Annotated in this window: 54 protein-coding genes and 3 pseudogenes (1 of these 57 only partly in view); 17 read left to right on the plus strand and 40 right to left on the minus strand. The window is 41.4% G+C overall.

The genetic code is table 11. The annotated features are described in order from the left end of the window. The 4 genes in view from AACX33_RS19450 to AACX33_RS19465 are tightly spaced (at most 50 nt apart) and all read right to left on the minus strand, a layout consistent with a single transcriptional unit that may run on beyond the window. Positions 1-429, minus strand: the 5' portion of a protein-coding gene (locus AACX33_RS19450; RefSeq protein ID WP_227788747.1) for a hypothetical protein. The gene continues 378 nt to the left of window position 1, outside the view; the window shows 429 of its 807 coding nt (coding positions 1-429); its start codon is at positions 427-429; its stop codon lies off the left edge, out of view. Next, positions 422-1288: an ImmA/IrrE family metallo-endopeptidase gene (locus AACX33_RS19455; protein ID WP_227788748.1), complete on the minus strand. Its 867-nt coding sequence runs from the start codon at positions 1286-1288 to the stop codon at positions 422-424. Before AACX33_RS19455 ends, AACX33_RS19450 begins: the two co-directional genes overlap by 8 nt. A gap of 50 nt (positions 1289-1338) precedes the next feature. Further along, the gene (locus AACX33_RS19460) at positions 1339-1689 is read right to left on the minus strand and encodes a helix-turn-helix domain-containing protein (protein WP_227788749.1); all 351 of its coding nucleotides are present in this window, start codon (positions 1687-1689) and stop codon (positions 1339-1341) included. After that, positions 1686-1979 carry a hypothetical protein gene (locus AACX33_RS19465; protein WP_227788750.1) on the minus strand — a complete coding sequence of 98 codons (294 nt, stop codon included), beginning with the start codon at positions 1977-1979 and terminating at the stop codon, positions 1686-1688. Before AACX33_RS19465 ends, AACX33_RS19460 begins: the two co-directional genes overlap by 4 nt. Positions 1980-2325: 346 nt before the next feature. Between AACX33_RS19465 and AACX33_RS19470 the strand changes: the two genes are divergently transcribed. From AACX33_RS19470 to AACX33_RS19480, 3 genes are all read left to right on the plus strand, one after another. Continuing rightward, complete coding sequence (locus tag AACX33_RS19470; RefSeq protein WP_227788751.1) at positions 2326-4938, plus strand: DEAD/DEAH box helicase; 2613 nt, start codon at positions 2326-2328, stop codon at positions 4936-4938. Positions 4939-5427: 489 nt separating this feature from the next. Then, positions 5428-6552 carry an iron-containing redox enzyme family protein gene (locus AACX33_RS19475; RefSeq protein ID WP_227788752.1) on the plus strand — a complete coding sequence of 375 codons (1125 nt, stop codon included), beginning with the start codon at positions 5428-5430 and terminating at the stop codon, positions 6550-6552. A gap of 187 nt (positions 6553-6739) precedes the next feature. Further along, entirely contained in the window at positions 6740-7435 is a 696-nt protein-coding gene (locus tag AACX33_RS19480; RefSeq protein ID WP_227788753.1) for an SAM-dependent methyltransferase, read from the plus strand. A 76-nt stretch (positions 7436-7511) separates the two neighbouring features. Here the strand turns inward: AACX33_RS19480 and AACX33_RS19485 are convergent, their stop codons facing one another. After that, positions 7512-7874 (minus strand): hypothetical protein, encoded by a 363-nt coding sequence (locus tag AACX33_RS19485; RefSeq protein ID WP_227788754.1) that lies wholly within the window; start codon positions 7872-7874, stop codon positions 7512-7514. After that, positions 7871-8197: a DUF5674 family protein gene (locus tag AACX33_RS19490; RefSeq protein ID WP_227788755.1), complete on the minus strand. Its 327-nt coding sequence runs from the start codon at positions 8195-8197 to the stop codon at positions 7871-7873. The genes AACX33_RS19485 and AACX33_RS19490 overlap by 4 nt, the downstream gene beginning before the upstream one ends. Positions 8198-8274: 77 nt before the next feature. Here AACX33_RS19490 and AACX33_RS19495 point away from each other — a divergent pair, with 77 nt between their 5' ends. Continuing rightward, complete coding sequence (locus AACX33_RS19495; protein ID WP_227788756.1) at positions 8275-8931, plus strand: hypothetical protein; 657 nt, start codon at positions 8275-8277, stop codon at positions 8929-8931. Between the two features lie 32 nt (positions 8932-8963). Here the strand turns inward: AACX33_RS19495 and AACX33_RS19500 are convergent, their stop codons facing one another. Beyond that, the gene (locus AACX33_RS19500; RefSeq protein ID WP_339407017.1) at positions 8964-10835 is read right to left on the minus strand and encodes a type IV secretory system conjugative DNA transfer family protein; all 1872 of its coding nucleotides are present in this window, start codon (positions 10833-10835) and stop codon (positions 8964-8966) included. 177 nt (positions 10836-11012) lie between these two features. On the opposite strand from AACX33_RS19500, the gene AACX33_RS19505 reads away from it, so the two are divergent. After that, the gene (locus AACX33_RS19505; RefSeq protein ID WP_227788758.1) at positions 11013-12098 is read left to right on the plus strand and encodes a DUF5895 domain-containing protein; all 1086 of its coding nucleotides are present in this window, start codon (positions 11013-11015) and stop codon (positions 12096-12098) included. Positions 12099-12326: 228 nt separating this feature from the next. Here AACX33_RS19505 and AACX33_RS19510 read toward each other — a convergent pair whose 3' ends face one another. From AACX33_RS19510 to AACX33_RS19520, 3 genes are all read right to left on the minus strand, one after another. After that, on the minus strand, positions 12327-13055 hold the full coding sequence (locus tag AACX33_RS19510) for a hypothetical protein (protein WP_227788759.1): 729 nt from the start codon (positions 13053-13055) through the stop codon (positions 12327-12329). 34 nt (positions 13056-13089) lie between these two features. Further along, complete coding sequence (locus AACX33_RS19515) at positions 13090-15054, minus strand: M23 family peptidase (RefSeq protein WP_227788760.1); 1965 nt, start codon at positions 15052-15054, stop codon at positions 13090-13092. Positions 15055-15308: 254 nt separating this feature from the next. Then, positions 15309-15617: a hypothetical protein gene (locus AACX33_RS19520; protein ID WP_227788761.1), complete on the minus strand. Its 309-nt coding sequence runs from the start codon at positions 15615-15617 to the stop codon at positions 15309-15311. Between the two features lie 128 nt (positions 15618-15745). Between AACX33_RS19520 and AACX33_RS19525 the strand changes: the two genes are divergently transcribed. From AACX33_RS19525 to AACX33_RS19540, 4 genes are all read left to right on the plus strand, one after another. Then, on the plus strand, positions 15746-16438 hold the full coding sequence (locus AACX33_RS19525) for a hypothetical protein (RefSeq protein WP_227788762.1): 693 nt from the start codon (positions 15746-15748) through the stop codon (positions 16436-16438). A gap of 166 nt (positions 16439-16604) precedes the next feature. Continuing rightward, positions 16605-17135 (plus strand): hypothetical protein, encoded by a 531-nt coding sequence (locus AACX33_RS19530; protein WP_227788763.1) that lies wholly within the window; start codon positions 16605-16607, stop codon positions 17133-17135. Between the two features lie 180 nt (positions 17136-17315). After that, a complete protein-coding gene (locus AACX33_RS19535) occupies positions 17316-19064 on the plus strand; it encodes a bifunctional 3'-5' exonuclease/DNA polymerase (protein ID WP_227788764.1) in 1749 nt (582 codons plus the stop codon). A 397-nt stretch (positions 19065-19461) separates the two neighbouring features. Beyond that, entirely contained in the window at positions 19462-19677 is a 216-nt protein-coding gene (locus AACX33_RS19540; protein ID WP_227788765.1) for a hypothetical protein, read from the plus strand. Positions 19678-19772: 95 nt separating this feature from the next. Here AACX33_RS19540 and AACX33_RS19545 read toward each other — a convergent pair whose 3' ends face one another. Then, positions 19773-20336, minus strand: coding sequence for a hypothetical protein (locus AACX33_RS19545; protein WP_227788766.1), 564 nt, complete (start codon positions 20334-20336; stop codon positions 19773-19775). 184 nt (positions 20337-20520) lie between these two features. Between AACX33_RS19545 and AACX33_RS19550 the strand changes: the two genes are divergently transcribed. After that, positions 20521-22269, plus strand: coding sequence for an asparagine synthetase B family protein (locus AACX33_RS19550; RefSeq protein WP_227788767.1), 1749 nt, complete (start codon positions 20521-20523; stop codon positions 22267-22269). Between the two features lie 4 nt (positions 22270-22273). Here AACX33_RS19550 and AACX33_RS19555 read toward each other — a convergent pair whose 3' ends face one another. The 5 genes and pseudogenes from AACX33_RS19555 to AACX33_RS19575 form a co-directional block, all read right to left on the minus strand. Continuing rightward, a complete protein-coding gene (locus tag AACX33_RS19555; protein WP_227788768.1) occupies positions 22274-23653 on the minus strand; it encodes a hypothetical protein in 1380 nt (459 codons plus the stop codon). Between the two features lie 356 nt (positions 23654-24009). Beyond that, complete coding sequence (locus AACX33_RS19560) at positions 24010-25263, minus strand: diaminopimelate decarboxylase family protein (RefSeq protein ID WP_227788769.1); 1254 nt, start codon at positions 25261-25263, stop codon at positions 24010-24012. Continuing rightward, positions 25251-27071, minus strand: a complete 1821-nt coding sequence (locus AACX33_RS19565) for an asparagine synthetase B family protein (RefSeq protein ID WP_227788770.1) — start codon at positions 27069-27071, stop codon at positions 25251-25253. Before AACX33_RS19565 ends, AACX33_RS19560 begins: the two co-directional genes overlap by 13 nt. Before the next feature lies 1 nt (position 27072). After that, a complete protein-coding gene (locus AACX33_RS19570; protein ID WP_227788771.1) occupies positions 27073-27696 on the minus strand; it encodes a DUF3859 domain-containing protein in 624 nt (207 codons plus the stop codon). Between the two features lie 45 nt (positions 27697-27741). Then, positions 27742-27867 (minus strand): annotated as a pseudogene (locus AACX33_RS19575) (alternative ribosome rescue aminoacyl-tRNA hydrolase ArfB); the annotation flags it as partial. A 291-nt stretch (positions 27868-28158) separates the two neighbouring features. Here AACX33_RS19575 and AACX33_RS19580 point away from each other — a divergent pair. Both AACX33_RS19580 and AACX33_RS19585 read left to right on the plus strand, forming a co-directional pair. Then, positions 28159-29088: a tyrosine-type recombinase/integrase gene (locus tag AACX33_RS19580; RefSeq protein ID WP_227788772.1), complete on the plus strand. Its 930-nt coding sequence runs from the start codon at positions 28159-28161 to the stop codon at positions 29086-29088. After that, complete coding sequence (locus tag AACX33_RS19585; protein ID WP_227788773.1) at positions 29085-29255, plus strand: hypothetical protein; 171 nt, start codon at positions 29085-29087, stop codon at positions 29253-29255. Before AACX33_RS19580 ends, AACX33_RS19585 begins: the two co-directional genes overlap by 4 nt. Positions 29256-29509: 254 nt before the next feature. Here AACX33_RS19585 and AACX33_RS19590 read toward each other — a convergent pair. Both AACX33_RS19590 and AACX33_RS19595 read right to left on the minus strand, forming a co-directional pair. Then, positions 29510-29620 (minus strand): annotated as a pseudogene (locus AACX33_RS19590) (HNH endonuclease); the annotation flags it as partial. After that, positions 29621-30013: a hypothetical protein gene (locus AACX33_RS19595; protein ID WP_227788774.1), complete on the minus strand. Its 393-nt coding sequence runs from the start codon at positions 30011-30013 to the stop codon at positions 29621-29623. A gap of 236 nt (positions 30014-30249) precedes the next feature. On the opposite strand from AACX33_RS19595, the gene AACX33_RS19600 reads away from it, so the two are divergent. Beyond that, positions 30250-31455 (plus strand): AIPR family protein, encoded by a 1206-nt coding sequence (locus AACX33_RS19600; RefSeq protein WP_227788775.1) that lies wholly within the window; start codon positions 30250-30252, stop codon positions 31453-31455. A gap of 259 nt (positions 31456-31714) precedes the next feature. On the opposite strand, the gene AACX33_RS19605 is transcribed toward AACX33_RS19600, so the two are convergent. The 15 genes and pseudogenes from AACX33_RS19605 to AACX33_RS19675 form a co-directional block, all read right to left on the minus strand. Beyond that, a complete protein-coding gene (locus AACX33_RS19605) occupies positions 31715-32455 on the minus strand; it encodes a dienelactone hydrolase family protein (RefSeq protein WP_227788776.1) in 741 nt (246 codons plus the stop codon). A gap of 70 nt (positions 32456-32525) precedes the next feature. Then, positions 32526-32804 (minus strand): hypothetical protein, encoded by a 279-nt coding sequence (locus AACX33_RS19610; RefSeq protein ID WP_227788777.1) that lies wholly within the window; start codon positions 32802-32804, stop codon positions 32526-32528. A 140-nt stretch (positions 32805-32944) separates the two neighbouring features. Beyond that, positions 32945-33991, minus strand: coding sequence for a GUN4 domain-containing protein (locus AACX33_RS19615; protein ID WP_227788778.1), 1047 nt, complete (start codon positions 33989-33991; stop codon positions 32945-32947). A 311-nt stretch (positions 33992-34302) separates the two neighbouring features. Next, on the minus strand, positions 34303-34602 hold the full coding sequence (locus tag AACX33_RS19620; RefSeq protein ID WP_227788779.1) for an MATE family efflux transporter: 300 nt from the start codon (positions 34600-34602) through the stop codon (positions 34303-34305). 125 nt (positions 34603-34727) lie between these two features. Next, entirely contained in the window at positions 34728-35210 is a 483-nt protein-coding gene (locus AACX33_RS19625) for a hypothetical protein (RefSeq protein ID WP_227788780.1), read from the minus strand. After that, complete coding sequence (locus AACX33_RS19630) at positions 35203-36531, minus strand: AAA family ATPase (protein ID WP_227788781.1); 1329 nt, start codon at positions 36529-36531, stop codon at positions 35203-35205. Before AACX33_RS19630 ends, AACX33_RS19625 begins: the two co-directional genes overlap by 8 nt. Positions 36532-36734: 203 nt before the next feature. Then, positions 36735-40067 (minus strand): helicase-related protein, encoded by a 3333-nt coding sequence (locus AACX33_RS19635; RefSeq protein WP_227788782.1) that lies wholly within the window; start codon positions 40065-40067, stop codon positions 36735-36737. After that, positions 40064-40171, minus strand: a pseudogene (locus tag AACX33_RS19640) (type II toxin-antitoxin system VapC family toxin); the annotation flags it as partial. The pseudogene AACX33_RS19640 and the gene AACX33_RS19635, both read right to left, overlap by 4 nt. A gap of 51 nt (positions 40172-40222) precedes the next feature. Further along, entirely contained in the window at positions 40223-40450 is a 228-nt protein-coding gene (locus AACX33_RS19645; RefSeq protein WP_227788783.1) for a hypothetical protein, read from the minus strand. A gap of 90 nt (positions 40451-40540) precedes the next feature. After that, positions 40541-41203, minus strand: coding sequence for a Uma2 family endonuclease (locus AACX33_RS19650; protein ID WP_227788784.1), 663 nt, complete (start codon positions 41201-41203; stop codon positions 40541-40543). Between the two features lie 51 nt (positions 41204-41254). Further along, positions 41255-44197, minus strand: coding sequence for a DUF1156 domain-containing protein (locus tag AACX33_RS19655; RefSeq protein WP_227788785.1), 2943 nt, complete (start codon positions 44195-44197; stop codon positions 41255-41257). A gap of 86 nt (positions 44198-44283) precedes the next feature. Next, entirely contained in the window at positions 44284-44574 is a 291-nt protein-coding gene (locus AACX33_RS19660; protein ID WP_227788786.1) for a hypothetical protein, read from the minus strand. Between the two features lie 673 nt (positions 44575-45247). Then, positions 45248-45697 carry an REP-associated tyrosine transposase gene (locus AACX33_RS19665; protein WP_227788787.1) on the minus strand — a complete coding sequence of 150 codons (450 nt, stop codon included), beginning with the start codon at positions 45695-45697 and terminating at the stop codon, positions 45248-45250. A 102-nt stretch (positions 45698-45799) separates the two neighbouring features. Further along, positions 45800-46228, minus strand: coding sequence for a DUF7680 family protein (locus AACX33_RS19670; protein WP_227788788.1), 429 nt, complete (start codon positions 46226-46228; stop codon positions 45800-45802). A 1-nt stretch (position 46229) separates the two neighbouring features. After that, positions 46230-49463 (minus strand): ATP-binding protein, encoded by a 3234-nt coding sequence (locus AACX33_RS19675; RefSeq protein WP_227788789.1) that lies wholly within the window; start codon positions 49461-49463, stop codon positions 46230-46232. 220 nt (positions 49464-49683) lie between these two features. Here AACX33_RS19675 and AACX33_RS19680 point away from each other — a divergent pair, with 220 nt between their 5' ends. From AACX33_RS19680 to AACX33_RS19695, 4 genes are all read left to right on the plus strand, one after another. Further along, the gene (locus AACX33_RS19680) at positions 49684-50316 is read left to right on the plus strand and encodes an AAA family ATPase (RefSeq protein ID WP_227788790.1); all 633 of its coding nucleotides are present in this window, start codon (positions 49684-49686) and stop codon (positions 50314-50316) included. Continuing rightward, positions 50306-51229, plus strand: coding sequence for a ParB/RepB/Spo0J family partition protein (locus AACX33_RS19685; RefSeq protein WP_227788791.1), 924 nt, complete (start codon positions 50306-50308; stop codon positions 51227-51229). The genes AACX33_RS19680 and AACX33_RS19685 overlap by 11 nt, the downstream gene beginning before the upstream one ends. 336 nt (positions 51230-51565) lie before the next feature. Further along, a complete protein-coding gene (locus AACX33_RS19690; protein ID WP_227788792.1) occupies positions 51566-52507 on the plus strand; it encodes a ParM/StbA family protein in 942 nt (313 codons plus the stop codon). Positions 52508-52834: 327 nt separating this feature from the next. After that, entirely contained in the window at positions 52835-53131 is a 297-nt protein-coding gene (locus tag AACX33_RS19695; RefSeq protein WP_227788793.1) for a hypothetical protein, read from the plus strand. A gap of 44 nt (positions 53132-53175) precedes the next feature. On the opposite strand, the gene AACX33_RS19700 is transcribed toward AACX33_RS19695, so the two are convergent. From AACX33_RS19700 to AACX33_RS19730, 7 genes are all read right to left on the minus strand, one after another. After that, complete coding sequence (locus AACX33_RS19700; protein WP_227788794.1) at positions 53176-53841, minus strand: hypothetical protein; 666 nt, start codon at positions 53839-53841, stop codon at positions 53176-53178. A 2-nt stretch (positions 53842-53843) separates the two neighbouring features. Continuing rightward, entirely contained in the window at positions 53844-54311 is a 468-nt protein-coding gene (locus AACX33_RS19705; RefSeq protein WP_227788795.1) for a hypothetical protein, read from the minus strand. A 61-nt stretch (positions 54312-54372) separates the two neighbouring features. Continuing rightward, entirely contained in the window at positions 54373-54594 is a 222-nt protein-coding gene (locus AACX33_RS19710; protein WP_227788796.1) for a four helix bundle protein, read from the minus strand. Continuing rightward, on the minus strand, positions 54578-54955 hold the full coding sequence (locus AACX33_RS19715) for a four helix bundle protein (protein WP_227788797.1): 378 nt from the start codon (positions 54953-54955) through the stop codon (positions 54578-54580). The genes AACX33_RS19710 and AACX33_RS19715 overlap by 17 nt, the downstream gene beginning before the upstream one ends. A gap of 81 nt (positions 54956-55036) precedes the next feature. Beyond that, positions 55037-56053, minus strand: coding sequence for a tyrosine-type recombinase/integrase (locus AACX33_RS19720; RefSeq protein ID WP_227788798.1), 1017 nt, complete (start codon positions 56051-56053; stop codon positions 55037-55039). A gap of 168 nt (positions 56054-56221) precedes the next feature. After that, positions 56222-56479 (minus strand): hypothetical protein, encoded by a 258-nt coding sequence (locus AACX33_RS19725; RefSeq protein ID WP_227788799.1) that lies wholly within the window; start codon positions 56477-56479, stop codon positions 56222-56224. 260 nt (positions 56480-56739) lie between these two features. Continuing rightward, positions 56740-57114, minus strand: coding sequence for a hypothetical protein (locus AACX33_RS19730; protein ID WP_227788800.1), 375 nt, complete (start codon positions 57112-57114; stop codon positions 56740-56742). Between the last annotated feature and the right edge of the window lie 557 nt (positions 57115-57671).

A 57671-nucleotide genomic window follows, 5' to 3' on the forward strand; every position in this document is an offset into this window, starting at 1 on the left:
CGATGTGTACTCAGAAATAATGTGTTCTAGTTGATTGAAATTATGTGATTCTGAACCAAAAGCAATTAACCTTTCAAAATAAAGTCCACGTCTATTTTTTGACTTAGCAAGCGCCTTAATTCTTGGCAAAGTATCAATGTAAGTTTTAAAGAATCTTTGCCGATCATATTTAGAATTTCTCCATAAAGAGCCAGGAAAAATTGTATTTGCAACTGTGTGGATACTTTGCTCACTGTTATTTTTAAGGCAGTTATCCAGTGCATCTCGAATAGATTGATCTTCGTTGGGAATACCTTGGTTAAAGCCTGTTAAACTTATTATTAGTGGTGAAACTTCATTGCCACGATGATCGATAATGTGCAGGAATGCACGACACCAAGCATAAGAAAGGTTTGTTTCATCAATAAGAAGAGGCGCACTATTACTCATCTTCCGGCTCCTCTAGGTGGCGATATTGACTTAATCCAACAAACTGATCACGAGAAATCCGCACAAGAACTGCCCAATCAGCATCAAGACAGTAGACACGCACAATCCCAGGACGGTTAGCTCGAAAGAGACGACCTTGTGGATGATTTTCTTGGAAATTAATAGTTTCATTTGTTGCTTCTGCTGTGCTAGGTAGAAGAAGATAACTTCCAACCTCAGCATCAAGTGTAGTCATTGACCAATCTTTATCAGCAATAATTAATGGCTCTGTTGATGAAAAACCAATAACTTCTTGGCGGATAGATTTAGGTGTAGATTTGAGAAGTAAATCAGCTTGGGTGCGATTAATAATTTTTAACGAATAAGTCATGTGATTGATCAGAGTCTCGTACCCAACACCAAAACTACAGGCAACTGTAAAAATCTGAAGTGGTGTTACTGAACAAATATCCCAGCCACGAGAAGTAAATGCTTTTCTTATGCCCAAACTTGGCATGAGTAAGAAACCTGCAAAGCAGTCAACCAAAAACTCATCAGGATAGAAAGGTTTAGATTTTTCCGAATCCTTTATCAGTTCATCAATGGTCGAACTATGTCCAAAAACGTGATGTCCGAGTTCATGAGCGCAGGTAAAGTTACGCCTAGTAAGAGGACGTAACGCGGAAAGTAATATTTGTGGTTCATTCTCTTTTAGATACATACCTTCCATACTGATGTCAACAAATCGAACTTTAACGTTAAGTTTGTCACATAAGTTATGGATACAAATTGGACTTTTGAGGTCTAAACCAGCTTGTGTCCGAATTTCGATTGATTTACGCATGGCCTGTTTAGCCAATTCTTGCTTTTGATTAACCACAGATTTTTTCCTACACTTGGTATCAAAGTAACTAATATTACTATTACTAATCACAGGTTGTCTCTCCCTGTTCGCATTGAAGCAAGTAATATTAACAGTCGGTCTAAATCTTCTGGTTTAAGCTTTTGGAGTTCCCTGGCAGCAAGCTGAAGTTTATTGTCATGAATATCAACTTTATCCACACCTTCAGCAAGTAGCCATGACACACTTACATCAAAAATTTCTGCAAGTTTTGCTATCTCTTCAGCAGAAGCATTCCTGTTCCCGGCCTCTATTTCAGAAACAGAGGGGCGATGTAGTCCAAGAATTTTAGCTACCTGTGCCTGAGAGAGACCAGCCATTTTACGCGCTTCCCGAATGCGAGAAGCAATTATTGCTTTTTTGTCTTTTAGTTCAGTCATTTTTTTTCATTCCCTTTGTTGACGGTTTCACAAACTACATCAACTGATTCGTTGATAGTGAGTCGCTGCGTGCCATCCTCTGAAAGAAAAATGTTTATATCGTTTGGGATGTCTACATTCAATTCAGTAGACAGCATAGTAATAGCAGCAAGACATAGATAACTGTCAAACCATCCTAAATCGTTGAGAGGACAAGTTGTTCCTGTAATTGGTTGCCCTTGATACCCGCAATCCGTCTGTATTTCTTGAAATACTTCTATGAGCTTGGCTTTAACATTTTCTGGGGTCATAGTGTAATACACTATCTTACAATTGGTAAGATTATCTTACAATTAGTAAGATGAAATGTCAATCTTGAGACTAATTTATTTTTTGACTGATCTGAAAAAACCTTATTTGGTACAACATATTTGAATACAACTCTTGTGGGATGAGCATCTTGCCCGTCCAAATTGTGCAAAATGCTCAACAGCTTATCAACGGAGAAATAAGTTTTATATATCACACTAAACATTGAGTATTATTATGTTTCAATAAAATCACTTAGGTTCGCAACAGTTGTAAAATATACTATATTAATTCAGCACTACTCCCCCACTGGGGGATTTTTTAGGGCAATGTTCAAAAAACACCGCCATGAACACGCCCAATTACAATGCCTTGCTGCAAAGCCTTTGGACACCACCTACCACACCCATCACAGAAAATTCCCACTCAAATCACCATCTGACTGAACCAACAGATATTGCCGAATTTCTAGGTGAAGATTTACTCTGGCAACAAACAATTCCCGCCACAGAACCTGATCTCAAAAATATCCCCAATGACCTACCAAAGCAATTAATTACAGCCCTGCAATCATTAGGAATTAACCAACTCTACTCTCACCAACTAAAAACTCTACGCGCCATTAGACAAGGTAAAAGTTTAATTCTCACCTCTCCCACAGCCAGTGGTAAAACCCTCAGCACATACCCCGGCATTATCGAAGGTTGCATCAATCAAGAACACCGCGCCTTAGCATTTTATGGACTGCGAGCCTTAGCACTAGACCAATGCCATAAAATCTCGCAACTACTCTCCAGCATACCCACAAAATCTCGACCAGTCATGGCAATGCTCACCGGAGATGTCAAATCAGAAAAACGAGAACAAATCCTCAAAAGTGAACCGCATATATTAGGTGTAACTCCCGAATTAATCCACTTTCAACTCAAGCAAACCTGGAAATCTGCACCTTGGGCAAACTTTTATCAGCGACTGCGCTATATATTGATTGACGAAGCCCATACCCTTGCCGGCAGCTATGGCGCAAATATGACATGGCTAATGCGGCGCATCAAACTAGCCGTAGACCATTACGGTGGTGACTCCCAGAAACTGCAATTTATTTTCCTCAGCGCCACTTGTGGTAATCCTAAACAACTAGCACTGAAAATCTCCGGCTTAAAACCCACTAAACTCAACCCCAAACCCCTGATTTGGATTCGCAAAAGTGGAGCTGCTGCACCACCCAGACAAGTAATTGTCACTCAACCTAGTTATAATTTAACAGCCGACACTGCGGGAATCATTCACTTTTTACACAATCAAGGTAAGTCAGGTATCGCCTTTTGTAACTCTCGCCGCAGTGTCCGGGAAGTCACAGAACTGTTAAAATCCCACCAAGTAGCCGCATTTTACAGTGGCATCACCTCTGAGCGTCGGGCAGAAGTAGTTAACCAACTCCAGTCAGGTATAATTAAATGGATTATTGCCACAGAAGCATTAGAAGCGGGAATTGACTTACCAGAACTAGAATGTTGTGTATTACGGGGCTGGCCAGGCTCCAAAATGGCCTATCAGCAACGCAGTGGTCGAGCCGGACGTTCTCAGCCTGGAATCACCCTGCTGCTTCCCAACGCCCTCAATCCCATTGACTGCTACGTAGCAGAACATCCAGAAATGCTGGTATCTGGAGAAGTGGAAGAAGTATTCTTTAATGACCAATATCCCATCTTTGCAGCCAAGCATTTGATGTGTGCAGCCGCAGAAACAGGCATCCCCACCCACAAAATCAAACACTATTTTGGCACAACCGCTTTCGATGTCGCAAAACTTTTGTTAGCCCAAGGACATCTGAATAAAGGTCGCAATGGCTTGTGGGCTAAAGGATATCCCCATAAAGACGTGAATTTTCGGGGTGGTTTATCTCAAACTACCATCAAGTTAGTAGATGCCACATCTGGGGAAGAACTAGAGGAAATCTCCGCAGACATTGCTCACCGTGAAGTTCATCCCCAAGCCATCTACAAACGACAAGATGCTCATGGACAAATGCTGACTTATCAGTGCATTTCCCTCGACCTCAACAGTAAACGAGCCATATTAAAACAGACAGCAGATAGCCCACTTTTTACCGTTGCAGGTACAGAATCACAAACCAGTAGCCTGACGGTGCTAACTGACCCAGTAAAATTACCATTGCTGTTTTCTCCAAATTGTGAAATCGATGACTGTCAAGCATACTTAACCCTGGAACTGAGTTTTGGTGAAGTTAAGCACATTACCAGTGGTTACAATTTAATGACGCAAATTTATGAGCAGACTTGTTTGAATAAGCGGTGTCTTAACTACAAAGAACCCCTACCGCAACACCAGCGTTGTCCCCTTTGTCACAAACTCACCCGCAAAGCTGTGATTGTGAAAACCCTGTCTGAAGAAAAGTTTGAGCAGCCTTTTCTCACCCAGTTTTCCGCCCCAATGGTGAAAGTAACGATGAATTCAAGGGCGCGGGAATACATCCAGCAATTTGCTAAAACAACCAGAACCCGTCTGACTCGCAGTGGAGAACCGATTCCCCCTGGTTATCAACAGTTGTGGGAATATTCGAGTATTTTGATTGCTATCCACAGCTTTGGGCATCAAATTATGAGAGCTTTGCAGCTAGTGGCTAGAGTTGACCCCAAACAGGTAAATTTTACGGTGGTGCAGGAAATCGGGGAAAATCACAATTACACGGGTTATTTCTATGATACCAGTGATGGCGGCAATGGTGCGGCGGAAGCGGTGTTTAAACATCTGCCAAAACTGGCTGATGCGGCTGGGGTCATAGCACGAGATTGTCATTGTGATCCTGGTTGTGCTAAGTGCCTAATTCAACATGGCTGTCCTGATGGAAATACTGCTTTATTGAAGCAAATGGGTTTAGTGCTATTGGATGCCATAACCTCCGGTCGGTCGGAGACCATCGCCTCCGGTGGGGCGTAGCATCGTCGCTACACCAAATGTTCAACACAAAATCGCGTTGCTCCCGCTCAAATTCCAGATTTTATTGTTCTAGATAATCAATTACTGCCTCCAAGTCTGCAATTGCCCGATTCAATCGATTCAGCATTGCTTCTGCTACTTCTGGCTGGGCGTAGGTAGGTATGCTAATTTTTGCCAGTTTTGCCCGACATTATCAAGGCTCTTATTTTGGCTAATACCAATTTCATATAAAGACGCATAGAAAGAACCCCTCCCTAACCCTCCGGTGCAAGCGAGGAGGGAACCGGATTTTTTTGGTGTAGGGGGGTCAAAATAATATGCAGTCTCACAAATAATTGGTATAAGGTATTGATGTCTAAACTTAATTTTTCTTTATAACCAGAGAAAGAGGTACATAAAGCTACAAATATGTACCTTTGTATATTAAAGATGAAACTAGTCTGACCTGTAGTCAAAGTCATCTAATATTCCCTACAAAGCAGTTTATTTATGTTCTCTAAATCTGGGATTGTAGAAAAAAGTCCGCCAACAAAAGAAAGAAAAATTACCATATATAACCGTGCTGAACAGCAATTTATCGAACTGCTGGCTACAGAGAATTTAGACAACATTCTGGAGGTAAAAGCGGCAAAAGTAAACGAATTTGAACGGATACTCTGGACAGCAATTCGTGCTGCTTATCAAAACGAATGTGATGATTGGCAAGCTCATCTTTTTCTCCAGAGGATACTTTATCGAATAAATCGGCTCAAGCTATTTTGGTATGATGATTTGCGACATTACACCAATGAGCGCTCACTTTACTTATGCTCATGCCGTAACCAAATTGAAGCTGCTTGGCAAAATTGGGAACTGGCGCAAATCAATGTGATGGTATTACAACAATTGAACGTTAAACAAGCTTTAATTGAGCGCGCATCTGCTGATTTAGACCCCTCACTCTCAGAAGATAGTCGCTATATCCGAGAACAGATGACTGAAGCTGGTTATCGCCACTTGCTCAAGATTGCTTCTTTTGACGGTTTAGTGGAAGGTAGTCGTCTTGCTAGAATTTTAGGTGGTGCGGCTAATGAAATACAGTGTACCCTTGTACGGGTACTCTTGGAAGAATATGGCAATGGTCGCTTATCCCGCAAGCACTCCACATTTTTTGCTCAAATGCTGGCTGAGTTTGAGATGAATTGTGAACCAGAGGGGTACTTTGATTTAGTACCGTGGGAAGTTTTAGCTTGTGCTAATCATAACTTTTTACTGACTGAGCGCAAACGCGATTTTTTACGTTATGCCGGTGGGTTAACTTATTTTGAAGTTGCCGGACCTGGGGGTTACAGAAATTATCTAGCAGCAGCCCAAAGACTAAGATTTTCAGAAGCAGCTATGGGTTATTGGGAACTGCACATCAGAGAAGATGAACGCCACGGACAGTGGATGTTGGATGATGTGGCTTTGCCTTTAGCCGAACTATATCCCAATGATGCTTGGGAACTGATACTGGGGTACGACCAAGAAAAATTAATGAGCGATCGCGCGGCTAAAGCTATTCTGCAATCAATACACCAAGCAGAATCAACAGCTATACCCAAATGTTTCGACTGCGCTCAACATAAAGGATAAATTACCCAAAACTGCACGTCATTTTTTGGCATTTTTAAGTAAGCATATCTGCCTGATCTAAATAAAATGTTTGCGAGTATTTTACATTTTATTACATATTATTTAGATTCATTTTAGCTTACTTACTTAGGAATAGAAACTAATTAGTTTCTATGCAGATTATACACTGTTTTTGAACTCAATTCACATGAAAGATATCTTTTTTTGTCCTGAAGAATCTAATTTTTACTCAAACTGCTTAGAAACCTTTGTTCTAAACAATTGTAGGAATTCTGAGTCTATCGTGGAATTTGGCTCAGGAGATGGCAGCCCCATGATCAATTCATTACTTAAAAATAAATTTGATGCGGTCATACATGGATTTGAATTAAATACCTTGGCATGGAAATTGGCAAATTCCAAAATTGATGAATATAATCTCGCTCATAAATATATAATTTCTAATTCATGTTTATTTAATTCTTCTCAACCCAAAGCTGAATATCTTGTAGCAAATCCACCTTATCTTCCTGCGCCAGATCCAGACATTTATATGCCGCTATTATTTGGAGGCGTAGATGGAGCCACAGTTACCAATAATCTTTTATCACTAGGATATAAAAATGTCCTAGTTTTAGTATCTAGTTTTTCTAATCCCACAAGTACAATTAAAATAGCCGCAAAAAATCATTACTTCGTGCAAAACTTTATGGTTTTACCTTTAAAGTTTGGTTACTATAGTTCAGAGCCAAAAGTAAAAAAATATATAGATAGCTTACGTCAAAAGAAAATGGCATTTTGTTCTGAGAATCATTATTTTTTAGCTGGAGTTCTTTTTAGAAATTCCCAAGAATCTACAATTAACTTATCTAATGAACTAGCCCAAGTAATGACGAGTTTGTAAAACTTAATTTTTTGTTTCAGCAAGGTCGTAATTTTGTGGAAAGAACTCGGTTTCTTAATTTTGGATCAAGTCGAGCTTAGAATTGTTGTACAGCAGGTAATTTTGACATTTGCAAAACACTATCTGACCAAGTACCAAGTTCTTGAATCATCTGGTTTTTAACTTTTGTGTCATTCCAGGCTTGTTCCCAGTTAAACAGCCAACGTGTGAGAAACCTTCCTAAGTTTGCTAACTCAAAAGCATTGTCAATATCTATATCTGGGGCTATCCACTCAATAAAATACATAGTCTCTCTCATCAAGCTTTTGACCACATCCTCATGGGTAGATTCACTGTAAGAAGACTGAATCCGTGCTAAATTATTTGCCAATTTTCCCAATCTAATAGGGATACTATCTTTGACAAAGGTTTCTTGCTCATAAGTTAAGCCACTATTCATCCCAGAAACTCCATAATAATTTGGGTAACTTGTTCTCTAATTTTAACGTCGATAATTTCCATTGAACGATTCTGACGGGGACGGAGATTAACCATCGACTCATAAATTATCCGTTGTGTATCAGGACGGAAACTAGCAGCCCAAATATCCTTCTGCTCACTGCCATATTCTAGCAACGCCTGTTCACAATAAAAATGCATTTCACCTCCCCCAGCCAGAATCCGATGCTCAATATCTACCGCTACCTTGATATAAAACTTTAACTCTTGTAGCATCTGCTCAATTTGCTCCGGTGTAGCACGAACTCTAATAATCTCAATCAAATAACCTCCTCCGATTAATCACAGTAATTAATTTGCAGCTTACCGCTGCGTGGGAGAGATGTAATTTTATCTCCACCATGCCAGTAATTAATCTTGCTGATATTCAACAACTTACTAAAACTCAACAACAAATCTTATTACCCAATCAAAAATATCAGCCAAATCGCTCTGGTTTTGACCCGATAATTGCAGATAACTTCCATTTGCTGATGAAACAATTCTTTTTAGGATTGCCTGTAGAACCTTTATTAAATGCCCATCCTCAAATTGCTCAGTGGCTGACTCAAATACAGGAACTTGCACCAGAACTTTTTCAAACTCGTAAGAAGTTATTAGTCGATAACCCAGTCATTGCACCTCTGGCAATTCAGAGCGATAATTATTATATTCAAGTTATCACAAATATAGCCTTTAAACAAGGTATTCCCAGAGTTTATGAATGGGCTGTGCGTCATCCTCAGTTAAGCTGGCAAGACCGGGTAAAGTTGTGGACTACGGCTAGACAATACTCAGTTATTCCTAACCAAATGCAACTGGTTATTTTAGCAGTACATCCTGTTAAGCCACCCCAAAGATTAGATATACCCTGGAAGCAAAAGCAGCATAGGCAGACAGAGCGATGGTTAATTAAATTACTCAGTCAAACTCAAGACAATAATTTAACATCAAATCAAGCCAATCAGCAATTATCATCAATGGTAAATTTAGACGATATTTCTGAAATTATCATTTAAAAAAATCCGCAAAATTCCCCCTCTTCTCAGTTCTATCCTTGTAATCCTGGTGTTTGATAAACTCGTGGGGGAAAATTCTCCAAAACATCAGGTTCGCTATCATCAGATTCCGGTGCAGGTGCGACATCTTCATCTGGTAATGGCAACATTCGCCCGGCTGCTTCAATTCGTTCATACAGTGCTTGTGTCAGCATTTTCAGATCAGGAATTGTCATCTGATTTGACAAAGCAGGTTTAACTTGTTTCTCCCAAAGAGTTTCACTTTCGGCGGCTCTTTTTTTATCAGCTTTGGACACGGGAATAATTAAAGGATAGGGAATAGAAGCTTGTCCGCCGGCACTATAACCAGGACTGGTAATTACGCATTTACCTTGCGGAAATTTCAATATTTCATCAGCACTGATTACAGGCATTTTTTGTAAGTTCTCAGAGAAGCTAATTGAACGGCTCATTTGTCCGCCAAGCGATCGCCCCGTGGTACGATTTTTAATCAGCACTTCTTTCTCACCGTAGCGTTTGGAGTAATCCTCAGCCGTTTTGTAGTTACCAGGGTTAAATAAAACATGAGTACTACAAGCTGAGGCGATCGCACTCCCCATTTTATCGCCATAAATATCGTAAAGTTGTTCTAAACTTTGGATACCCAAGATAAAACAAGCACCATTGGAACGATACTCATTAATCCACTGTGGTAATCTGTCTAATTTGATAGATGGTAACTCATCTAAAGAAATAATCAACGGGTCTTTGCGGGGACGGCTCAAATTACCAACAATCATTAAGTGCATGGCAACTGCCAACAGCGGCCCCACCACACTGCGGCGTTCATCATCCAACTTAAACACCACCATTTCTCTACCTGACAGCTGAGTGGGAATATCCGATTTACCGATAAATGCCCGTAGCAAATCAGCTTGAATAAAAGATGAGAAAGTCCCTGCGGCTGTGGTCAAAATTCCCGAAATAGTCTTTTCGGCATCCTTAGCACTCAAAAATTGAATAAATGAAGTTGCGACCCACTCATCCAACCTTTGAGACTGTACCGCATAATCAAGACGTTGCACCAATTTCGGCAACCGCAGCACAGCGTACAGCATCGCCATATCTGGGTAAGCTGAACCCTTAACTAACTGCAACAGTGCCTTAGCTAACAAGTCCCCAGCTTTTGCAAAGAACTCATCACTTTTACCCCCACTGGCAGCATTGCGGTTAATCACTTGGCCAATTTCCCCTGCCATCACCCCATCGCGGGCATCACGCATATAATCCAAAGGATTGATGACACCGCTAAATGGTTCACCAGGGGCAAATACACGCACCTTGTAACCATAACGTGCTGCTAAGGGTGCATGGAGTCGTAGCTGGTCTCCCTTTTTATCGTAGAGGATAATCGGGAAACCTTGCTGCATGGAGCTTTCCAGCATCCTGTCGATAGTAGAGTAGGTTTTACCTGACCCAGGCGCACCTATTACCAGTGTTCCCCGTTCAGCATTGGGAAACCAAACTGTCGGTGCTGCACCCAGGATAATTTGTAAATTAGCCATTAACCCCCGTGTTTTGCCTTTAGCCCAATAGCGAGGCGTACCAGACCACAGAGTCACTTTATTGTGTTGATGCTGCTTGATTTGCTGGAGTGCTAAATTAGTTGCTGCTAGTTTCTCGCTGATACCGCAGACTTTACCAGTAGTGATTTTACCTTGACCAGTACCACTGATTTGTAAGAACAGTAAAACAAACAGCATTCCACCGATCATCATCCAACCTTGGGGATTATTATATTCTTGAAGTAACTGGCCAAAGTCGATACTGGCTAGGGGTGCTGGGTAAGGTGACACCTCAATTAATGTCGAGTTAGCAGTAATATAGCTGTCTAGTAGATACTTCTGGTAAAGGTTCATAGTCATGAAAAATACGTTTACCAGAAATTTTAGCTACCAAGTCAAAGCTAGGTAATTGACCTGATGGACATTTTTTTAGGGATTTCACTTAGCTACAATTGCCTGATAAATAACTAAATTTTGAGGCTAACGCCTCATACCTTGGACAATCATTATTTATGTAGTTCAATGGTGAAATCCAAAGTGACAAACAACTCTAATCGCCCCCATCAATCAACTGCCAAAAACACCGCTTCTAAACCTAAAACTCCCAGAACGAGAACCACTGATACCGAAGCTTCCACCTTTGAAGAAACAGACTTTGAAATTGACCCAGAACTCTTCGATGATCACTATAACCAAGTTCGCAAACCGATTCTTCCCTATGGTATTGTCGTTAACGATAAACCTGCGGGACTTTTGATTCCAGAAGACCAGTTAGAAAAGGCTGGTTGGCTGGATATCCCGGAAGAAGACGATTTAACTACTGTCACCTTGACTGAAGATGTTACCGGACTATTAATTACTGAAGCCAAGGTACTGGTTTTAGGTTTTGCACCAGAGTATATCCGTTATAAATCAGATGTTGAAGATGTGGGTGGTTCCTTTGTGGGGCTTTATGACGATTATAAACATAGCCTTGACAAGAAAACAATGGATGTCTGTTCTGAACACGCATTGATATTTCTGGATGACAATAATCAACCATTACACACTAATCCTGTGGTTGTTCGTTTCAAAAATGTTGCTCTTTGGAGTTTTAAGTCAGTACGTGAAGAATTTTATCGGTCATTAGAGAAGACCTTTGCTGACTATTTCCAAGTCCCATTTAGTGGTAAAAGTGATAGATGGCGGAGTTTAGGCGTGCTGGAACTTGAGTTCAAAGCAGTTAAAGAAGGTGAAGGCAAGAATAAACATAACTGTTGTAAAACTGTAGATTACACGAAACCCACAGTTGAAAATCTGCCACAACTTTATTTGGGTACACCCACAGCTAAAGCTTTAATTTGGCAACAGCATGATGCCATCGCTGGTTTTAACGAATTGCAATCTCTGCCATCTTTACCCGGCGAATCGGTGTCTGTAGACGTGGAAGTGTTGCAACCAAACAAGACTAGCAAGAATAGAAACAAAACTCAAAATGTGCGTAAATCCAAACCAGCAACCAAGCCACCTCGCAAAATACAAGTAATTGACCATGAAGATGATGACTTCCTGGATGAACTCGACGATTTAGCAGCTGAATTAGACGATGATGACTTTGAATTTCAGGAAGATGATGAAGAATAACTTAATGCAATTATATTGCCTGTGTTGAATCAAAAAATCTGTCGTAGTCAGAAAACTAGGGCAGATTTTACCTGACAGAAAAGATATACTTGCCAAAGTGGGATGCTCCCGACGCTAACGAGACGCTTTAGCGATACGTTTTTTCTTAATTTTGGATCAGTCCTGTCCTTAACTGAACCATATTCAGTTAAATAGGGGTCAAATCAATGCAAAAAAAAGGTCAACCTATTAACTTTGAGAACTCTTAGCAGGAGCAAAAAGTTGACTATTAGCAAGTGTATAGCTATCATTATTGAAACAATAATTTAATTGCCGCAGTTGGTTTTGTGCTGTTTGCAGTACCTGAATACATGGTAATGCCCTTCCTCGGTTTTCTCCCACTGCCAACAACTGACTTCCTGGTGGTAAATTGGGCGAAAAATAACGCAATAATACCTGAATTATTGGTTGATTTTGTCTGAACCAGTAACCAACATACAAACAACCCAACTTCCCGCAAACATCTGGAGTGTTGAAGTCAAAAACTGTCAACTTGCCGTCTTTTCCGGTAACACTCCAAGCTCGTATATTTTTAGCAGCAGCTTGGGGATTTAACTGGGTATTTTCTACAATTACTTGTGACAATACAGAAGCAGGTACAACATTCACAGCTGGATTCCAAGTAACGGTTGCCGCATTTACGCTACAGCCTCCTAAACCCATCAACACAGAAAGCAGTAAAAAGATACTTAAACCAACACGAAACCAATATACCCAGTAACGTATCCTCATGGAAGGTTTTGGTAATTGATCACCAGTGGTATGCACTGTTTGAGATTGTTGAATCAAGGCAGAATCAAGAGTTTTTGTCTCTTCTGCTGTAGCTTGCCCCAAGTGTGTTTTTGAATACAACTTAGTCTCAGGTATTTGGTTGATCTCATGGGGTGAAACAATGGAAGGTTTAGCTAAATTTGTCATCAGTATTCCCTCTTGTTTTCAGGATTGCTTGAGTTTAATTAAATGCAAATCGCTGTCCACTGGGGACACAGGTGAGGGTTTGACTGTGGTCATGGCTGTGGCGATAACTAGCTAAAGCCGTTTTGCCGTAATCTTTCAGGCTAAGACGACCAAAAGCATCAGAACCGCTTCCATCAATTAAACTGTAATTACCACCAAAATGCTTTTGAGCTACTCGCTCAATTAGGCGATCGCCGGAGGCGGGGCTTTGCCCATCGCCAGTAAAATGCTCCCCGGTAGTGGGGTCAATTTCAGCTTGAGTTACCTGGATTTTATCAGCCATATCAGCCAGAAATGCCTGTTCTTGGTCAGCCATCGGAAAGAACTGAAACAGTTCCGCCTCTGTAGGTTTATACCCTTGCTCGACTCGACTCAGAAACTCTTGTCCTCCTGGTTTGGCAACAATTAACTCCACTGCATAGGGGTTATAACTCATGAACTGGTAACGACCAAGAGCGCGACCACAATTTAAACCCTGATCCGCACAAGTATACACACCGATAGCTTTGTCATCTCCACTACCAGCACTTTCAATTTTCGCAATGGCATTTCCCAGCGATCGCAGATTGATCCCATCCCCTGATTGACTGCTCATTGAGCCATGCGGACTGGTGAAATTGCAAGGATTCATTTGATTTGTCGCTGTCCCATTTTCAGCAGAATTACTACTCACCTGTGTTTTTGCACCCGTTGGTATAGAAGTCGTCTGGGAACTCGACTGACTCCCACTGTCCAAATTGCCGACAAACATCAAAGCATTGACCTTGTAACTGAAAAAAGGAATTGGCCCAATAAAGTAAGGTGTACAGCCCATCTGCCAAGCACAAAAGCGCAAGAACAAAGCTGTATCTACCGTATCTGTAGTTTCATCAGGTTCCATCACCACTACTTTAAAAGCTTTCCCAAAAGGTAGCCTTCCTGTTGGTTCCCGACCGTTGTTAACTGCCTTGAGGATACCCCATCCCCCTTCTACTTCCTGGTATTTACCGGAAATCCACTGCTTACCTTCGAGTAAACTGCGATCGCCACGACCTGCATTTTCTAAATCATCTAGTTCTAAATAAGCGCAGTCTCTTTGAGTACAAGGCACAGAAAACCCTTGCACGTCTGAGCCAGAAATTGTCCGGTTACGCCGATTTTCGGCTCGCCCATAGACTGCATCAATCCGCATGACCAAGTTACCAATTTTCGTGATCGGATTGGGCATCAATGCTAACGGTACTGCCCCCAAACCAGGGATATTTTTGACAAAACTGTTCATCCAATTGCTCAACTCTTTGATTTGGACTGCATCTACATTAGGAATGGCAGTGATCGGAAACTGTGATAAATCAATTTCTTCTAATTTCCTTTGTCCAACTTCATACTGTGTTAATACTTGAGCTAATGTTAAATTAGATGCAGCAATTCCCTGAGACTGTAGTAACTTGGTAACAGGTGTAATGTCTTTAACTGATGTCTGCGCTAATTCTGGAACAACTTCAGCTAAATGGCTCAATGTCTGCTCACCAATCAGGGGAAATTCACTCAAGGGTATTTTGTCTAAATCTATACTTTCAAAGTCGTCAGTGGTCTCTGTCCAGGTGCGAAGGGCGATTGCCTGCAAAGAAAACTCCTCTGCCTGGAAAGCTTCGCTGATATCTCCCAACTTCAAATACTGGTCAGGAGTCATACCCACATTCCAAGTGCGACTCAGGTCATAACCCAGAGCTTGGCTGTAGGGACTGCCATCAATTGCACCATATTGACCGATTCCCGGTAATTGGCTCAGAGAAATCCGGTTCCAGTCTGGCAGCAAAATTTTAGTTGCAGGCAATCGAGATTGCGGATTTGCCACCTCTACAATTTTAGTTGGTAAATTGCCATCATCAAATCTATTGTTTAAAGCTGGTGTCGCCACACCATAAATCATAAAACTAATGACAACCAGAATAAATATCCATGTTTTGGGGATGTTCATGATTCCGATTTTCCAACTTAAGAGTGATGCATAAAGCCCTTTGGAAATTTAAAATGCCAAACTCAATATGCACAAAGATTCGGTTTTTTTATTTTGAATTTTGCGTTGATAATTTTGAATTGATTTGACGTAAATCCAAAATCCAAAATTAAGTGACACCCCAATTAGCTCCCGTATTTGCGTGAACAAAAACTCTTGAACAAAAACTATATTTCTGGTTACTACTGGAGTGGAGATTTCCGCGAAAATATGATTCACAACTCTAGCTCTGGGGATGCTGACTGTTGATTTTTTAAAGACTTATAACCAGAACCAGAACTATATCCTGGCAACTTAGGATTGGGATGAGCCGCCGATTCTGTATAAGGTGTATCCCCAAAGTTTACTTCAAAGATATTCTCTTGATAACCATTCTGAAAATTATCTGTTACCCAAGGATTATCAGAATCTTCAGAAATTGATTGTTCCACACTGTCAGCTTCAGATTGATAACCACTACCAGTCTTACCAGAACCACTTGGCTCATCATCAAGTTGTTGGTTAATTGTCGGTTCGTTGTTCATTGGCATGACCTCAAAAATCTATCAATGCCAGCGTAAAAAGATTTATCAAGCATCTGCATCAACCAATTGGATATTAATTTTTTAGCCTATTGGCTATTTTTGGTGATGCGCTCATATCGAGATGACAAATGGAGCAAATAAATTTCATTCCGTCAGAAGTCATGGCAGAAATCAGTAATGGTAATAGTGCCAAACTGCCAACCAATACCTTAAAGTTGTTGCAAATTCTGGCAACCTTAGACACACCTAAAGAAATCTTGGCGTGCCTTTTAGAAATCGCTGAATTTTCCCGGCATCATGTTCGCTACCTTGCCGGTCCGTTAGTAATTCATCGCAGTCCTTGGAGTGATATGATTCCCCAGTGGCTAAGGTTTGCTTGTATTCAAGAGCGCTTAGAACTAATTTGCACTGAATACGAAAATAATCAAATTGGTGAATATGCTACAGCCGCAGAAGTTCTCACTTACATCATGCCTGCAACTTACGAAGCACCTTTACACAGAGACTATGCTGACCTTTATATTTGGCTAGGAAATGAGGTGTTAACCAAACATCATAAATTACCCAAAAATTGCCAGAGTTTTTATGAATCACTCGGTGATGCTGTGACACAGAATATGAGCAGTTATCCCACTGTTCATTTTAATCGGGTAAAAAATGAATTCAACTATCTGAGTAAATTAATTCGCCGCAGCGTTGTTCAACACGCAAAACAAGAAGGATGGGGTAAGCGTTTGATCAAGTCTAAATTAGACTCAACTGAAAATCCACCAAATCCTCAAACTTTCGCTAATTCAACTGTGCAAATTAGCTTGTTTTAAATTAGCGATTGGGGATGACCTTTTTTGAATTCAAAATGAAGAAGAAATAATTTTGAATTGTTTTGACTTCACGGCAGTACTAGTACCTCATCCCCAGTCTAATTTTATGTTCAATTTGAAGCAATTGCTTCTGGTTTTGTGAACAAATATTCTCAACCTAGAAACCATGAATACTCAACAAATTCAAGAAGTTTTAAATTACCTGCTCATTGGTATTACAGCCTTTGCTGCTATTGTGATTGTTGTTGATTTTATCTGTGGCTTAGTCCATTTATGGCATCAAGTTACACTCAACATTGAATCTTCTCTCAACAGATCAACTTCTGAGCAATTGCACGTTGAATCTAGTCCTCTTCAGGATTCTCTGAATGTGGACAATCCCCAGCCATCAACTAACAGTATTATATCAGAATCGTCACCGGAAACAGACAACTGTGTGAGCATTGATATAGCAAAAATTGATTTACGCACAGCTAGAAAAATTGCCAGTGCCATAAAAAAAGCTTCCCAACGAAATTCTGACTTAATTATCCCACAAAAAATCAATGGTAAAAGTGTGACCTTAGCTTGGTTGCAAGCCCAAATTCAGCATCGTTTAGAACTGGCACCCGAAATTGTCACAACTATTATTCAAGAGTTAGCTCCTACTGCTTTGATATCTGAGCGACTAAATCTTGACCATTCTAGCATGGCTTAAACAGATAAAAGTTAATTCAATTAAACAGATAAAGAGAGGAATATTCACTCTTTTTCACCTCTCTTTCATCCTTGTAACACCGGAATATTTTCAACTGAGTATATATATAAGCTATCGCTTCTTGGTGGCAAATTCCAAGTTAATTCATGATGGCTTGCAGAAATCAATACAAATCACCAGATGATTCATCCTCCAGAATATACTCTTGTTTCCCATGTTTCAACTCTTAATTCGGTTCTCCCACCTCTGTTGAAATCAGAAGTTTTAGCCATAGATTGTGAAACTACAGGACTTGACCCTTTAACTGACTCTATTAAACTGATGCAAATAGCTGTACCCAACCATCCGGTAGTGCTGATTGATTTACCAGCTATTCCTCAAAGCCATCGCTCACCTTTAAAAAAACTCCTTGGTAACTCGGCGCTCAAAATTGCTCATAATGCCAAATTTGACTGGCAATTTCTCACCCAAGCCCGACTTAAACCGAATGGGCGTTTCTTCGATACTCAACTTGCTTACCAAGTTTTGAATGCTGGAATCAAAACCAGTGCATCTTTACAAAATGTCACTGCTCAACTGTTGCATATTCAACTAGACAAAACCCAACAAATGAGCGATTGGCATCAACCGTTTACCCAAGCGCAATTGCGGTATGCTGCCTGGGATGCTGCTATATTGTTGCAACTTTACCCCATTTTACTGAAGAAATTAAAACAAGCGAAATTATTCAAAATCGCCCAACTAGAATTTCGCTGTATGCCCGTTGTGGCTCAAATGGAACTGAATGGAATGTTGTTTGACTTGTCCCAATGGCAGATATTGGGTGCCAAGTTAGAGGCTAAAAAAACCACAGCACTGCAACAGCTTAAACAACTACATCTGGCTGGTAATGCTCAAATGTCCCTACTACCAGAACTCACGGATACTATCAATCCTAATTCACCCCAGCAAGTTTTAGCTGCTCTCCAGGCTATGGGCATTGACCTCAAATCAACTAACCAAAAGGATTTAATTCCTTTAGCCCAGGAATATCCGGTGATTCAGGCACTTTTGGATTATCGCCACCTCTCCAAAATCACAACTACACTTACTGATAGCCTTCCTCAACACATTCACCCAAAAACAGGCAGAATTCACCCAAACTACTACCAATTAGGAGCTAGGTCTGGTAGATTCTCCTGTCGTCACCCACCGTTGCAAACTATTCCGCGTGATCCTGCGGCTCGAAATTGCTTTATTGCTGCACCAGGCTACCAAATTTTAACAGCTGATTATTCACAAATTGAGTTAAGGATTGTGGCTCGTCTTAGCGGTGATTCTAGAATGCGGCAAGCCTACCGTCAAGGTTCTGACTTGCATCGACTCACAGCCGCCCTGGTGACTGGTAAGCCTATCAGCCAAGTTACTCAAGAGGATCGCCGATTGGCTAAAGCTGTTAACTTCGGATTAATCTACGGTATGGGGGCTGCCAAACTTCGCATCTATGCCGAAATTAAATATGGGGTAACGATGACACTCGCAGCAGCAAAGGCTTTTAGAAAGCGGTTTTTTCATGCTTATTCTGGGGTGGCTGAGTGGCATGAAACTATCAAACGAGCTTATATCCGGGGGACTAAGGAAAGCCGTACCCTCGCTGGGAGAAGGCGCAAGTGGGCTTCGCAGCCCAGGTTAGCAGAAATGCTTAATCATCCTGTGCAAGGTCTAAATGCTGATATTAACAAATTGGCTATGGCTAAACTTTTCCAACCATTGGCTGAGACTAATGCCAAGTTGATTTGCATTGTCCATGATGAAATTATACTGGAATGTCCAGAGACTATGATTGACCAAGTTAGCCATATTTTACACAATTGTATGGTGGCTGCTGCCCAAAAGTTTCTCTCCCCTATTCCCGTTGTTATCGATATTAAGGCATCAAATACCTGGTGATTACATCAGTGAACAGTGAACAGTTATCAGTTATCAAGCCCGCCACCAACGCCTACCACTAATCGGCTTTCAATTAACGTCGATATAGTGGGGGACGAAAACTACCCACATTGACCTTTTTTGAATTGATAATGCGCGAATTGTTTAGTGGCGATTACCCTACGCCAAGCAAGCTACAAGCTACCACTAATTGTCTTTAATTTTGAATTAATTGATAATGCGCGAATTTTGAATTTATTTGACTGGTAACTGTTAAAAAGCTCAGATGCTTTCTTAACAGTCTGCTTACGCAGATTTAGAGTAAATCAAGATTTTATAGCCTCATTTAAGCTAAATCTTGGTGCTGTCACAGCAAGAGATTACATAGTGATTTTACAGCATTTTTAAGGAGTATAATATGACTTATTCTGAGCAATTAAAACCTTGGTGTATTGTCCGATATCTTCCCAACCAAGAAAATATTGTTGTACAAAGATTTCGCCGACGTGATGATGCTGTTGCTTATCTGCTCGTTTTGAAGCAGTCAGGCAGAGATATTGCTTTTCAAATCATTTTTCAGACTCAAAACGTCAAGATACCACGCCAAAATGAAGCTGCCTTCTTCAAGAGATAATCCCCAATTATTGCGGATTAAACAACTGTGCAGCAAGTCTCATTTGTAAATTTGAAAGCGTAACGCACACTGCTTGCAGTTAGCGGCGAGAGTTGTCACTTAATCGGATGAAAGAGTCCATCGTCACCAAATCGCCACCCAACAGAACCAGGATCTTTCGACCTGCACCATCTTTCAAAATCCTTAGAACTCTGATTGTTTCGTTCCCGCTCTAAAGTAGCCAAATCGATACCCAATCTTTTAGCCAGATTTACCCCCTGATACGCTTGCAGTTCTAACTGCGGTGGATGATATTGGTAGGACTGCCTTCTTTGAGGTGTTGCAGAACGCTGTCCAAGTAAAGAAATAGCTCCTTCAATTTGTGCCAACCTCAAAGATATGGCTTCTGTCTTTTGCTCCAACAGTGAAAGTCTTTGTTTTGAACTATCTTCTACACCAGCATCTTGTCCATTGGCCATTTGAGTCAAAAAGGCTTCGATTTGGTGTAGACGAGTTTCTACACTTGCCTCTGTACCAGGAACTTGTCCCAGCATATGATGCAAGCCTTGAATCACTAAATCTGTAGCCGTAGTTTTACGTTCTCGTGCAGCTGTGCGGAGTGCATTGGTGAGGGTTTTGGGGAGTTTGAAGTTAATTGATTCGCGTTCTGTGTTAGCCATCTCTATACGACGTATATACCCTGGTACAGAGAGTTTAACGCATTGACTGGAGACAAAGCTACTGATGTTGGGGTATTTTCTTAGAGGATAGCGATGGCAGGGAATGCAGTGCCGGAGTGAGGCATTCAGATTGCGTGAATCCAGCAATGGCTTAAAATCAATTATTATGCTTTAAAAATTACCTATGCTATTTGATATCTTTAAAAGCCGTAAATCTTCTCAAAAGTTATTCATCAATACTAACCCGACTTGGCGTGTAGCTTGGGGAGAAGTTGATGCAAGTTATAAAGATATAGCTTGGCGAGATGAAAAATTTGTGGTGATCTTACCACGCACAGCTTCTGGATTTCTCAGCGAAAAATTAGCAATCAGTCCGGGAAAACAATTTATTATTGTTGGTGATATTTGGTTAACGAACCAAATACAGTTGCTAGAACTGTTGGGAATTGCACCAGATAGCTTTAGAGGAAATGATCTCCAACTATTTGCCAATCTTTGGGAAAGATGGGGTTTTGAATGTCTGAAGCAACTTGTGGGAATGTTCGCACTAGTAGTTTGGGATCGGGAAAAACAGGTTTTGCAGTTGATTCGCGATCGCATCGGTAGCCGGACTCTCTATTACACTACCACTGGTGGGGTGCGTTGGATTGCGCCTCAATTGAGAACTTTATCACCTTATCGTTCCTCTGATGTGGACTTGGTGGCTTTGCGCGATTACCTTTGTTGTGCCTTTGTCCCCGGAGAAAGAACCCTTTGGCAAGACGTGCGAGAACTGCGACCTGGAACTGTTTTACAATTTCCTCACGAGAAAGTGCAAGCTTATTGGCAGTTGCAAGAACAGATTACAGCCATAGATCAACCTTTAGTATGGCATGGCGCTCGCTTGCGAGAACTGCTAGACCAAGTTATTCAAGAATATCTACCACCACCAAACGAACCTGTAGGGGTTTTTCTTTCCGGTGGTTTAGACTCTAGCGCCATCACTGCTTTAGCGGCAAAATTTCATCATTCCCCAGTCCACACCTTCTCAATTCATTTTGGCTCGGAATGTCCCAATGAGTTAGAATTTTCCAGTCTCGTCGCCACTCATTGCCAAACCCAGCACCACATTTTAGAAATTACTTTTGCGGATATGTGGGAACGTTTACCCCAAACAATGGCCTATTTAGATGACCCCATTGGCGACCCACTCACTATTCCTAATCTTTTGCTAGGAAGACTAGCGCGAGAAAGCGTACAAGTAGTTTTAAATGGTGAGGGTGGCGACCCCTGTTTTGGTGGCCCAAAAAACCAGCCAATGCTGATTAATAGTTTATATAATTCTGTCACCAATCAAGATACATTACAAGCTTATTTAATTTCTTTTCAAAAGTGCGCTGCTGACTTACCACAACTTTTAAAACCAGAAGTTTTGACCGCAATAAAAACAGCACCTTGGGTTTTTCAAGAAGATTTAGATTCCCCAGCCAGCTATCTGAATCGTTTAATGGCAATGAACATTAAATTTAAAGGTGCTGACCAAATTCTCACTAAAGTCAGTAACTTGACTCAAGCGGCTGATTTGCAAGGTCGTTCTCCTTTATTTGATCAACGAATCGTAGATTTAAGTATGCAAATTCCTCCTGAGTACAAGGTTTCGGGAGTGCAAGAAAAAGCAGTTTTAAAACAGGCGATCGCCGATATTTTGCCAGCCGCAATTATTCATCGCCCTAAAAGTGGGATGATGGTTCCCGTCCAGTTAGGATTTCGTAAATATTGGCAAAAACAAGCCAGAGATTTATTACTGAATCGCAATGCAGCCATCGCGCCTTATTTTAATCAATTACCAATTCGCAACTGGTTAAACTATGAAGGTGATACTTGGAGTCGTTATGGTATCAAATTGTGGTTACTTGTGAGTTTAGAAATTTGGTTGCAAGTAAACCGAAAATAAACAATTAACCAAAGGTTTGGAGCATATACATAGAATTGGAACTTCCCGAATCATCAACTAAAAGCAAATTGCTGTCACCATGATTTAAACTTTGACTATTAACGATACCGCGATGCAAAATTTGCATCAATTTTCGAGGACTAAAAGATTCTAATTCTACAAAATTACCAGCTTCCAGCCATGCTAATTCTTCAGCCGATAAACTCTGACGAACTTCCCCAGGTAACTCCTTAGCTGTTTGCGCCGAATTACCAGAAGATTGAATAAACATTCCCCGCTTCGCAGCCATAATCTGACGTGGTAATAATCCCAGATCAATAATTGCAACGTTGCTGTCCTGGAACCAATTAGGACTAGTACTGATATGGTGAACCAAACCAACGCCTTGGGGACTACAATCATGGAAGCTATAGACTTTCAAGTAAGGATTGCGGCGTAACATTTGCATTGTAGTGTCAAAAATGCTTTCAGGATATCCAGTAATACTAAGAATTGCACAGTTATTTTCAAAGTGGAAATTATTCGCAATTAATAGTTGAGCAATAGCTGCACTATCGCAAACTACTAACCTATCAAAACTGTAAGCTGTGACATCAGGATTAATTGCTACAGGTGCAATTTGCTGACGCGGGGAAGGAAGAATTTTGAGAATTGAGCCATTGATTTGTTGCCAACGATTTAACCAATCTTGAAATTGAGACTGAGAAAATAAAAATTCCTGCCGAACTAGAGATTGGTTTAACTGTTTAAATCCTAAGTAAATCGACAACATCCCTAAAAGAACATAGATGGCAAATACAACAAATGAATTGAATATAACTACACTGGCATAAATTCCGCCAATCAGAATAATAAATCCTATCAAACACAAAACTTTAGCATTTTGCTTGCGTTGATTATGGTTAACTTTACTTGATTGGGTATAAATTTTGTAAATAAACCATATTTGGACACATATGTTAACAATTATAAAGGTCGTTTCTATAGGTAATCCAATTAATGGTAACAGCCATGAGCCTATAAAGATATAAGATAAATATCCGATCAAACTTGTAAGCCATATACCCAATAGATAAGATAAATATCCGATACCAATTGTCAGCCATATACAATCAAAACAATAGGAATATAACCATCGCCAACCCACTTTCTTATAACCAGTAACACGATTATTTAAAATATAAAATAACTGTTTAGGAGTAAAAAACAAAGTGTTATTCGCGGAAATGTCAGCAATAGCCTTCCCAAAAAATGGGTCAGTAATCTTAACATTACCCATGCTCGTCGGTTCAAAGACAAAGGGATGTTGACATTTAATACACCGACCGCGATTATTTCTTCTGGCTTTGAGTTTATTATCAGTTCCGCATTTAATACATTTCATATCGTTAATTTTTCCTGGTTGTTAACTCTCGAAATCTTGCTCCTGGGTAAGGCTTTGGGGCATATTTACTTTTAATTTACCCTGACCAGAAGAGGCAGGGGAGCAGGGAGCAAGGGAGCAAGGGAGAAGGATTTTTAATTCACCTGCCAACAGGGATACAAGCCCCTGCATTTATGTATGCCAAACATCAAAATATTTATTATGCCTACGGCACGCTGCGCGAACGAGACGCGCAAGTGCGAGAAATAATGTGTCCTTTTCCCAATTAGGCATGGGGTTCTCCCCCCTGCACCCTGCCCCTTATCCTCTTACCTTTCATATAAACCGAAAACTTTGATAAATATCAAATGAGCAATTTATTTAATCACCTGATTTGCTAATAAAATACTGTAATCTTCCCGCCGACGAATTAAGCGATGTGTACCGTTTTTTAATAAAACTTCCGCAGGTTTAGTCCGATGTAAAAAGTGCGATGACATTGCATAACCATAAGCACCAACATCTAAAATAGCAATTATGTCACCAATTTCTAAAGCTGGCAATTGGCAATTTTTCCCTAAAAAATCCCGTGAATAAGTGGTATTACCACACACATCTGTGAGATGAGTTGCAGATTCTGATTCTTTCCACGCGACAATTTCTCGATAACCGCCATGTACTGAGGGGACAGAGAGATTAGCCACAGTCGTATCTACCCCAATCAGTTGTTTTTCTGACTGCCATTTTACGGAAACTACTTTAGCCAGTAGAGTACCACATCCCGCGATCGCAGCTCGTCCAGGTTCAATAACTAACTGAATATCTCTGCCTAAACGACTGATTTTATCACTCAAATCTGCACCAAAATTTTCCCAGTTAAAGGCTGCACCCTCATGATGATATGGATAGCCAAAACCACCACCAAAATCTAGATATTCCCAATCAGGTAAAAGTTGGGCTGTGGCTATAACTCGATCAATTACATTGGTAAAGGCGGTTGTCGCATTAGTACCTGTCCCTCGATAAAAATGCAACCCACTCAGTTTTAATCCTACTTGACGAGTCAGAGCCAGCGCATCAGCAAATTCTTCTACACGGACACCAATCCGGCTATCACCAGTAATTTCCGGTAAATTCAGACGTAAGCCTAGACGAGGAGCAAATGAGTCACTCAAAGATTTATAGACTTCGCAACAAAGTTGCAACTGCGAAATACTATCTAAATTGAGAGTTCCCACACCCCAATTTAAAACTTGTTCCATCTCGACACGATTTAAATTACTCCCACTGTAGACAATTTGCTCTGGTGAAAACCCTGCTTGTAATCCCAGATAAATATCTCCAGGAGTATTAGCATGAAGCCCCCAACCTGCGGCGTGAAAAATTTGCAGCAGTGCAATATTCCCATTGGTAACACTAGCAAAGCGAAATTGAGTCTGAGGATAATCAAAAGCTTCAGTGATGCGTGTGATGGTTTGATTTAAAATCTCACTTTGGTAAACGTAAAGAGGTGAATCGTAAGTATTTAGTAACTCTTGAGCCAGTGCTTGGGAAAAAGGAAGATAACTAGATGAGCAGTTTAATTCCTGACTGGTAACTTCTAACTCATAATTTGTTTTTAATCTCGCCATTGTTTCTGAAATCTCCATAGTTTTTGCGGTAGCCAAAATGGATGATCAAAAGATTCTTTACCCGATGCTTCACCAAACACATGAACTCGCCAAAGTTGCCACATAATCAGCAACCATAAAATTTCACCACTGCGACGACCTTGAATATTAGCACCCAATTCCCCACTAGCAATTTGTGCAGCCAGATGGGGAGAAAAGCGGTTTTCTAAACGTAGTTTACCAGGATTTAACCACTTGCCAACCTGATGCCAAAACTCATGCAAACACCAAGAGGTTAAAGGAACTCCCATCCCACGTTTTTGTCGCCAAACAATTTCTGAAGGTAATAAATTTTCTACGGCTCGCTTGAGGATATATTTCTCACAAGATCCGTTTAAACAAAGTTCTCCAGATAATTGAAACGTCCACTCAGCCAAGGGGATATCGCAGAAAGGCGATCGCACATATAACCCATGAGCCAACCCTAAAGCCGTGGCACGGGGATGTATATTTTGTGACCCTTTCAGCATCAAACTGGCACGACGCAACCGATGCAAAATGGCTGTACTATACTCAGGATCAAGTGCTGCTGCAATCCAATCTTCTGGATGTAAATTTTGGATCTGCTGATAAATATGTGGCTGGTAGATTTGAGCCTCGTAACCCCAAAGACGGTGAAAAGTGCGGAGATATTGTTGAAGAAAATTTTCTGGGCGCAAGGGATTTTGGCTTTGGTAAACCCCGGCGGCGATTAAAGGTTTATTCGTCCAACCTGCAAACAATTGGTCGCCACCTTCGCCGTTTAAAATCACTTTAGTATCTTGACTAGCCCTTTGTCCTAAAAGGAATAATGGCACTGTCACACCGTCGCCAAACGGCAAATCTAGCGCCTGTACAGTGGAAATTAGAGCCTTCTGAATTTGCTCAGGTTTGGCATCAACTTTTACCAAAGGAATTTGCAGATGTCGGGCGACCATTTCAGCATAGAGAGATTCGGAAATCCCGGCATTTCCAAAATCCAAGGTATAGCCAATCACCTTTATCCCTGCTTGCACCAGTAAGGCGGCGACAACCGCAGAATCTAATCCCCCAGAAAGAAAAACGCCTACAGGCTCATCTTTTAAGTCAGAAATTTGCCGTTGAATAGCTTGTTGCAGCAGAGTTTGTAGTTGTTTGACAGCCGTTGTTTCATCTTTTATTTGCACAGCTGCTTCACACCATTGTGATAAATGTTGAGAAATTGGTGCTGAAAGCCTTTGTGACTCAGACTGACTTTGCCAAACTAATTCTTCTCCCGCAGTCACTGCAAATATTTGATTTACTGGCGTGAAGGGATTGGGAACATAAGAAAAACAAGAATAACCGTATAAAGCCGGAATGTTAATTTCAGGATTTTCAATCACTGGTAACAGCAGTTGCAGACGAGATGCAAACCAAATCACTTGTCCTTGTTGCATCCAGTACAGAGGGACTTTGCCAAAGGGTTCTCGTCCTAAAATTAAGCGATTGCTTTGTTGTAATTTTACCCAAACATCAGGTAACAATGAACCATCAGAGTGCAAATAAGTCAAGATTCCCGATGCAGATATACCAGCGATTCGTTCTGGATGATGATTTGCCCAGGTTGATGCTTGTGGACAACCAATATGAGCAACATTCCAAATCGGGTATTTATTCTCGGATAGATCGAAATGACATAAGTCAAAGGTGATATGCAGCTTTTTGATGATATTTAGCTGTGCTTCTAACTCGCGTCGAGAACCATAACCCCAATAGCCAATAAATTGCTGGGGCTGATTGAGCTTTTCACCCGGCGCAATGTTTTTCATACTATTTTACTTCAAATTCTGTTTCACTCAGTTGGCGACCCTGGAGGAACATTTGTACCTTCCACCTACCTGGAGTTGAAGCAGAACCGATAGTGTAACGACAGTGAGTATTCCAAATGGATTTATCAATTTCACGGGTTTGATAGCGGTTTTGGTGGACAATTTCACCATTAGGGTTAATCCAATTACACCTTAAATCTAGCTTTTGACCCACAGGTGCATCTTTTAATGTGACACGGTAAAAAATTTCTGGGCTGTTCTGGCGGGTAATATTTCTCAGGTCAGCGCCATCATCTTGGGTCAGAGTGATGCGGTTACTTCCAGTGGAAACTCGCTCCAGAGTGGAATTATGCTGTTGAATAGTCAATATTGTCCCAGTAATGGCGATCGCCACCGCAGCAATCACCCCGATAGCAATTGTCCGATGACGTTTTTGCCGTACTTGCAAAACTTGCCGACGCTGCATTTGAACCAGCGCTTCATCTAGCAACTCTGGTGCTAAACCTAATTCTTGTAAAATTTGCTTGACTTCTTCGGGTGCAATTTCTGCTTCTCGACTTGCTTGCAGGTTTCCTACTTCCGCGATGATCTGCGTTAGTTGCTCTGTAGTTAGTTTCTGGGTCATGACCAAGCGCCACTCCTACATGAAAAAGCGGGTAGTGATGAAGCCGTCAACGCGGAAATGGATGTCCTTAGCAACCTTGTTAACGTTTTGACCGCCTCCTCCTTGAGAGCGAATCGCGCTCATTTTGATTTCGCTATCGGGGATGATAATTTTACGAGCAATTTGCAGCATAACTTATATATAACGTAGTGCGATGTCAAAAAGAAGGGTGTGGGGGGGTAGGGGGTAGTGAATTCGGCATTGGACGGAGCTTGAGTTTCTATTAAGTTTGGTCTGCTCCTTTTTAATTTGTCTTTTATTTAACAATTAGTCAATCTACTACATAAGTAAACCAGCACTTTACATAACTTAATAAATCATCTAGACGGATCTGGAATACCCATTAAGAACGACAATAAAAATCAGACAACATAAAACCAGACTCAACTACTCTTATGTCTTGTTAATAAACAGGTAGAAATTATGACTCTCTCACTGGTTCACGTCAGCAACTACCGTCAAGCAATCTCGGAACTACCCCCGGCGCAAGCGGAGGCGAAATTGATTACCCTGTGGTTGGATGGAAAGGCGGAGTCATCGGTGCGTGCCTATCAACGTTACGTGAAGCATTTTCTGAGGTTTTTGAGAAAACCCCTGCGCCAAGTAAAATACGAGGATTTGGTTGATTACAGCACCCAATTTTCCACACAAGCTGCTAGCACTAGGCGCATTTATCTGGCGGCGGTGAAAAGTTTAATTAGTTTTGCTCACAAAATTGGTTATTTGCCTTTCAATGTGGGGATGGCGCTGAAGTTGGCAGAAATTCCCGATGCGATTAATGAACGTTATTTAGATGAGGCAGACATTAAGTTGATGGTCCGGGCGGCCGCCGCGATGGTAGATGATGCTAAAACTGCTAAACGGCAGGCGATCGCTCGACGTAATCTGTTAATTGTGAAATTATTGTATCAGGCCGGCTTGCGAGCGCATGAACTTTGCCAGTTAACTTGGGGCGATTTATCAGCTAGAAATGATAGTGGGCAAGTGTATGTGCGGCAAGCTAAAGGTAACAAGTCACGCACTATTTTGCTCAAACCAAAGCTGTGGAACGAACTGATGGAATTTAAAGGCGATGCCCTGGCTACCGATGCTGTTTTTTTTAGTCAGAAGGGGGGACATCTAGAACGCCAAAATCTCCATCCAATTATCAAGGTGGTGGCAGATGCGGCTGGTTTGAGTGAACTTGTCAGTTGTCACTGGTTGCGCCATGCCCACGGGTCACACGCGGCGGAGCGGGGGGTTAATCCCGTCTTGATTAAGGATACTTTGGGTCATAGCAATCTAGCTATTACTGACAGGTATCTTAAGGCTAGACCCAATGATAGTAGTGCTTTGAAGTTAATGGATGTTTGACCTTTTTTGGAATTCAAAATGAGCCTGCGTCTACTGTGATGCGATCGCTTTTAGCGGGCGCTCCGCGCCATCGCCTCTGGCGGGGCTTTGCCCATCGCCAGGAACAAATTTTGTGGTATGGTTTTGAATTCGGCAGACATTGTATGCCGAATTGGAAAATTGCTTGATGCTAGACTCAACAGGAGTAGAAAAACCGACAAATATTCAATCTTAGCCCAGCCTGGATAAGTTAAGACAAATTATCGAAAGTTTGGAAAATTGTAGACAGAAATCCCTTCAATCTGCCAATTTTTGAGGTCATAAGCTATTTTTTTTGCTCAATTGTGTGCCGTTCTCAATCTAGATAGTAATCACCAAAGTCCTCGCGCCGTGGAAGCCCCTGGCTTTATAAATGGGGACGGCGCAGGCGAATTCATTCGCGGTCTTTTTTGAGAAAGTCTCTAATATCTTTAGTCCCTTTTTCGACGTTGCATTTTTCGCAACTCAAGGTAAGGTTTGTGATTGAGTTGGAACCACCTTTAGAACATGGGTGTCAGTTAGCTTGACTTCCTTTTAAGACTTGATCTAACAGGTTTCTAGCAGGTTGGGCTTTAGCTAAAGCGGCTTGATGGTCGCTATAAGCACGAATGAGGCGAGAAAGACCACTTACACCTGTCTTAAGTTGCTCAAGTTCTTCGCCAGCCATTAGTTCTCCATCCAGCATCCGCCCAATCAAAGGTTTGACATCGCCCACCTCCTGGCGAATTTTTTGGAGCTTTTCTACACTGCTCAATAAAGTTTTGAGTGAGTTCAAAATGCCGTCAATATCTTGGACATCCGCCACTAATTCACCCTGTGCTTCACTTGCTACCGGATCTTGAATATCTGATACTGGAGGCAATTCTTGTGCAGATGTTTGATTTTTCACCCCGTTTGACTGTGCCATTCATATTTCCTCAAATAATTTTCCCAGTGTATCGCTGATTTCATCTGCCCGAAGAGATTATTATGATAATTTTGAACACGTTTTGTTTTTGACATGCGAAACGTCAAAAATCTCAACTTACTGATGGGGATGTAGAAACCCCATCTTCAACGAAGTAAGATGGGGTAGTTCATGTGCTGGCTGCTTCCTCGAAGCAGAATAATTAAGAATATATTAATAAAAAGCAAAAACCACCCATGCCTAAAAACTGGATTATTCAAGTAGACAACTATTTCAACGCCAACCCCACTTGCATCATCGCCACCGCCTATGTCAAGACATTCCCCACAGACTTACCCCTAGAACCCAACATCCGCGAACCCAACCGCAGAAGTGCAACTTACAGGCAAATATTGGATTCGGTGACCACTCAACCCGCCAAATTCTTCGAGCGTCACAGTGGTATAGTCCTCTGTGCCAACAAGGTTAAACCCAACAAAAACAAAACCGAACTGCAACTGGAGATATTAGAAGGTTGTGAAGGTGGCAGCGATGGCATCATCAATGGCGGTCACACAGTTTTAGCTTTTGAGCAAGCGAGGACTTATAACTACGACCTCAGCCAAGCCAAAGTCAAAGTTACCATCCACATTGGTTTAAATGAAGCAGAAGCTAAAGATATTGCTCTGGCTTCTAACACTACCTCCCCAGTGGATTCTCGTTCCAAAGTTAACGCCAGGGGTGATTATGAATTCATTAAGCAGCATTTAGCCGAGTTAGAAAGAACAGAAGATAGAAAATTTAGAATCGCTTATTACCAGAACCAAAGCGGCGCTCCTAGAAATGCCCAATGTAATATTAATCACCTATTCAAGTTAATCAACTGCCTGGACAGAAACAGGTATAACCCGGATGGGAATAAAAGAACCAAGCATCCCACAGGTACGAGTACCCCCAGTCAGATTACAGACACTGAGAGGGCAAGATTGACTAAGTTACTGCCTCTATTGACTAACGCGCTGTGGATTGAGCAAAGACTGTATGAAATCATCCAAGAACATATCAGCAACCCCAGAAGAAAGGGTGTTAATGACTTAGCATCAATCGATACACGCAAAAATACCCTGCTGCCCGATAGTAAGTATTCCTTTGGATTTGGTGCGCCAACTGACCTAGCATTACCAATAATTGCGTCTTATCGGGTATTTCTGGATGAAAATTATAACTGGATTATTCCTTTCGAGGAGTTGGCTGAGAAATTCCTGCAACACTTATGGACTAATTATTACCGGAAATACTTGATATCAGAGAAAACAGCCGGAAATACCGTAGGAACTAAAATCTGCCGCAACTCAGAGATTTGGGAAAGTTTGTACATTTCCGCCCAAAGTTATCTGAATCAGCATCTGATGAAAATGGTTAATTCCACTAAGTCTGACGAATTAGTACTAAATCGCAGTTGAACGCATCGAGGCAATTTCTATCTCCGTGACGGCGAGTCGGTGAATGTAGAATCCCCGAATTTCTAATTCGGGGAGTGTCAAATATAGCGGGCGCTCCGCGCCATCGCCTACGGCGGGGCTTTTCCCGTAAGAATTTTGTGGGGGCGATTCTTACGGTGGGCTGTGCGATGGCGAAACGCACCTGGAGGAGAGGAGGCGATAGTGCAAAGCACTCACTCGCCGGAGGCAATCAATCGCCTAAAATACCCGCAGTGCTTGTTCAGTTTGCAAATGTACGTTCCAAGAAAGTTACAATTCCAGACCAAGCAGAGGTAGCCGCAGCCGAATCGTAGCGATAACCGTCGTCCCGCATAAAAGTATGTTCTGCTTCATACAAGAGAACTTTGTGCGGTACATTAGCATTCTCTAGAGCTTTAATTAAGATTTGACGGTCATGTTCTGGGATATGAGGGTCAAGAGTCCCGAACACCAATAGCATCTCGCCTTTGATTTCACTCACCCGATGGATGGTATCAGCTATCCCCTGACCTAGCTTTCCACTGGGAATGCCAGTAGGATAGCAGCAGACGGAAGCCTTAATTTCGTTTTGAAAGGCGGCGCGGAAAGCTAAATGCCCACCAATACAAAAGCCGAGAGTGCCTATTTTACCTGGAGATACTGCACTTTCTGTTTTGAGGAATTCCATTACTGCAAGGCAATCAGCATCATAATCAGCGATTTTCGTGCGCCGAGAATCATCATTACCCCGCATCCGACCTAAATCATCTGGCTCAATTACCAAACCAACTGGCTCTATGCGATGAAAAATTTCTGGTGCTGCTATCACATAACCATATCCTGCTAAGTAGTTAGCTAGACGAATAATTGGGCTACCTAACTGATAAATATCACTATAGAATATAATACCTGGGTAAAGTCCTGGTGCTGTGGGAGCCGCTACATAAACACGCATTAAACTGTCATCTACTCTTAACTCGACATTGCGCTTCGTAATTTGCACTTTTTTGTCTCCGTGTTATCTCTGAAGCGAATTCGCTTGTGGACAAGTGGGTTTGATTAAAGCCGCCAACTTACAGATGTTGGCTAGGATACTGAAGGCGATTGCTTAGGGCTAGAATCTCGCAGACTTCACCTTTAATGCTGTAGATTTTATCCCAAATAAAATCTTCTAGTGTGGCAACTGATGCAAATTCCCAACTCTCACCCATTTTTCTTAAAGCAGCACCAGCCAGCATAGATGGGTTGAACAGCGATTGCTCCTCATAATTTCCCTTAAGAATTTTATAGGGGCGATTCCTACGCTGGGCTGTGCGAATCGCTTCAATATCCCTTCGATGCAGCGCTGGCATTACAGGTGTTTTTTACCGCTTGCGAGTCGATAACCAGCAAGGTTGTCCACTTGGGTTTTTTTTAACCTGCTCACGCACTTGAGCGTGTAAAATGCTCATCAGTTTGTCGAGCTTCTAGCTCAACATTTTCTTGCTTCTGATTATTTTTTCGGCACAGAAATAGTCAATGCCATTTTAACCCGTGCAAAAAGTTGAGGCAGATATTTATAGAATCGCCCATCTCGCAGAAACATTGCATCGATGGTACAGCTACCACAGTTTTCTCCAGGGGCAGGAACTGCAACCGATAGTACAGCTGCGTCTGAAACACCAGCCCAGGGTAAGTGTCCGAGAGGAGCTTGCTTCAGTGAATAAGTGAGTTCAGATTCATTCAGCCAGTCGCTGCTGATAAAATCGTTTTCGGTTCGAGGAACTTGAAGTTTCCAACCGACGCGATCGCGAAAAGTATTGGCGGCAGTTTCGGAATTGTTCGGATGAGATGCTATTACCTCTTGCCAAATCTTTGCTTGGATACTGAGTCCAAACCGTCCATCACTAGCTACTAACCAAGCTTGATCAATCTCTTGAATTAAATCTAGAGGTATACTGGCAGCATTCAGTGTAAAGAGGTCTTTTTGAGGTGATAAGAGACGGCGGGTTTCTTGATCGGCCGCACTCCAGTTTTTAGAATTGAGCAACTGCTGGAGTTTTGCTGTTGCTTTGGTTGTGCTTGTTCCACTACCAGCAGAATTTTTAGTCGCAATATGTTGCTCTAACAAATTAATGATTTGGGTTTTATTAAGTTGTCGAGCCAAGTCTAGAGCAGTCTTACCTTCCTTATCTTTGAGGTCAACCCTAGCATTTTTACTGAGAAATAGTGTTGCCAATTCCGGACCAAAAAAACTTTGTTCCTCCAATACTGCTTGGTGCAGAGGTGTTCTTCCTAAATTATCTTGAACATTTAAATCTGCATTAGCCGCAACCAGTAACTGAGCCACTTCCAAATTAACATCATATAAAGGGGTTTTACCTTCAGCATCTTGTAAGTTAACTTTTGCTCCTCGCTGCAAAAGCAGTTTAACTAAAGTTGCTTGGAAGCGATTTATGTGGAGCGGAGTTTGCCCCTGAGCATTGCGGAGATTAACGTCAACTCCCCGATCTAGTAATAGTTGTAGTACTGCTGGTTCAATACCCTGAGAGTGAATCACAGTTCCCTGACGATTTTGGATAGTTAGATCCGCGCCTGCTTCGATTAGTTTCTTGGCAATTTCTAGATGAGATTTTTAGAGAGCGGCGTGCTGACATAGCAAAGCCAATTAGATAACGAATAAGACTCTTAGTTTAATAACTTAGTTGCCGAATGATAAATATTCGTGATCGCAAGATGGTTCATGAACTAAAATAACGAACCAGCTATCAAACGCGCTGTAACTTTAGAATATCGTCCCAATCGTATTGATGCAGTTGTATAGTGCTAAAGAGGGGCTTGCGCCTTCAGAATTTTCTGAGCGCGTTGGTGTCACTCGTGTGCCAACCAATAACCACTGGTTAAACCAATGCACCAATAAGACAGGAAACTGAGCAGCATCGGCACACGAGTATCCTGTAAACCTTGCAACGCACCATAAGCAATTTTTTGTACCCCATCGAACAGATTCGCGATCGCTCCAACCCGCATAATGGAAACAGCAAGCGCTACGATAAATGCGTTCTCTGCTGGTGCCAGGAGATCGATATATAGCCCAATAATTTGTCGAGGAAATAGCAAAAGTGCGATCGCAATCATGATTGGAATTGCCAATAGCAACGATAGCCACAACCCCAGAAGTGTTGAATGTTAGAGGTTGTTTGCTCAATGTTGGCCGTGTTTACATGGGTTTTTCGCATCTAAAGCAGATTTCTAGCGGCTCTGACTCTCCTCTAAATGCACAATTTTGGAGGGGATTATTTTGGCGTTTGGTGATAGTTCTTTAAATCGCTGTCTAATGACCAGATGAACACTTCACTCATTGAGAAGAGATGACACGACTTTTCAAATTCCTGAATGATGCTGAGATCACCGAAGCTTGTTCCTTCTTGCTTCTGAGGAGCTTTGTTTTTACCAGCCAAATCTGGGAACTGGTCAATCCACAACAGTATCTCTTCTGTGTTCGGGAATGTTGTCGGTTTCCACGGGGCTACGCCTGTGAATGCGTCTTTAACTTCTTTCACAAAACGTAGGGCTGTTTTTCTTCGCATTGTGCCGTCACCGTTTTGAGCAATGTGGTTGCCTGTTTCGAGTATAGTCGCCATTGGCAACAAAAAAGTGCAGCCAGATTGAGCATAGGTCTCAAAATCTTCCAGAACTGATGCCCTATGCTGATTATAGTTAGGAACGTTGAGTATTTCCAGGAATACACTGGTATCTATCAGGCAGATACTACTCATTTTCGTACTCCTGCAAACGAGACAGCCAGGCCATAGCTTGCTGTTTTCTGTCTTCGGGTGTGTGCGGCGACTTCACGAACCGATCCACTATCCCAGCAGTTACCAGTTGACCAAGCGGCCCTTGAGATATCAAGCCTGGAAATTCGTCCATCTCCCCAAGCCTGACAAGGCGGCTATCTCCTTGTTCTGGATTGCGGAAACAAAACACTACATCACCCAGGGCTGCATCGGGTAAGGCATCCATGAGGGCTGGGTTGTGGGTAGAAAGCAGCACTCGTAATTTACGCTGTTCGGCAATATCTCGGATGCTGGCGAGGAGATGCTGGGCGCGGTTGGGATGAACGCCGTTGTCGATTTCCTCGATGACGACTAAACTACCTTCTGTAGCTGATAGCATGGCGGCTGCGATCGCTAACACCCGCAATGTCCCATCTGATAATAATGCAGCTTCACAAAAACGCCGGGTATTGCCAAAGGTTTCTGCTAGTTGTACCATGACTTCATCCCGTGGGCCGAAAAGGAAATCTAGCCCATCTATTGCCTGTTCTGGTAGACTTTGGATGAAGTTGAGAATTGCCTGTTGATTTTCTGGTTGGTTCTGCCATAAACGATACAGGACACTGGAGAGATTAGTACCATCTTCTTGTAATCGCTTATCAGATTTGAAACTGTACTCGCGCATTCTGGCGGGAACGGGATCTAAAAACAGGATATTTTTTAAGACTCGTTGATATTCGCGGACTGTCTCAGGAATAATCTGTTGGGAGTGGGGATACTTGGCACTAAAATGAGCCGGGCTATCTAGTTGCACGAATATAGCCATTTGATCGCTGCACGTTATTCGTGGTTTATTTCTCCCTTTGGTAAAGTTGTTATATGCCACACCAACATCAGTACCTACTCCTTCTGAAGGCTGGTCTAGGTCATATAGCGGGACTTGACTTGTTGAGTCAACGATTCGCTCACTACTGATGTGCAGTTCTCCGTCACGTACATTCAGGGTTATATCAAGTTGGTTCCACTCTGTTGAGTCCAAACGGCAACCGATGGTAAAATTTGACTCTCCGCGATGGCACAAGTCATTTACTCGACCGCGCACTACTCGGTCTGCACTATTTACGGCATATTGAATGCTGGACAGTCTTTGTCCTTGTGCTAACCATGACAGAAAGCGCAAGCCTTCAAGGGCGTTACTTTTACCTGCGGCGTTTGCACCTATTAGCACGGTTAAAGATCCCAGGGGTAAACGGCTCTTCGACAGGCTCAGAGTACCACTTGTACTGTAACTTTTGAAGTTGGCGAGGGTAAATTCTGTCAGCATGGCACTATGGCACTATTGTGATTGCTTGATTTTTTTGGGCAAATTCTTCTACGGTGCTGACTTTAGCTTATAGGACTCATATTTGATTTTTGATAGCTTGCGTGGCGTAGCCATACAAAACAAGGTTTGATTTTATTGTATATTTAATCATAAATACACATCCACAAATCCAGAAATTAATTGTTTTCTTGTTGGATCTAATTTTATCCCTCAACAACTTGCAATAATTTTTCAAACAACGGTTCGCCAAAATTCATTAATCGTAATGAAGGCATTTCATCAAAAACATCAGGGTAAAAAGTAACAGTATAATTCTGTCCTTGATAAATCAGTTGCCAAGTACGTTCGCTCCTGCTCTCAAACTGCACACCACGGGCTGTTAAAATTGCTGAAGATGTGAATAACTGCTCAATGATTTCTGGCGTAAAGGGAGAAGGAGTCATTGGTTTTTGAATTTCCGCTAAATCAGCATCCAAGTCCATTGCTACCATTTCCTCAATTGCTAGACGAGGTGGTGGGCTGTCTAAGATAGAATCGAATTCAGACATTAAAACGTCCTCTTCTTCTGGGTCTGCACTCATCACAGCCTGTTCAATAAAAGTAGGGACTTGGGCTAGAATGGGTTGAAGATTACCCACAACTGTAGCAAAAGCGTTGATGCGATCGCGCAATTTTCTATAAACCTTCGCTTCCACAGTGCCATCATAATAAAAATTGTGGATTCGCACAGTCGGATATCTTTGTCCAATGCGGTCAATTCTGCCAATGCGCTGTTCTACCCGCATCGGGTTCCAAGGCATATCATAATTAATCAACACACCGCAGTTTTGTAAATTCAAACCTTCTGAAGCCGACTCAGTACAAAGGAGAATTTTGATTTCATCTTGGCGAAATCGGCGTTTAATTTCTTCCTTGGGAACTAGACACCAATTTGGTTGACTGCTGACGGTAGACTGATCACGGTTGAAGGTTAAGAGTTCGCCACCCCGACCAGAGTAGCAAGCCACTTGGCTACCGTATAACTCCTGCAACGTAGCCCGCAGATAGTCCATTGTGTCAGTATACTGTGTGAAAACGATCGCACTTTCTCGTTCAGTCAATTCTTGACGCAAAATCTGAATAAACCGGGAAAGTTTAGTATCTTCCCCCGTGTTGTCAAACTGGCGTAATAAATCTTCAAGATATTGAACTTCCTGGGGGTCTACAGGTTCAAAGAAAGATTCCAACCCAGCAATCACTGTATCATCTGCATTATCCACATCCACTAAATCGTCGTCACTTAAAACGCTTCCCTGTTGAGTTAACAAATAATCCAAACGGCGTTGCAGAGATGACTTGATGGCATAAAATGAACTGGTTAAACGCTTGCGGTAAAGGGTCATCAAAAAACCCAAACAAGAACGCTGGTCTTTTTGCGCTAGTCGATAAAAATGACGGACATAATCGCTGACAGCTACATAAAGGGGTACTTCCCGTTGAGGTTCCAGCGTAATGGCGTTATCCTGCACAATTCTAGTCGGAATATCCCGTTCTAGCAGTCCCCTCTGATAGTATTGTCGGAGAGTGTCGCGGGTGTGGCGAAACATTAAGTCTTTGAGGGGAGTGTTCACGGTTAGGTACTGGCGTGAGGTGTCGATAAAGTCTTCATCTGCCAATAATTGCTTATGATTAGAGATTTTCTTTCCCCTTTGCCACGTATCCTGCAATTTGTAACCTAAGATGCGATCGCTTCCACCGCCCACGCTCTTGGTCAAAAACTGTTGTAATCTAGAACAAGGCTGTCCGCCACGCTGAAAATAATCAGTAGACATTACTTGCCAAAAATTCATTACTTCCGGCTTGACATTACCTTGCAGAGAAGCGAAATAATCGCAAAAGTTATCGCCGTAACTCCAATGTCCCTGTAATCCTAGTAGGTTTAATAAATCAAAAACTTCTATAGCGTCAATTTGCATGGGAGTTGCTGACAGAAGAATCAGAGATTTAGTTTTCTCCTTCAGCTGTGCCATTAATTCCAACAGGCGATTAGGCGTTTCCTTACGGTCTTGGGGACTTTTGCGGCGTGCGTGGTGCGCTTCATCTAAAATTACTAAATCCCACGGTTCTGCTGACAGTAGCTGGTGCATTCTCTCAGTTCTCCGCACCAAATGAGAAGAAGCAAGGATTAAGTCTTGGGTATTCCAGGGATTTATTAACGGTTGACTGTTGGCTGTTGACTGTTGACCGTTAACTGATGACTGTTGGCGGTATTTTTCAGTTAATAGTGAACTTTGAACAGTGAACGAATTTTGTGTATAACTCCAAAAATGTAGATTAAATTTTTCCCGTAGTTCTTCTTGCCACTGGGGTTGCACACTAGCAGGTGCTAAAATTAGTACCCGCTTCACTTTTTTGGACAATAACAGATAGCGCAAAATTAAACCAGTCTCAATTGTCTTACCTAAACCAACTTCGTCAGCAATGAGAAAACTTTGGGGAAAATTTTGAGCAACACGACGCAGGATTTTAATTTGGTGTGGCCAAGGTTGAATAGGAATTGATTTTAGACAAAAATCTAAGCAGCCGGGATGTTCATGAATATTAGCAAGTTGAGTAAATAGTAACTTTTCTTGTTCACTGTTAACTGATGACGGTTGACTGTTAACTGATAACTGTTCACTGTTTATTTCAGTTGTCGTAGTGGGAGCATCTTGCTCCCTACTGGTATCGCTATTGGTAGTAGCAGGCAAGATGCCCGCACTACCCCAAATTTCAAAACGGACAAGGTTTAATTCTTTTGTCAAAGGTCTAGAGTCAAATTCAGCCTGGTCATTCCAATCAGGTTTAGTAGCGGGGGCGTAACGTAACAGCTTTTTTTGTACCGCTTCGGGAACTTCAAAAACTCGCACATTAGGCGATATATCATACCAAAGTTGCTCAAACCTAGCTACTTCTTCTTCAACTCTATCTAATTCCCTTCCTCCCTCCCAAGAACAATAAACATGAAAGGATTCTACATTCCTCTCCCAGCCACCGATAGATTCGTTATTGGAACCGTTAAAAGCTAATTTATCGCCCTTGCTATCAGTAAAAATACCAACTTTTTCGTGAAATATATGCTGTGGATCTAATTGCTGTATACTATCTTCTGGTAATCCGTTTTCTTTGAGGGGAATAGCAATTTTAATATCGAGATATTGATTTTGAATTAACCAACTGAGAATTTCTAGGTGCTTGAGTTGAGCAAAACTTTCTGGTGGTTTTAAATCAGCATCTAGACGAGTGAGTAAAGCATCTCGCAGTTCGTATCCCTGTTGAATTGCTTGTAAATCTTGGGGACTAAACTGACAGCCCATGATTAAGCGAATTTTACCCTCATGGTGTAGCATTGCACCTAAACCACGAGCCACTTTACTTAAAATAGCACTGCTGAAAAAACCTGCTTTGCGGTCATATTGGAGGGTACACTCTAAAGCAGGAATGTAGAAATCAGCAATAGTGTTGTGGGTGTTGCTGGTATAGCTAATCTTCCAGGGGTAGTCACGCAGATTTTTCAAGTTTCTAACCAGTTATCTAATTTTAAATTGGGAATATTTTCAAAATCTTTGATATTATTAGTAACGAGAATATCGTCACGAGAACGAGCCACAGCACCAATCAAAATTATTATTATCAAATGAGTCTATAGTTCGCCATACTTATTATGGCGCTATTAGTAATTATCTGTAAAAATTTCTGTCAATTCTGGTTGGTTTTTCCAAGCCCCAAATAATTGATTGAGTCTAGCTAGTCTTTCCTCCTCTGTTAATGGTGGTTGTGGTTCTGAAATTTGATTGGCAATCAATTCTAAGTCTATAATTATTTCGGTTCCATCTGGAATATTATTAAGTTGTTCTAAAACTTCAATATTTTGACCACGTTTTATGCCTCGAACTTTCATATTTAATCATCTCCTTATTAGTTCACTGATAACTGATAACTATATTTTGTCCGCAAACCGTCAACTGTCAACCGTTAACCGTCAACAAAATTAAAGCGCATTTGGGTCAATTCCTTGCTGTTGTAGTCTGGCTAATAAATTTTGTAATTGTTCCTCTGGGGTTTGGTATCTGTGACCATTTTCGTCATACCAAAATAGCCATTCTCTTGTTCGTCCTTGATAATTACCCTGTTCCCTTCCAATACCTAAACCAATTTCCGGCATCCAAACTTTGTCCCCTGGTTGTAAAATATATTTACCTTCAACTAAGCGATAAACTTCTAAACGTTGACGCTTACGACGTAGCCGAGTTGGTGCATAAATGGCATAATACAAAACCCCTAATTGAGCATAGTCTATTTTCTTTTGTTCATATTCGCCATTATAAGTTTGAGAAACAACTTCTAAAGTAAAAATGGGTGGTATTCCCTCTTCTTCCCACAAAACGTAACTAGAACGTCCATTTTCTCCCACAAAACGTTCAACACCCAAACTCAGAAAACCATCGGGGACTATGGCAGGTTGATTGGGTATATAATAAATTCCCATATTGATACCGAAAAACCAGTCATCGCGGTTTTGCCAAATCGCGGCTAAGATGGCTAATAATAAATTGGGAATTAATATTTGTAGTTCGTTATCCACAGGGGTATCATCAGAATCTGGTAATTCTGCCGAGGAAGGTAGGCATTCTAACGGATTATAGTTATACATAATACCTTAGTGGTTGACGGTTATGAGTTAACAGTTATCAGTTAACAGTCATTAAAATAAATTCAGTTGTCCCCCTTCATTTAAGGTTAACTCAGTCTGCACGTAAGAGACTTTGGCTTTAATTTCATCCATAGCTAACCACAAATCTAACAAAGATTTTTCTTCGGGGATGCGTTTCTTTTCATCACCAATGCGGGGGATGACTTTCAACGCTACTTCAAATGTTCGCATAAACAAATCGTTACTGACTAAGCTAGTATTTTTCATAAACCTGCGGACTGGTTCTGTATTTTCCTCTTCTTGGTAAAGGGCGATAATGGCGTGGAGTCCATCTACTAAATATCTGGCGGAAAATTCAGTATCGGTGACAGAGAAGGCGCGTTTTTTCAGGCGTTGTTGTGGGGTGAGTAATTTACAGTAACCGCTTCCAGAATCGAGTAGTTTGTGTTTTTTGACTAAATCGGAAACATCAAAACCACCGACGGCTAAAGCCAGTTGTCTCGCTTCATCAAAGGGAAATTCTCGCGCTTCAAAGGTATCCCAGGCGAGGATGTACCATTGGGTTAAGGGGTCGATACCGTTGAAGTCTTTACCTGCTAATAACTTTTGTAATCGGTACTCGACAACTGCTTGACGTACTTCTTCAAATGCTGCTTTCGGTTCTACTGGGTTTCCGGCGCTGTCGAGGATGGAACTGTAGCGGGTAAAGACGCTTAAAGCTGAACCGAATGCACTTAAGCACAAGTTAATTCCAGGGGGTTTAACGCGGCGCTGCGGATCTGCTACTCTATCAGCAGCAGGGCGAGAATCTGCTGTTAAGCATTTTTCCAGTTCTGGCGCTTTTTCAAAGACGATATTTCGCACATCAATTCGCACGTCATCCCACCAAGCTTGTTCGGCGTTGGGGTCACGTTTACGGCATACTAAAAGCACTGTGCTGGATACGGCGTTTTTCTGGGCTTGGTGTAAGTTTTGCGGGTTTTCGGTACTGACAGCCCAAGATGCGGTAATCTCAAAACCAGCATCAATGAGAGATTTGGCTAAGACATCCCACGCGCCGGAGTCTTTGTGGTTGAATTGTACTGTCATTACGCCGTCGTCGCGGAGGACTCGGTGGTATTCGGCGAACGCCATTGCCATTTTTGCTTCATAATCTTGGTTGGCGAGAATTTCTGGGGATACTCCCATGTTGCGGAAGCGGGAAGTGTTAGCGACAGCTTCGCGGTCTTTGTCAGTGAGTTCTAGGTAGAATAATTCGGGGAAGATATCGCCAAGGGTGTGTTTTAGCCAGACGTAGAAAAAATCTGATAATTCGGCGTATTGAATTGTGGAATAATAAGGTGGATCTGTGATAACTGCATCTACAGAGTTATCAGGGATGTGAGTTAAATTATCGGCTGATGCTGAGTTTATTTGTACAGATTTTGGGTCATATTGTTCGATTCCTGGGATAGCTGTTGACCCTAGCTTAGTAAGCAAAATAGAGCAAAGTTTAGAGTAGTCATCCGCACAATCAGAACAAGATTCCCACAATCTCCACGAACCATTAGATTCAGGATAACTCCAGAATAGATTTAAAGAATGTTGAGCGCTTGCAGGTTGAACTTTTAATGCACTTCCATCCCAATGAGTTAATCTTGAATTTTTATCAACACATCTATCCATCACCAAACCCAAATAAGTGCTAATCGCCTCAAATTTTGTCTGATAATAGTCCTCTAATTCTGCCAAGGCTTCAAAATCATTTTGCACTGAGGCGATTTTTTCGGCTTTCTCTGTTTCTTGTTCTTCCTGTACTTTGACTTTGGCTTCTGTGATGATTTCTACATAGGTAATTAGGGTTAAAAGTTGACGTGGGTTGAAAAATCTTTCCCAATTAATCAAGCCTAATTTATCAACACAGTCTCTTTCGTAAACTCGATTACTATAAGGAATAGGAATATCAGGAATAAAGTTATCTGGTTTACTACGATTCTTTTCTAATTTAGATACTGCTAGTTCCACTCCTTCTATATCAATATCTTGAACTGTCCTAAACTCTAAACTTCCTTTCTCTTTTTTATAAGCTACTGCATATAATTGATATCCTAGACCTTCAGCTTGTGCTTGAGATTTAATAACATCATCCTCAATTACACTCCCACAATTAGGACATTTGCCTACACCTCGGCTCATGGTGCTATAGTCATTGGGGTCAAAATCTCCCCCCTCGGTTTGTATTGTTGTTACCTTCCCCTTCCTACCCTTAACCAATTCAAAATCAACTCGCTTATTTTCAGGATTAGGAATTGGCTTTACAGCATACCAATCACTCGTAATTTTCCTAGCCTGTCCTTTACCTGCATAATTGCTAGTTTTACTTAACCACCAACTTGGACTCAACGGAACAACAGATTCACAACTCGGACAAACAACCGTATGCGCCCATAAATAATTCTGCACAGTTTCCCCTGGGTTAGAAGGAAAAAACTCAGCCAATCTTTTCTCAGCCTCATCCCCTACCCACTTCACCCATTTATCAATATCCTGCTGCAAATCTGGGCCAAACTTTAGCGGATATTCCATCGCCGCCTTCATCGTCACCACCGCCACAGGATTTAAATCAGAAGCCAGCACATTTAACCCATATCTCGCCGCCTCAAACGGGATACTTCCACCACCTGCAAACGCATCTAAAACCGTCGGTGTGCGAGTTCCCCAAAGTTTCTCACAATAATCATGCACCTTCTTAATTTGCACAGAATTAGGCGGCGTTTTGTAAAGTCTTACCTCCTTCCCCGGTACTAACCCCAGCAAATATTCAAATTCTGCCATTGTGATATCTGCTGGTAATATTGAAGCCAATACACTGGCGCGACTAAAAGACAAAGGTTTACGCGAGTACCAGCGGTGTAACCCCTTAAATGGATTTCCCCCATGTTCAAAATTCACTTGCTCATTTAATACCTGCACAGGCATCATTTTTTCGATAAATACAGCAGGGCGGTTTTTCATGGTTATCGGTTATTGGTTGACGGTTGGTGGTTGACAGTTATCAGTTAACAATAAATAAGTTTGAAATAATAAAGTAATCTAATCTTTCATACCTCACGAATTTTCATCGATTTTACTTCTCCCGTTTCTGCATCTACGGTAAAAATTTTATACTCACGTTCAGTTTTAGTTGCTAAAGAAATAACGTCAGGAATAAGTGTTCTTTCACTCTTAGCTACAGGACGACTAAAACCTAAAGTTACATACCAATATTGTTTATTTTCTGATAATTCTACTTCTTCCAGCAAGATATCATTGATAGAATTACCTATCATATCCTGAATATCTTCAAAATATTTTTTAGCAGCAACAACAGCACCACGCACATCAATTTTCATCTTTTTTACCTCCTGATTTATAATGACAAAGGTTTACGCGAATACCAGCCATGTAATCCTTTAAATCGATTCCCCCCATATTCAAGATTAACTTGTTCGTTTAATATCTGCACAGGCATAGTTTTTTCGATAAATACAGAGGGGCGTTTTGGGGTTGGCTTATCTATCAGGAGTTTTAGGAGGTTGCGAATTTCATTTCACGTATATTGTAGTACGAAGATTGCGTAGTGCGGGCATCTTGCCCGCTACCCGCTACTACCTACTACCTACTACCTACTACCTGCTACCTGCTACCCGCTATCTACTACCCGCTACCCGCTACCTACTACCGTTCATCAAATGCCGATTTTTCAATATCAACGGCGGTTTTAACATGAAAGTATTTTTTAGTGGTTTTAGGTGAAAGCGAGCAAGATGCTCGCACCACAGGATATGATGAATTGCACGCACATTATTTTTTGATGAAAGCGGTTTTAACGTGAAAGTATTTTTCAGTGGTTTTAGGTGAAAGCGAGCAAGATGCTCGCACCACAGGATATGATGAATTGCACGCACATTATTTTTTGATGAAAGCGGTTTTTAAGGTGAAAGCATTTTTCAGTGGTTTTAGGTGAAAGCGAGCAAGATGCTCGCACTACAGGATATGATGAATTACACGCACATTCTTTTCATATCAAAATGTTTCCCATAAAAAAGGATATTCTTCAGGAGTAATCGATAAACCTGCTTTTACGGGGTTTTGTCGAATATATTCCCATTTATTATTAAATTCTTCTTCGGTTCTAATCATTTCATCATATCTACTATCTTGCCAAACTTTTCCAATATGTAACATTGCTTGCGGAATTTGTTTGGAACTATAACTTTTTATGCTGTGCATAATACTGCCAATTGACCAATATTCTGTTTCCGATTTGGCAAAAGGTTGAATTAGAATATGTACGTGGTCAGGCATAATGACAACGGCGAAAAGTTCATATCTTTGGTTATGAAAAAACTTACAAACATCTAATACAATTTGTCTGGCTTCTGGTGTGAGTTCTAATCTTTGCCAAGTTACAAACGTAATAAAATATCTACCTTTTGCCTTTTCTAATGTTGGTAATTGCTTTTTATATTTCATTTTGATTGTTGACTTTTGACTGTAAATCTTCAAACGCTAAAATACCCTAATAAAGCATTCACCACGAAATATCATCAGTCAACTGTCAACCTTTAACTGTCATTAATCCCCCAATAATACTCTAATCGCTTTCAACGCCTGACTACGCTTACCGTTACTAATTTTAGCAAACCAATAGTGCGACTCCTCATAACTCATAGCCCTAATTCCCTGGGAAATATTAGCGATACGTTCTAGTTTAGAAAGCGGTTGCAAAGTCTGAAATAATAATGCCAGATTTATCCCTGATTCCTCATTCAAAACATAAGGACTTTGGCGATTGTGACTTAGGGTTTTGGGGTCGTAATTATTCGCCTTTAAACAATCATAAATTGCCTGTTTCACCTGAATTAAAGCATTGCCCTTTAAACGCCCAATCCGTTTAGCAGAAGGACGCTTTTTTTCTCCAGCTTTCTTATAAGCACATTGATACAACTCCAGGGCAAAGTTATTGTTATCCGTAGGAACCACTCGCAATTGAAACTCTTGCATCTCAGTAAATTACTTTAGCCGTCAAATTCAACCTGTCAACCGGATTCCGATTGAGGGCTTGTTTGATATTACTGATTTCTGTTCCATCTGGTTGCATTGGAGATGAAAATTCAAATAACAGCTTCAGCGACACATCAGCTTGCACCTCCTGACTATTTAGCAAACTGTTAACAGCCCCCTGAAAACTCTGAAATCCTTTGACTGGCCCTTGATACTCTAACCTGATAAACTGTTCACTCAAGCTAATAGTGGCTAATTGGTCGATTTGCAGGGGAAATTTCATCAATAAGGGGAAAGTCGTTATCAACTTGCGGTAGTCCATCACTTGTCCCACAGAGAGTTCCAAAGACTTGATACCCTGGACTTGATTATCTTGGATAAAATCGCCTAATTCATTAAATACCCGCTCAAGTGTCCCCTCCACCTCAAACTCTTCCGGTTTAGTTTTCAACAGAGACAAATCATCCCAAGAATCCCCAACTTTTTCCTTACCGTTAAGTGTACGCGGTGTCCCAGTCCCGTAGGTTAAAATGCTGGCTTGGGTTTCTTTTTCGGCAACTTCGCCATTACCATAATCAGCTATAATTTTGAAAGTTGTGGTTTGGGAAATTCCTATCTCATACTCATCACTAGGGCGAAACTCCCCTACAACCAAATTCCCATCCTGATAAAGCTTCATCGTCAAAGCCCCCGCAGCTTTCCACCGCACCCGCACAGGTTTAAGATCATCATTACTGGTCATCACCTGGGCGTTCAGTTCAATTTCTCGCGGTTTCGGGGGCTGGAGAATTCCCCGGCGGTAAAGTTCCACTCTCTCACTAAACTCAATAGAGTCAGGTAGAGTAAACTTACCATTATCGGTTTTAATAAATAGCTTTTCTCCCATCTTCATATCCCACTGACCAGTCTGCAACCCCTGGCGGATAGTATCTCGCAGCTTGGATAATTCAGCATCAAGGAGTATATTTAAACTCAAATCCTTAGCAAAAGCTTCCTTCAAAGCTTTAGTTGTCCAATGACTTAACCCAGACAGCCATACTTTCTGCAAAATGTAAGCCGGCGCATAGGGTGGTGATTCTTCTGCACGAATTTTTTGACAATCTTTTAGTGCTTTTAAAATCACATCTTGTTGATTACTTTTACCCTTGACATCGCTTGAATCTTGTGAAGGTAGGGTATAGTGCATCAAACCCTTGGGAGCTTTCACTGGATCATTAGCAGGGTAAAATAAATGACGATAGGCATTAGTTAAAGATACTCTTACCCATAAATCCAGAGAACCTTTTTTATCTTTGAGTTGTTTCTGCTGACTTTCTGATAAATCTTGCAAGCGATTGGGAGAATTGAGAATATTCTGAATAGCCCGAAATTCCCTAGCATTCTCAATGGCTCGGTCTAATTCTTGTCTATTTGCAACTAAAAATAACAAGCGATTCCGAAAAGTCCGAAATTTACCTGACTCGCCTGTTTCATTAAAAATTTTCTCTACAAGTGCGGGTGCGGCTTCGGTAGTTGCAGAAATAGTCGCTTCGTTAAAATCAATTAAACACAAGGCAATACTATCTGACACATCATCCACATCTGCGGGTGATTCCGGTGCAGAAACTAACGTGAGTAATTTATTAGCAAAAATAGTATCGCGGCGATTTCGCAAATCATCCTTGGCTTCGGTAATCCCAACTTGGCCTTTTTCTTCGGCAATAATTTTATTAATTGATGGTTCTTCTTTAAAACGAGCCAAAGTTGTGATTGGGTCGTTTTCCAAATACCAAGCAACTTCACTCAGTCTTTCTAAGGCTGTATCAACAAATCCAATTTCTAGCCCTGGTGTCAGCAGAGATAAATTTAATTCGGCGCGCCGAATACCGGCGGCTGTCCCTTGGTTGATAGAATGTAAAAAAATAGTCCGGGCTACCCAGGTGGAAAAGGGAGGTTTACCCGCAGCTTGCCATTCTGCATCTTGTAATTGGGCGTGGGCTTCTCTCCCAGTGGCATTATAAATATCAGCCTGGATTGTTATCCGCATCAAGGGACGCTCTAAACGGGCAGTTAAATCACTGGTAATTTCTTCCTCAATCCCTACAGGGATGTGGTGGGGATGAATTACAGGTATCCATGCAGTAGTATCGTCCCACAAATAACGTATGACTCTGGCAAATAACCGCAATGCGCCTCTAGTGCGTTGGAAATTGGGAATGGAAGCGATTTTTTTAGTCAGTAGGCTAAATAATTCTGGATGGAAGGGATAACTCTGCTCGATGCTTTCCATATAGCGTGCATCTTTGCAACCATCTGGTAAGTTAATGCGACTGGCTTTATAACTCTGTAAATATTCTTTTGCAGCATTGGTGGCTGCATCGGCTTCAATACTGCTGAACACCCGTTGTTTGACGATATTGTAAATTTCAATATCATTACTAGGTTTGAGGATGCGTTCTTGACGGGAAGTGGCAGAAATTGCTTCGCGGATTTCTGTGGTTTCTTCGCCAAAACTGTCACTAGAAGAAGCCAGGGTATAGACAAAGACTAAGTTATTACAAGAGGCGGCTAAGTCCATTAAGGAGAATAAAAACGCCACAACTTGTTCTGCTAAGTCACTGTTAGCAACTATCGTGGCTTTGGCAGCTCTCAAATATCTGGCGATTTCGTCCAGGATAACTACTGTGGGTTGTCCTTGGAGTATCCTTTCTAAAACCACTGTTCCCGGACTGACTCGCTGTTCATCAGAACCTTTGAGCAAGCTGTAGCCATTTACACCACCAATTTGATAGGCAATTTCCCCCCAAAGGGTGTAAGTGGTAATGCCAGTATCTTCATGATAAACGCCGTTAACTGGGTCAAGGTCTTGGCAAGCGATCGCAGCTGCTTGAATCGGTCGGTCTGGAATTAAATTAAAATCAGCAAAACGGTCTAGTCCAGAAATGTCCCGCCCATTTTTGGCAATGTGCCACAAAGCAATTTCATCGTGGGTTTTACCACCACCAAAGCTGGTTTCCAGTCGAATAATCGGAGAACCAACAGCAGCCCCCACTAAACGCCCAAAGACTTCAGAGATTAAAGTTTTTAAACCGTCAGTAGCAAAAGTATTGGCAAAAAAAGCTGTGGGGTCTTGGTAGACTTGAGGCGCTTTCCCTTCCACAACCAGTCGCAACTTGGCGGCGAATAATTCGGGAGAAAGTTCCCCTGCTAAGATTTCTTCTCTGGGAATGCAAGTTTTAAATACTGACGGAAGCATAGAAATATATTGACAGTTAGTAGTTGAGTGTTGACAGCCAAACACCAACCGCCAACAATTATTTTGTTCTTAAATATACACCAAGGTCTTTTTAACCATCTTAAACGCAAATTGGTTGGTTTGCATTCATTGTTCTATAAATGATGTACGAAGCCGGACAATTGTTGGATAATAGCTATGCTGGCGACCTCACGGCAATAACAAGAAGTATTAAAACATTATGATTATCGCCTTTACCAATCAAAAAGGCGGCGTAGGCAAATCAACTGCGGCTGTTCATCTGGCGTATTGGCTTAGTCAACGCCAAAAAACACTCATGGTTGATGCCGATGCCCAACAAAGCAGTTCCGTCTGGGCTAAATCTTTAGGTTTGGTTTACCAAGTTATTCAAGACCCAGAAGAGTTGTTTGAAAAAATTCCTGACTTAGCTATCGAGTATTCAGCCTTGGTCATTGATGCCCCTGGCTCACTTTCTGAAACTACTAAAGCAATACTGGCTCGTTGTGATCTAGCTTTAGTTCCCTGCCAACCTTCTGGCTTAGATTTACACAGCAGTCATAAAATTTTGCGTTTTATCAAACACGCCACTGAACTGCGCTCTGGTTATCCCAAAGCTGCTTTATTTTTGAGCCGAGCTACCAAAGGTACAGTGTTAGAGCGAGAAGCCAGAGAAGCTCTCATAGCCACGGGAACCCATTTACTGAAAGCTGCTATCTATCAAAAACAGTGCATTGCTGATGCTCCTGGTCAGGGGTGTACCGTATTTCAAATGTCAGGCAAAGCCGCAACCGAAGCCGCAACCGATTATGAGGCATTGTTTCAAGAAGCTTTGGAGGTACTGAATGTCAAGTAAAAGGCGAGAACTCAAAGATTTTTTATATGAAAACACTGAGCCAACCAGCGATTCACAGCCGCCAACCACAACGGTAGCTGTATCTGCTATTAGTCTGCCCTCTCAGCAACCACGGCGCTATTTTGATCCGCTCAAAATGGAGCAACTGATTCAATCTGTGAAAGAGCATGGCATTTTAGAAAACCTGCTCATTCGACCAATTTCAAGTCAACCAGGGCAGTATGAATTAGTAGCCGGAGAAAGACGTTATCGGGCAGCGCAAGCTGTGGGATTATTAGAAGTTCCTGTTACTATCCGAACATTAACTGATTCTGAAGCTTTTACCATTGCCCTAGTAGAAAATCTCCAACGGGAAGACCTGAATCCAGTAGAAGAAACAGAAGGCATTTTGCAGCTACTGTCATTGCGATTAGAATCCACTCCAAATGAAGTCACAGCTTTGCTTTACAGGATGTTGAATGATATTTCTCGATTGACTAATAACGTTATTAGTCAACCAGAAGCTGAAGCAATTAAAGCGATATTTACGGACTTAGGGCTGATGGGGTGGGAGTCTTTTGTGAGTAATCGTCTACCTTTACTAAAACTACCTACAGATATTCTAGAGGCGCTGCGTTCTGGGAAAATTGAGTACACCAAAGCCAATGCCATTGCACGGGTGAAGAATGAACAGTTACGCCAAAGCTTACTAGTAGAAGCGATCGCTAATCGGTTATCGCTAACTCAAATTAAAGAACGTATCCGTAGTTTTAATGAAAATAAACCTAGCCAGAACACCTCAAACCCTCTCAAACAGCGCATTACATCCATTTTGGGACGAGTGCAAAAAACAAAAGTTTTATCAAATCCCCAAAAGCAAAAACAATTAGAAAAACTGTTATTTCAAATGGAAAATTTACTAGAAGAAGATTGATATTATGCACTCCTATAAATTACTAAAGAAAATTAACTTGGGACACAAGCAGGTACTATATGGGGGTTAAATATACCCCAAAAAGAGATTAGAAACTGGTAATTATCTCCTTTAACCCCTAAGTATTACCCATATACGCCCTATGTAGGAGTCGTTTAGGGTCTATATTTATAAAATAAAATAATTTGGGTTATAAGTAGGGGTTAAGTAGGGGATAAATATACCCTAACGCGAAAATTGAAAATAATTAAAAATTTAGCCCCTATATAGGGTATATATAGGTGATGCTTAGGGTCTTTTTGTACCCCACGGCTTTTTGTACCCCACTTAACCCCCATGCCCAACATTCACGCCTTGCAAAAAATTTTTCCAGCAGGATTCGATAACGGTTACGGCAGCCTGAAACTTTTCGTCGATGGATTTGAAGTCGTTCGCATCCCCAGCTATATTTCCACCGCAGAGATGGAAGATGTTCCCGGAAGAATAATTTTAGACGGTGCTGCTTACACCGTAGGAGAATCTGCGTTTCGTACAGGTTATCATTTTGATCGCAACACTGACCATAACGAAAACAAAATTAAAAATGCGCTGTTGATGTTACTCGGTGGATTAGCACATCTGCCACATCGTAAAGCTTGGCATTTAAAATTAGTCGTCAGCTTACATGACATCGGACTAGCAGAAAATTTAAAACAAGAACTCAACGGAGAATATCAACCAATCCTGTCCGGGAAAAAATCAGATGTCACCATAGAAATTCTCAAAGTCGTCCCAGAAGGAATGGGTGCATTGTTTGGGCATCCGCTTCCCCCCAAATTAACCGTCCTAGATTTTGGTAATGGCACCACACTTTATTCTCGTTACAACCAAGGAAAGCGAGAAGTTCACACCCCCTACCCCGCAGGTGTAGAAGTTCTCATCGAAGACATTGCCGAAAAAATGAAACGTCTCAACGGCGGGAAAATCGGGAACGCCTCCCAGATTCGATTTTGTTTGGAAGGGGGACATACCAGATACAGTCGTGACATTGACATTAAAGAGATATACAGCAGTTGTTTGAAAGATTGGTATGAGAAATTCTTAAAAAAACCAGTAGGTCTGACACTAGATGCCAAACACCAGGGAGATGAAATTTGGGCAATTGGTGGAGGCTGCTTGTTACCGGGATTTAAGAAGCTATTGGAGAAGAACGGGTTCAAAATTTTAGACAATCCCGTAGAAGCTAATGCCTGTGGATTGCTAGAGATGGCAAAAGCCATGATGAATAAGAATCTGTAGCCCTTTTTTGAATTCAAAATGCAAAATTCAAAATTCAAAATGAAGAATGGAAATAATTTTATAAAGCCCTGACGGGCATGGCTGCGCTTACCGCGGTAGCGTGCCGGAGGCTCTACTAATTAATTCCGAGTACAGGCTCCCACTGAACAAAACCCACGGGACGCACTCGCGTTCAATCAGTGGTGGGTACAAGCCCTGACTGACTGATTGTCTTTAATTTTGAATTGATAATTTTGAATTTTGAATTGATTTGACCGCCCCTAGCTTGAGCTATGGGGTAACGATGCGTGAATTTTGAATCAACAAATTTGAATGGGAGCGAAGCCAATGACCCCGGAAAAAGTTCGGATTAAAGATAGCTACCGAGAACGTATATTTGCCGAATCACAGCAACTAGATAAAAGTTACCTAGAGACGCTTTACTTTATTATTGATTGCTATTTTGCTTTCAAAAAGGGTGTATTCCCCACACAACAAGTAGTTACACAAGTTACACATACCCCAGCTTTCAACCCGATAGCTACAAATCCCAGTCCACAAGACCAGCCCTCTGCAACTCCATTACCACCGGAAAATCCCAAAGATTCTGAGGGCGAAACATTCATCCTGGATTTTGATTTGTAACCTTTTTTGAATTGTTTTGGCTGTGATGTCTTGGTGTGGCTCAACTAGCGATTAATGATCCAGATATTTTGGCTGTGATAAAAATCGCCACGTTGCTCCAAGACAAACCCACCCAGCAACAATCCCAGCCACACCTCCACCATTGGCATCCGTAACATCCGTTGGAGTTTAGTTAAAGAAATTTCACCTTGAACTTGTGTCAGATGATTAGCGATCGCACTCTGCCATTTTTGCACATCTTCATCACTAGCCAAATTATGAACATCCTCTAAACTCGTCACTTCTTCCAGCATCGCCAACACTTGCGCCTTCTCCACAGGTGCTACCATTGAATCACCTAATTCAGCTATAGGGGAAAAGTGATGCGGCCCATGTGGTTGAAACGTTTGTGGTACTGGAGTTTCAATCAAATCATCCAAATCCAACTGCATCATTGTTCGCACTAATCCAGCAAATATATCGGTACTGATAACAGGCCCATCTGGATGATTTTGGTCACGTACATCTTGCAACAGTGACTCAGCACGAACTTTGAGAATATCTGCAATTTGAGTAAAAGCCAGTGCTGCATTTGATAACTGTGCTTCTACAGGTAAATCATGCAGTTCTGCATCCAAACAATCCCAAACTGGAGCCAATGAAGATGTCGGCGGAGCTTCTGACAACTCATCCAAAATATCCCAAATAGTTAACTGCCGATATTTGGTCATTTCTATGACTCAGGATGTAATGGACAAGGACGCACTGGACAATGGTTGGGGCTAACCTCAAACATATCCTTATATTGATAGAGTGAGACATTATATTGTTGAGCAAATGCCTGTAACACCTGGTCAGTATAGGTGCGGATTTTGCCAGCCGTTAACCCAAAACAGTGAATTGGTTCCAAGCGACAAATAGGTTTTTGTCCCAACCACAGTTCTGCACCCAAGGCGTGTAATGGCTTATCTCCCGGTTCCTTATATAGATATAGCACCGCAAAATATGTTGCAGGTGGCGCAACTGTAATTTCTTCAATTTCTGCTGAATTATTCTCAGTTCGGCGGCGATAAAAGGAACGGCGATTGTGACAAACTTTCGGATTCCAACATCCATCCCCTTCTGTTCCATGCAGTACCTTTGCTTTAGAAGTTGGTAATTTAGCGCACAACTGACACTTGGCATTCAGTGGTTTGGGCATACAGGAAGGGTGTGGGGTGTAGGGTGTAGGGTGTAGGAAAATAGAAATAATTAACACTCTGCTACGTTCTACTTTCAAGAGAGCGAATTAAACCTAATAAAATTCTGCCAACTAATTTACATTGCTCAAGAACTGGATCTATGACTTCAGCAACAGCTAACTCTACACGAATTGAAAGTAAAAGATGTGTTTCAAGTTCTTTAAGTGAACCTTGAGCTATATAAGAAGGGTATAGGGGATGGGGTGTAGGGTGTAGGTAGATTTTTTCAAATAGATTCCGCATATTTAATAAGAAAGAAATTATGGTTGTTCAATTGATAAATTAAATGTTTGTAGGATATTTGCTTGTAGAGTATGATGTACAATTTAGACAAATTATTCTTGAATCTACACCCCACACCCCACACCCTACACCCTCGTTTCATATATAGAAACTGAATGTACTCACCTCTTGTTCTTCTACCATAACCCTCAGCAATATTAGCTGGAATAGAAACAGAAGCTCTCCGAATTTGTGATGTCATACCATAAGTTTCTTCTTTAGGAAATTGCTTCGTAACTCTATAACACTCTTCTCCTAAATTCATAGCTTCTTGCCATGCTTTTAAATCCTGATATGATTGAATTGATGGTTTATTATTCATACTTTATCTAGCAGGAACACTATATTAAATTTCGCATTTATTTCATATCACTACACCCTACACCCTACACCCAATACCCTTTTATCCCTCTTCACCAATTGCGCGATAATAAGCAGAAATCGCCGCTTCTTGCTCACTACGGAGTGTATACCGCCGAAATGCTCTCTCGCTTTGATGTCCCGTCAGCTTCCGAGCATGGGTAGGGTCAATACCCAACAGTAATAAATCAGTCGCATAGGTATGACGAAAAGAGTGAGGATGCAAACCTTCGACTTCAGCCATTTCCCCTATTTTTTCGATAGCAAAGTAAATGCCATGATAACTCAAGCGCTGTCCTTGATATGAAGCATGGTGTGAAATCATTAATGGGCTGAGGCTATTTAATTGTTCACCTAGTTCTTGGCGCGATCGCAAATACTCCGTTACAGCTTCTCGGCTTTGTTTTCGCAACGGTACTAAGCGTGGTTCATTAGTTTTCGTATCTGGTAAAAACAGTACCTTCCCATCAAAAGACCCAACATTTAACAGTACAACTTCCCCAGCCCGGAGTCCATGACTGAGAATGTGAACGATTGCTGTATCCCGTTGTTTTGTTTCTCCCAGAAACTCCAACGCTGACCATACCCGTTGCATTTCTTCTGGCGTTAAACTTTGAGCAGGAGGTAGGGGGATTTTTTCTAGTTTTATCCCCAGTGTGGGATTAGTAGCAATAATCTCAGGATAGGTATAACACATCCACTTAAAAAAGCTTTTCAGAGCCGCAATTCCCGCATTCATGCTGCTTTTAGCCAGAGGTTTACCAGTATCAGTACGTACATCATCCCGCAGGTACTCTTTATATTGCCCAAAATGACGTGGACGCAGCTCATGATAGTGCAGTTCGGTCCAAGCTAAAAACCTCTTCAGTTCTCGTTCGTAGAGCTTACGGCTGTTAGGCGCAAGGTTATTGCTGCGTAAAAACTCCTGTACCTTCACAAAACGAATATCAGTGGGTGCAGTGATTTTTGCACATATTTTATTGCCTTTTGGTTTTCTGATGACTGCGGTATCTTCAATTGGAATTAATTTAATTGGTGGTAAAGATTCTGCGCTCTCCATAATTCTTTATTCAATTTATTAAATCAATAGTCTTAGTGCTGAATTTTGAATAAAACTGGAGATTTTGGGAAAATGATGCGATTTTCCATGAGCATTAATCAATGCTTCATTGAAACCACCCATTAAATCTCAATTTTATCCCGACTCTATCTGTCATGTAATTAACACTTACGGATATTTGTCTTGGCTCATTAACACTTGCCTTTCTAACACCCGATTGGGAATATTAAACTGAAGTAATCTGGCAGTGGCTTTTCCCATTTGTGTTTTCCCCTCAATTCTCGCACCTTCAAAATAGAAATGTTCCTCCCAAATTTGACGGCGTGGGTTAAACAATGGCACAATTTCTCCTGTAGCTGCATCGATAGTAGCGAAATCAGAACCTTTATGCCGATTGCATGATAGACATGAAAGTTTTGAATTCAAAATTCAAAATGCAAAATGCAAAATGAAGAAGAAATAAAATTTTGCAATTGATTAATTCTGGGTACAAGCCCCCGCCATAATCTTTGATTTGGCGGTCTCCAATTAGTGGCGCTTTTCTTGCTCTCACTAATTGTCTTTAATTTTGAATTAATAATTTTGAATTTTGAATTGGAGCGTTCGCGTAGCGTCTCGTAGAGAAGCGACTTGACAACCAGCTTCCTAAGTTCTGTAGAAATTGAATTAGAAGGCATTTTCTGGGATTAATTTTTCATCGCACGTACCTTGAGCAAAATCATCATATGTTCTAATTGCTCGTAAACATCTAATTCTGCCATTTCTGTGGGAGTAAGTGTACCAAAACGGTTTTTTTCTAATAAAGATTGCAGTCGTCTTTGAGCATTAGGTGAGACTTTAAAAGCAATAATTTCTTCCGGTGTGGGGCGCTTGACCAAGAAATCTAGCACTTCCTGGTAAACTGCGGGAATTTCTCCAGTTGCGGTATCAACTTGAGATTGCTCCCTTGTTTGTTGGGGTTCACTACCCAACAATAGCCAAAGCAATTCAGGTAAGCGACTGTGCAAAGGTTCTAAACGGTGAGCCAGTTCATCCGGTATTTGAATGTTTAGTTGTGCCACGCTTGAAACCATTAACTGAGCTGTTCACTTGTATTATGCGGCAAATTACATTGTAATACAAGCCTACAACACAAAATAAGGAACTCTTATCTTCTATACGATAAAAAATCCGATTAATACCCCCTACCCCCAGACGCTCGACTTTCGGTCAAGTTATTGTCGTTTCGCGGACAAGATGAAAATTGTCGCAGACTAATTGAAAATAAGGTTGTGGAAGCCTTATTCTTTCGTGCTAAACTACGACAACTATTTACAAGTTTGTTGATTCAAAGCCTTATCCTGATTGAGTTTGCGAGTTATGATCCCATTTTTGCAGAATTTTTCAATTAGTCCGCGATTTTGGTAAGAATTTTTCAATTACTCCACGATAAATTTTCACCTAGTGCGCGACAACAGGGGCTAGAAACCCTATAAATCCGTTGAAAATTTTTCAATTAGTCTGCGAACCGACATGTATGACTGACACCATAAGTTGTCCATAACGGACAGCTTATGCTTGAAAATCATCCAAAGTTGGATTTTTAGGCGGTAGAAACTTGATTGTGTTGACTAAGCAG

It is taken from the genome of Nodularia sp. LEGE 04288, from assembly GCF_963896525.1.
In the GTDB taxonomy this organism is placed as follows: domain Bacteria; phylum Cyanobacteriota; class Cyanobacteriia; order Cyanobacteriales; family Nostocaceae; genus Nodularia.

What these genes read in the sequence shown, in the direction of transcription:
- AACX33_RS19630 (WP_227788781.1), bottom strand. Translation starts at nt 36,531, where the DNA reads ATGCTGACAGAATTTACCCTCGCCAACTTCAAAAGTTACAGTACAAGT.
- AACX33_RS19510 (WP_227788759.1), bottom strand. Translation starts at nt 13,055, where the DNA reads ATGACAAATTTAGCTAAACCTTCCATTGTTTCACCCCATGAGATCAAC.
- AACX33_RS19460 (WP_227788749.1), bottom strand. Translation starts at nt 1,689, where the DNA reads ATGACTGAACTAAAAGACAAAAAAGCAATAATTGCTTCTCGCATTCGG.
- AACX33_RS19470 (WP_227788751.1), top strand. Translation starts at nt 2,326, where the DNA reads ATGAACACGCCCAATTACAATGCCTTGCTGCAAAGCCTTTGGACACCA.
- AACX33_RS19545 (WP_227788766.1), bottom strand. Translation starts at nt 20,336, where the DNA reads ATGGCTAACACAGAACGCGAATCAATTAACTTCAAACTCCCCAAAACC.
- AACX33_RS19520 (WP_227788761.1), bottom strand. Translation starts at nt 15,617, where the DNA reads ATGAACAACGAACCGACAATTAACCAACAACTTGATGATGAGCCAAGT.
- AACX33_RS19555 (WP_227788768.1), bottom strand. Translation starts at nt 23,653, where the DNA reads ATGAAATGTATTAAATGCGGAACTGATAATAAACTCAAAGCCAGAAGA.
- AACX33_RS19570 (WP_227788771.1), bottom strand. Translation starts at nt 27,696, where the DNA reads ATGACCCAGAAACTAACTACAGAGCAACTAACGCAGATCATCGCGGAA.
- AACX33_RS19685 (WP_227788791.1), top strand. Translation starts at nt 50,306, where the DNA reads ATGTCAAGTAAAAGGCGAGAACTCAAAGATTTTTTATATGAAAACACT.
- AACX33_RS19675 (WP_227788789.1), bottom strand. Translation starts at nt 49,463, where the DNA reads ATGCTTCCGTCAGTATTTAAAACTTGCATTCCCAGAGAAGAAATCTTA.
- AACX33_RS19695 (WP_227788793.1), top strand. Translation starts at nt 52,835, where the DNA reads ATGACCCCGGAAAAAGTTCGGATTAAAGATAGCTACCGAGAACGTATA.
- AACX33_RS19710 (WP_227788796.1), bottom strand. Translation starts at nt 54,594, where the DNA reads ATGCGGAATCTATTTGAAAAAATCTACCTACACCCTACACCCCATCCC.
- AACX33_RS19565 (WP_227788770.1), bottom strand. Translation starts at nt 27,071, where the DNA reads ATGAAAAACATTGCGCCGGGTGAAAAGCTCAATCAGCCCCAGCAATTT.
- AACX33_RS19525 (WP_227788762.1), top strand. Translation starts at nt 15,746, where the DNA reads ATGGAGCAAATAAATTTCATTCCGTCAGAAGTCATGGCAGAAATCAGT.
- AACX33_RS19560 (WP_227788769.1), bottom strand. Translation starts at nt 25,263, where the DNA reads ATGGCGAGATTAAAAACAAATTATGAGTTAGAAGTTACCAGTCAGGAA.
- AACX33_RS19595 (WP_227788774.1), bottom strand. Translation starts at nt 30,013, where the DNA reads ATGGCACAGTCAAACGGGGTGAAAAATCAAACATCTGCACAAGAATTG.
- AACX33_RS19500 (WP_339407017.1), bottom strand. Translation starts at nt 10,835, where the DNA reads ATGACTATGAACCTTTACCAGAAGTATCTACTAGACAGCTATATTACT.
- AACX33_RS19465 (WP_227788750.1), bottom strand. Translation starts at nt 1,979, where the DNA reads ATGACCCCAGAAAATGTTAAAGCCAAGCTCATAGAAGTATTTCAAGAA.
- AACX33_RS19610 (WP_227788777.1), bottom strand. Translation starts at nt 32,804, where the DNA reads ATGCCAGCGCTGCATCGAAGGGATATTGAAGCGATTCGCACAGCCCAG.
- AACX33_RS19705 (WP_227788795.1), bottom strand. Translation starts at nt 54,311, where the DNA reads ATGCCCAAACCACTGAATGCCAAGTGTCAGTTGTGCGCTAAATTACCA.
- AACX33_RS19720 (WP_227788798.1), bottom strand. Translation starts at nt 56,053, where the DNA reads ATGGAGAGCGCAGAATCTTTACCACCAATTAAATTAATTCCAATTGAA.
- AACX33_RS19530 (WP_227788763.1), top strand. Translation starts at nt 16,605, where the DNA reads ATGAATACTCAACAAATTCAAGAAGTTTTAAATTACCTGCTCATTGGT.
- AACX33_RS19680 (WP_227788790.1), top strand. Translation starts at nt 49,684, where the DNA reads ATGATTATCGCCTTTACCAATCAAAAAGGCGGCGTAGGCAAATCAACT.
- AACX33_RS19650 (WP_227788784.1), bottom strand. Translation starts at nt 41,203, where the DNA reads ATGTATAACTATAATCCGTTAGAATGCCTACCTTCCTCGGCAGAATTA.
- AACX33_RS19645 (WP_227788783.1), bottom strand. Translation starts at nt 40,450, where the DNA reads ATGAAAGTTCGAGGCATAAAACGTGGTCAAAATATTGAAGTTTTAGAA.
- AACX33_RS19495 (WP_227788756.1), top strand. Translation starts at nt 8,275, where the DNA reads ATGCCAGTAATTAATCTTGCTGATATTCAACAACTTACTAAAACTCAA.
- AACX33_RS19660 (WP_227788786.1), bottom strand. Translation starts at nt 44,574, where the DNA reads ATGAAAATTGATGTGCGTGGTGCTGTTGTTGCTGCTAAAAAATATTTT.
- AACX33_RS19480 (WP_227788753.1), top strand. Translation starts at nt 6,740, where the DNA reads ATGAAAGATATCTTTTTTTGTCCTGAAGAATCTAATTTTTACTCAAAC.
- AACX33_RS19540 (WP_227788765.1), top strand. Translation starts at nt 19,462, where the DNA reads ATGACTTATTCTGAGCAATTAAAACCTTGGTGTATTGTCCGATATCTT.
- AACX33_RS19475 (WP_227788752.1), top strand. Translation starts at nt 5,428, where the DNA reads ATGTTCTCTAAATCTGGGATTGTAGAAAAAAGTCCGCCAACAAAAGAA.
- AACX33_RS19655 (WP_227788785.1), bottom strand. Translation starts at nt 44,197, where the DNA reads ATGAAAAACCGCCCTGCTGTATTTATCGAAAAAATGATGCCTGTGCAG.
- AACX33_RS19550 (WP_227788767.1), top strand. Translation starts at nt 20,521, where the DNA reads ATGCTATTTGATATCTTTAAAAGCCGTAAATCTTCTCAAAAGTTATTC.
- AACX33_RS19600 (WP_227788775.1), top strand. Translation starts at nt 30,250, where the DNA reads ATGCCTAAAAACTGGATTATTCAAGTAGACAACTATTTCAACGCCAAC.
- AACX33_RS19665 (WP_227788787.1), bottom strand. Translation starts at nt 45,697, where the DNA reads ATGAAATATAAAAAGCAATTACCAACATTAGAAAAGGCAAAAGGTAGA.
- AACX33_RS19715 (WP_227788797.1), bottom strand. Translation starts at nt 54,955, where the DNA reads ATGAATAATAAACCATCAATTCAATCATATCAGGATTTAAAAGCATGG.
- AACX33_RS19485 (WP_227788754.1), bottom strand. Translation starts at nt 7,874, where the DNA reads ATGAATAGTGGCTTAACTTATGAGCAAGAAACCTTTGTCAAAGATAGT.
- AACX33_RS19535 (WP_227788764.1), top strand. Translation starts at nt 17,316, where the DNA reads ATGATTCATCCTCCAGAATATACTCTTGTTTCCCATGTTTCAACTCTT.
- AACX33_RS19700 (WP_227788794.1), bottom strand. Translation starts at nt 53,841, where the DNA reads ATGACCAAATATCGGCAGTTAACTATTTGGGATATTTTGGATGAGTTG.
- AACX33_RS19625 (WP_227788780.1), bottom strand. Translation starts at nt 35,210, where the DNA reads ATGAGTAGTATCTGCCTGATAGATACCAGTGTATTCCTGGAAATACTC.
- AACX33_RS19670 (WP_227788788.1), bottom strand. Translation starts at nt 46,228, where the DNA reads ATGCAAGAGTTTCAATTGCGAGTGGTTCCTACGGATAACAATAACTTT.
- AACX33_RS19690 (WP_227788792.1), top strand. Translation starts at nt 51,566, where the DNA reads ATGCCCAACATTCACGCCTTGCAAAAAATTTTTCCAGCAGGATTCGAT.
- AACX33_RS19515 (WP_227788760.1), bottom strand. Translation starts at nt 15,054, where the DNA reads ATGAACATCCCCAAAACATGGATATTTATTCTGGTTGTCATTAGTTTT.
- AACX33_RS19580 (WP_227788772.1), top strand. Translation starts at nt 28,159, where the DNA reads ATGACTCTCTCACTGGTTCACGTCAGCAACTACCGTCAAGCAATCTCG.